Origin of the sequence: Brevundimonas sp., from assembly GCF_031412435.1 — a bacterium.
Taxonomy (GTDB): domain Bacteria; phylum Pseudomonadota; class Alphaproteobacteria; order Caulobacterales; family Caulobacteraceae; genus Brevundimonas.
On the sequence record NZ_JANODA010000072.1, the window covers coordinates 1 to 54,598 of the forward strand.

Annotated in this window: 59 protein-coding genes and 1 pseudogene (1 of these 60 cut by a window edge); 23 read left to right on the plus strand and 37 right to left on the minus strand. The window is 68.5% G+C overall.

Features of this window, described 5'->3' with window-relative positions:
- The 9 genes from RMO01_RS13700 to RMO01_RS13740 all read right to left on the minus strand — a co-directional run.
- Positions 1–283: flagellin (locus tag RMO01_RS13700; protein WP_409013083.1), on the minus strand; the 283-nt coding region annotated here is incomplete at its 3' end.
- Positions 284–726: 443 nt separating this feature from the next.
- On the minus strand, positions 727–1,170 hold the full coding sequence (locus RMO01_RS13705; RefSeq protein ID WP_309629615.1) for a hypothetical protein: 444 nt from the start codon (positions 1,168–1,170) through the stop codon (positions 727–729).
- Complete coding sequence (locus tag RMO01_RS13710) at positions 1,167–1,550, minus strand: M15 family metallopeptidase (RefSeq protein ID WP_309629616.1); 384 nt, start codon at positions 1,548–1,550, stop codon at positions 1,167–1,169. The genes RMO01_RS13705 and RMO01_RS13710 overlap by 4 nt, the downstream gene beginning before the upstream one ends.
- Entirely contained in the window at positions 1,547–1,819 is a 273-nt protein-coding gene (locus RMO01_RS13715) for a hypothetical protein (RefSeq protein ID WP_309629617.1), read from the minus strand. The genes RMO01_RS13710 and RMO01_RS13715 overlap by 4 nt, the downstream gene beginning before the upstream one ends.
- On the minus strand, positions 1,812–1,994 hold the full coding sequence (locus RMO01_RS13720) for a hypothetical protein (protein ID WP_309629618.1): 183 nt from the start codon (positions 1,992–1,994) through the stop codon (positions 1,812–1,814). The genes RMO01_RS13715 and RMO01_RS13720 overlap by 8 nt, the downstream gene beginning before the upstream one ends.
- Before the next feature lie 5 nt (positions 1,995–1,999).
- Positions 2,000–3,448, minus strand: coding sequence for a DUF2793 domain-containing protein (locus RMO01_RS13725; protein ID WP_309629619.1), 1,449 nt, complete (start codon positions 3,446–3,448; stop codon positions 2,000–2,002).
- Between the two features lie 278 nt (positions 3,449–3,726).
- Entirely contained in the window at positions 3,727–4,455 is a 729-nt protein-coding gene (locus tag RMO01_RS13730) for an anti-sigma factor domain-containing protein (protein ID WP_309629620.1), read from the minus strand.
- On the minus strand, positions 4,452–5,009 hold the full coding sequence (locus RMO01_RS13735) for a sigma-70 family RNA polymerase sigma factor (protein ID WP_309629621.1): 558 nt from the start codon (positions 5,007–5,009) through the stop codon (positions 4,452–4,454). The genes RMO01_RS13730 and RMO01_RS13735 overlap by 4 nt, the downstream gene beginning before the upstream one ends.
- A 73-nt stretch (positions 5,010–5,082) precedes the next feature.
- Positions 5,083–5,544, minus strand: a complete 462-nt coding sequence (locus RMO01_RS13740) for a DUF4112 domain-containing protein (RefSeq protein ID WP_309629622.1) — start codon at positions 5,542–5,544, stop codon at positions 5,083–5,085.
- Between the two features lie 67 nt (positions 5,545–5,611).
- Here RMO01_RS13740 and RMO01_RS13745 point away from each other — a divergent pair, with 67 nt between their 5' ends.
- Positions 5,612–6,583, plus strand: a complete 972-nt coding sequence (locus RMO01_RS13745) for an endonuclease/exonuclease/phosphatase family protein (RefSeq protein WP_309629623.1) — start codon at positions 5,612–5,614, stop codon at positions 6,581–6,583.
- On the opposite strand, the gene RMO01_RS13750 is transcribed toward RMO01_RS13745, so the two are convergent.
- The 6 genes from RMO01_RS13750 to RMO01_RS13775 all read right to left on the minus strand — a co-directional run bounded on the left by RMO01_RS13750 (position 6,558) and on the right by RMO01_RS13775 (position 11,597).
- Complete coding sequence (locus RMO01_RS13750) at positions 6,558–7,757, minus strand: CCA tRNA nucleotidyltransferase (protein WP_309629624.1); 1,200 nt, start codon at positions 7,755–7,757, stop codon at positions 6,558–6,560. The two genes, RMO01_RS13745 and RMO01_RS13750, sit on opposite strands and share 26 nt — an antisense overlap.
- On the minus strand, positions 7,754–8,419 hold the full coding sequence (locus RMO01_RS13755; RefSeq protein ID WP_309629625.1) for a CoA pyrophosphatase: 666 nt from the start codon (positions 8,417–8,419) through the stop codon (positions 7,754–7,756). Before RMO01_RS13755 ends, RMO01_RS13750 begins: the two co-directional genes overlap by 4 nt.
- Complete coding sequence (locus RMO01_RS13760; protein WP_309629626.1) at positions 8,416–8,979, minus strand: DUF1285 domain-containing protein; 564 nt, start codon at positions 8,977–8,979, stop codon at positions 8,416–8,418. The genes RMO01_RS13755 and RMO01_RS13760 overlap by 4 nt, the downstream gene beginning before the upstream one ends.
- An 18-nt stretch (positions 8,980–8,997) precedes the next feature.
- On the minus strand, positions 8,998–9,489 hold the full coding sequence (locus RMO01_RS13765) for an N-acetyltransferase (RefSeq protein ID WP_309629627.1): 492 nt from the start codon (positions 9,487–9,489) through the stop codon (positions 8,998–9,000).
- A 237-nt stretch (positions 9,490–9,726) separates the two neighbouring features.
- Positions 9,727–10,509, minus strand: coding sequence for an enoyl-CoA hydratase (locus tag RMO01_RS13770; protein ID WP_309629628.1), 783 nt, complete (start codon positions 10,507–10,509; stop codon positions 9,727–9,729).
- Complete coding sequence (locus RMO01_RS13775) at positions 10,506–11,597, minus strand: MBL fold metallo-hydrolase (RefSeq protein WP_309629629.1); 1,092 nt, start codon at positions 11,595–11,597, stop codon at positions 10,506–10,508. Before RMO01_RS13775 ends, RMO01_RS13770 begins: the two co-directional genes overlap by 4 nt.
- A 130-nt stretch (positions 11,598–11,727) precedes the next feature.
- Here RMO01_RS13775 and RMO01_RS13780 point away from each other — a divergent pair, with 130 nt between their 5' ends.
- From RMO01_RS13780 to RMO01_RS13805, 6 genes are all read left to right on the plus strand, one after another.
- A complete protein-coding gene (locus RMO01_RS13780) occupies positions 11,728–12,708 on the plus strand; it encodes a hypothetical protein (protein WP_309629630.1) in 981 nt (326 codons plus the stop codon).
- 114 nt (positions 12,709–12,822) lie between these two features.
- A complete protein-coding gene (locus RMO01_RS13785; protein WP_309629631.1) occupies positions 12,823–13,749 on the plus strand; it encodes a hypothetical protein in 927 nt (308 codons plus the stop codon).
- Between the two features lie 83 nt (positions 13,750–13,832).
- Positions 13,833–14,633 carry an exodeoxyribonuclease III gene (xth, locus tag RMO01_RS13790; RefSeq protein ID WP_309629632.1) on the plus strand — a complete coding sequence of 267 codons (801 nt, stop codon included), beginning with the start codon at positions 13,833–13,835 and terminating at the stop codon, positions 14,631–14,633.
- A gap of 17 nt (positions 14,634–14,650) precedes the next feature.
- Positions 14,651–15,166 carry a hypothetical protein gene (locus RMO01_RS13795; protein WP_309629633.1) on the plus strand — a complete coding sequence of 172 codons (516 nt, stop codon included), beginning with the start codon at positions 14,651–14,653 and terminating at the stop codon, positions 15,164–15,166.
- Positions 15,167–15,243: 77 nt separating this feature from the next.
- Positions 15,244–16,152 (plus strand): cobalamin biosynthesis protein CbiG, encoded by a 909-nt coding sequence (locus RMO01_RS13800; protein ID WP_309629634.1) that lies wholly within the window; start codon positions 15,244–15,246, stop codon positions 16,150–16,152.
- Between the two features lie 80 nt (positions 16,153–16,232).
- The gene (locus RMO01_RS13805) at positions 16,233–16,634 is read left to right on the plus strand and encodes a hypothetical protein (RefSeq protein ID WP_309629635.1); all 402 of its coding nucleotides are present in this window, start codon (positions 16,233–16,235) and stop codon (positions 16,632–16,634) included.
- Between the two features lie 25 nt (positions 16,635–16,659).
- On the opposite strand, the gene RMO01_RS13810 is transcribed toward RMO01_RS13805, so the two are convergent.
- The 3 genes from RMO01_RS13810 to RMO01_RS13820 form a co-directional block, all read right to left on the minus strand.
- On the minus strand, positions 16,660–17,280 hold the full coding sequence (locus RMO01_RS13810; protein ID WP_309629636.1) for a DJ-1/PfpI family protein: 621 nt from the start codon (positions 17,278–17,280) through the stop codon (positions 16,660–16,662).
- 113 nt (positions 17,281–17,393) lie between these two features.
- On the minus strand, positions 17,394–19,094 hold the full coding sequence (recN, locus tag RMO01_RS13815) for a DNA repair protein RecN (RefSeq protein ID WP_309629637.1): 1,701 nt from the start codon (positions 19,092–19,094) through the stop codon (positions 17,394–17,396).
- A gap of 70 nt (positions 19,095–19,164) precedes the next feature.
- A complete protein-coding gene (locus RMO01_RS13820; protein ID WP_309629677.1) occupies positions 19,165–19,965 on the minus strand; it encodes an outer membrane protein assembly factor BamD in 801 nt (266 codons plus the stop codon).
- Between the two features lie 263 nt (positions 19,966–20,228).
- Here RMO01_RS13820 and RMO01_RS13825 point away from each other — a divergent pair, with 263 nt between their 5' ends.
- The 9 genes and pseudogenes from RMO01_RS13825 to ychF all read left to right on the plus strand — a co-directional run bounded on the left by RMO01_RS13825 (position 20,229) and on the right by ychF (position 29,449).
- Complete coding sequence (locus tag RMO01_RS13825; protein WP_309629638.1) at positions 20,229–21,161, plus strand: ribose-phosphate pyrophosphokinase; 933 nt, start codon at positions 20,229–20,231, stop codon at positions 21,159–21,161.
- Positions 21,162–21,239: 78 nt separating this feature from the next.
- On the plus strand, positions 21,240–22,484 hold the full coding sequence (locus RMO01_RS13830) for a hypothetical protein (RefSeq protein WP_309629639.1): 1,245 nt from the start codon (positions 21,240–21,242) through the stop codon (positions 22,482–22,484).
- A 132-nt stretch (positions 22,485–22,616) separates the two neighbouring features.
- A complete protein-coding gene (locus RMO01_RS13835; RefSeq protein WP_309629640.1) occupies positions 22,617–23,696 on the plus strand; it encodes a hypothetical protein in 1,080 nt (359 codons plus the stop codon).
- A 134-nt stretch (positions 23,697–23,830) separates the two neighbouring features.
- Positions 23,831–24,442 (plus strand): annotated as a pseudogene (locus tag RMO01_RS13840) (50S ribosomal protein L25/general stress protein Ctc); the annotation flags it as partial.
- A 159-nt stretch (positions 24,443–24,601) separates the two neighbouring features.
- A complete protein-coding gene (pth, locus tag RMO01_RS13845; protein WP_309629641.1) occupies positions 24,602–25,216 on the plus strand; it encodes an aminoacyl-tRNA hydrolase in 615 nt (204 codons plus the stop codon).
- A 41-nt stretch (positions 25,217–25,257) separates the two neighbouring features.
- Complete coding sequence (locus tag RMO01_RS13850) at positions 25,258–25,650, plus strand: DUF2946 family protein (protein WP_309629642.1); 393 nt, start codon at positions 25,258–25,260, stop codon at positions 25,648–25,650.
- 71 nt (positions 25,651–25,721) lie between these two features.
- Positions 25,722–27,803 carry a TonB-dependent receptor domain-containing protein gene (locus tag RMO01_RS13855; RefSeq protein ID WP_309629643.1) on the plus strand — a complete coding sequence of 694 codons (2,082 nt, stop codon included), beginning with the start codon at positions 25,722–25,724 and terminating at the stop codon, positions 27,801–27,803.
- Positions 27,804–27,814: 11 nt separating this feature from the next.
- Positions 27,815–28,276 (plus strand): copper chaperone PCu(A)C, encoded by a 462-nt coding sequence (locus RMO01_RS13860; protein ID WP_309629644.1) that lies wholly within the window; start codon positions 27,815–27,817, stop codon positions 28,274–28,276.
- 78 nt (positions 28,277–28,354) lie between these two features.
- Positions 28,355–29,449, plus strand: coding sequence for a redox-regulated ATPase YchF (ychF, locus tag RMO01_RS13865; RefSeq protein ID WP_309629645.1), 1,095 nt, complete (start codon positions 28,355–28,357; stop codon positions 29,447–29,449).
- Between the two features lie 4 nt (positions 29,450–29,453).
- Here ychF and RMO01_RS13870 read toward each other — a convergent pair whose 3' ends face one another.
- Positions 29,454–29,951 carry a hypothetical protein gene (locus RMO01_RS13870; protein ID WP_309629646.1) on the minus strand — a complete coding sequence of 166 codons (498 nt, stop codon included), beginning with the start codon at positions 29,949–29,951 and terminating at the stop codon, positions 29,454–29,456.
- Positions 29,952–30,065: 114 nt separating this feature from the next.
- Here RMO01_RS13870 and RMO01_RS13875 point away from each other — a divergent pair, with 114 nt between their 5' ends.
- Positions 30,066–32,300: a TonB-dependent hemoglobin/transferrin/lactoferrin family receptor gene (locus tag RMO01_RS13875; protein WP_309629647.1), complete on the plus strand. Its 2,235-nt coding sequence runs from the start codon at positions 30,066–30,068 to the stop codon at positions 32,298–32,300.
- Between the two features lie 47 nt (positions 32,301–32,347).
- The gene (locus tag RMO01_RS13880; protein WP_309629648.1) at positions 32,348–33,313 is read left to right on the plus strand and encodes a DUF6607 family protein; all 966 of its coding nucleotides are present in this window, start codon (positions 32,348–32,350) and stop codon (positions 33,311–33,313) included.
- A 79-nt stretch (positions 33,314–33,392) separates the two neighbouring features.
- Here the strand turns inward: RMO01_RS13880 and RMO01_RS13885 are convergent, their stop codons facing one another.
- From RMO01_RS13885 to petA, 7 genes are all read right to left on the minus strand, one after another.
- Entirely contained in the window at positions 33,393–35,039 is a 1,647-nt protein-coding gene (locus tag RMO01_RS13885) for a M28 family peptidase (protein ID WP_309629649.1), read from the minus strand.
- Positions 35,040–35,149: 110 nt separating this feature from the next.
- Positions 35,150–36,793, minus strand: coding sequence for a M28 family peptidase (locus tag RMO01_RS13890; protein WP_309629650.1), 1,644 nt, complete (start codon positions 36,791–36,793; stop codon positions 35,150–35,152).
- Positions 36,794–36,827: 34 nt separating this feature from the next.
- Complete coding sequence (locus tag RMO01_RS13895) at positions 36,828–37,529, minus strand: TMEM175 family protein (protein ID WP_309629651.1); 702 nt, start codon at positions 37,527–37,529, stop codon at positions 36,828–36,830.
- Positions 37,530–37,548: 19 nt separating this feature from the next.
- Complete coding sequence (locus RMO01_RS13900) at positions 37,549–38,136, minus strand: DUF1579 domain-containing protein (protein ID WP_309629652.1); 588 nt, start codon at positions 38,134–38,136, stop codon at positions 37,549–37,551.
- Positions 38,137–38,254: 118 nt separating this feature from the next.
- Positions 38,255–39,112 carry a cytochrome c1 gene (locus RMO01_RS13905; protein ID WP_309629653.1) on the minus strand — a complete coding sequence of 286 codons (858 nt, stop codon included), beginning with the start codon at positions 39,110–39,112 and terminating at the stop codon, positions 38,255–38,257.
- 5 nt (positions 39,113–39,117) lie between these two features.
- Positions 39,118–40,446 (minus strand): cytochrome b N-terminal domain-containing protein, encoded by a 1,329-nt coding sequence (locus RMO01_RS13910; RefSeq protein WP_309629654.1) that lies wholly within the window; start codon positions 40,444–40,446, stop codon positions 39,118–39,120.
- A gap of 11 nt (positions 40,447–40,457) precedes the next feature.
- Complete coding sequence (petA, locus tag RMO01_RS13915) at positions 40,458–40,997, minus strand: ubiquinol-cytochrome c reductase iron-sulfur subunit (RefSeq protein ID WP_309629655.1); 540 nt, start codon at positions 40,995–40,997, stop codon at positions 40,458–40,460.
- 196 nt (positions 40,998–41,193) lie between these two features.
- Here petA and RMO01_RS13920 point away from each other — a divergent pair, with 196 nt between their 5' ends.
- A complete protein-coding gene (locus tag RMO01_RS13920; protein WP_309629656.1) occupies positions 41,194–41,661 on the plus strand; it encodes a tRNA (cytidine(34)-2'-O)-methyltransferase in 468 nt (155 codons plus the stop codon).
- A gap of 1 nt (position 41,662) precedes the next feature.
- Here RMO01_RS13920 and RMO01_RS13925 read toward each other — a convergent pair whose 3' ends face one another.
- From RMO01_RS13925 to RMO01_RS13935, 3 genes are all read right to left on the minus strand, one after another.
- On the minus strand, positions 41,663–42,907 hold the full coding sequence (locus tag RMO01_RS13925) for a dipeptidase (protein WP_309629657.1): 1,245 nt from the start codon (positions 42,905–42,907) through the stop codon (positions 41,663–41,665).
- A 63-nt stretch (positions 42,908–42,970) separates the two neighbouring features.
- Positions 42,971–44,266: a M20/M25/M40 family metallo-hydrolase gene (locus RMO01_RS13930; RefSeq protein ID WP_309629658.1), complete on the minus strand. Its 1,296-nt coding sequence runs from the start codon at positions 44,264–44,266 to the stop codon at positions 42,971–42,973.
- Between the two features lie 61 nt (positions 44,267–44,327).
- A complete protein-coding gene (locus RMO01_RS13935; RefSeq protein ID WP_309629659.1) occupies positions 44,328–44,825 on the minus strand; it encodes a hypothetical protein in 498 nt (165 codons plus the stop codon).
- Between the two features lie 101 nt (positions 44,826–44,926).
- Between RMO01_RS13935 and hemF the strand changes: the two genes are divergently transcribed.
- Entirely contained in the window at positions 44,927–45,814 is an 888-nt protein-coding gene (gene hemF, locus RMO01_RS13940) for an oxygen-dependent coproporphyrinogen oxidase (RefSeq protein WP_309629660.1), read from the plus strand.
- A gap of 1 nt (position 45,815) precedes the next feature.
- Here the strand turns inward: hemF and RMO01_RS13945 are convergent, their stop codons facing one another.
- A complete protein-coding gene (locus RMO01_RS13945; protein ID WP_309629661.1) occupies positions 45,816–46,556 on the minus strand; it encodes a glutamine amidotransferase-related protein in 741 nt (246 codons plus the stop codon).
- A 60-nt stretch (positions 46,557–46,616) separates the two neighbouring features.
- Here RMO01_RS13945 and RMO01_RS13950 point away from each other — a divergent pair, with 60 nt between their 5' ends.
- On the plus strand, positions 46,617–46,931 hold the full coding sequence (locus tag RMO01_RS13950; protein ID WP_309629662.1) for an antibiotic biosynthesis monooxygenase family protein: 315 nt from the start codon (positions 46,617–46,619) through the stop codon (positions 46,929–46,931).
- A gap of 133 nt (positions 46,932–47,064) precedes the next feature.
- Here the strand turns inward: RMO01_RS13950 and rlmJ are convergent, their stop codons facing one another.
- A complete protein-coding gene (gene rlmJ, locus RMO01_RS13955) occupies positions 47,065–47,883 on the minus strand; it encodes a 23S rRNA (adenine(2030)-N(6))-methyltransferase RlmJ (RefSeq protein ID WP_309629663.1) in 819 nt (272 codons plus the stop codon).
- A gap of 89 nt (positions 47,884–47,972) precedes the next feature.
- Here rlmJ and RMO01_RS13960 point away from each other — a divergent pair, with 89 nt between their 5' ends.
- Positions 47,973–48,992: a DNA topoisomerase IB gene (locus RMO01_RS13960; RefSeq protein ID WP_309629664.1), complete on the plus strand. Its 1,020-nt coding sequence runs from the start codon at positions 47,973–47,975 to the stop codon at positions 48,990–48,992.
- Here the strand turns inward: RMO01_RS13960 and RMO01_RS13965 are convergent.
- From RMO01_RS13965 to RMO01_RS13990, 6 genes are all read right to left on the minus strand, one after another.
- Positions 48,989–49,345 (minus strand): opioid growth factor receptor-related protein, encoded by a 357-nt coding sequence (locus RMO01_RS13965; protein WP_309629665.1) that lies wholly within the window; start codon positions 49,343–49,345, stop codon positions 48,989–48,991. The genes RMO01_RS13960 and RMO01_RS13965 overlap by 4 nt on opposite strands.
- 112 nt (positions 49,346–49,457) lie before the next feature.
- The gene (gene tdh / locus RMO01_RS13970; RefSeq protein ID WP_409013084.1) at positions 49,458–50,498 is read right to left on the minus strand and encodes an L-threonine 3-dehydrogenase; all 1,041 of its coding nucleotides are present in this window, start codon (positions 50,496–50,498) and stop codon (positions 49,458–49,460) included.
- 8 nt (positions 50,499–50,506) lie between these two features.
- The gene (locus tag RMO01_RS13975) at positions 50,507–50,827 is read right to left on the minus strand and encodes a barstar family protein (protein WP_309629667.1); all 321 of its coding nucleotides are present in this window, start codon (positions 50,825–50,827) and stop codon (positions 50,507–50,509) included.
- A gap of 102 nt (positions 50,828–50,929) precedes the next feature.
- A complete protein-coding gene (locus tag RMO01_RS13980; RefSeq protein WP_309629668.1) occupies positions 50,930–51,286 on the minus strand; it encodes a hypothetical protein in 357 nt (118 codons plus the stop codon).
- A 12-nt stretch (positions 51,287–51,298) separates the two neighbouring features.
- Positions 51,299–52,492 (minus strand): glycine C-acetyltransferase, encoded by a 1,194-nt coding sequence (locus RMO01_RS13985; RefSeq protein ID WP_309629669.1) that lies wholly within the window; start codon positions 52,490–52,492, stop codon positions 51,299–51,301.
- A gap of 39 nt (positions 52,493–52,531) precedes the next feature.
- On the minus strand, positions 52,532–53,443 hold the full coding sequence (locus RMO01_RS13990; RefSeq protein WP_309629670.1) for a DUF4232 domain-containing protein: 912 nt from the start codon (positions 53,441–53,443) through the stop codon (positions 52,532–52,534).
- 95 nt (positions 53,444–53,538) lie between these two features.
- Here RMO01_RS13990 and acs point away from each other — a divergent pair, with 95 nt between their 5' ends.
- On the plus strand, positions 53,539–54,598 hold the 5' portion of the coding sequence (gene acs, locus RMO01_RS13995) for an acetate--CoA ligase (protein WP_309629671.1). Its footprint extends 872 nt past the window's final position; 1,060 of the gene's 1,932 nt are visible here — the first part of the coding sequence; its start codon is at positions 53,539–53,541; its stop codon lies beyond the right edge, outside the window.

Below are 54,598 nucleotides of genomic sequence, written 5' to 3' on the forward strand. Positions count from 1 at the left end.
CCTTCAGCTGGATCAGCAGGTCGGAGACGGATTCACCGGCAGCCATGGCGACATCAACGGCCGAAGAGCCGCGATCCAGGCTGTCCTTGACGGCGCCCAGAGCATTGATCTCGCTGCGCTGACCCTGGGCGATAGCCCAGACGGCGCCGTTATCCTTGGCCGAGTTGACCTTTTTGCCGGTGTTGATGCGACCCTGCACGACGCCCAGTTCGGCGTTCGTGGTTTGCAGGTTCTGCAGGGCGACCATTGCGCCCGAGTTCGTGTTCACGCTGTTCAGCGCCATGACGAAAGTCCTTGTTTCAAGGTGTTCGACCGTCGTTTTGACCGTCGAGAGCATTTTGCTCGGAGACCCAAGAAGCAATCGGCAGGCCAGTCGTCGCAATTTCGACAAGCGAACAACCTGTTGAAATACCTATGGTACCTTGCCTTAACCATGCCTCTCGCCCGGCAGGATTTGCCGTTTCACGGGCCGGACGGCAAAACCTGCCGGGCGCCCGGCAGGTTTTGCCGGGTGCGTTGCGCTGTTTTTGCGAAACGGAGTGCAAGACAGTGCAACTTTCCAAGGACATTCAGGGCGTTCGGACCGCCTCGCCAGCCGCACGTTCCGCCGTCAGGGTCTCGACCGCCAGCCGCCGGGCGGCGTCGCAGTCGGCGATCTGGCGGCCGCGCGTCATGTATCCCGCTTCCAGATCGCCAAGGGTAGGAGTGTCAGGCAGGCGATGCAGCTCACACGGCCGGCTCGCCATCGCCGGAAGGGTCAGGCGCGGGGGGGCAACCCAGGAGGTCGGGAGCGCCCCGGCACAGCTCGCGGTCATGGTCGCGCAGGCGATCGACGCGATCGGCAGGCAGCGGAAGAGAGGCGTCATCGGCAGTTCTCGCAATCTGGATGGATCGGGCGGTGACGCGCTCCAGCGTCACGGCGGATTGAACAGCGGCGTCGAGGCGGGCGACCTGTGCGGCCTGCCCTTCGGCTTCGGCGATTCGCGCGGCGGACTCGGCGACGGCTGTGACGGCGGAGGCTTCAGCGCGGTCGAGGCGTCGCTTGCCGAGGCCTAACGGATCCCAGCGGAAGCCGAGGCCGCCGAGCACGAGTGCGGCGACCGCCAGGACCGCGGCGCCGGCGGCGAGCCAACCCAGCGGCTGAAGCGTCCGCAGGATCGGCGGCGTCACGGGAACACCTTCCGGTCCAGCTCGAAATGCGGTCCGTCGCGCAGGCGCTGCCAGTCACCGCCCCAGACGATGGCCACGCCCCTGGCCCTGGCCGCCGCCTTGATGGCCTCGGCGATGCGTGGATAGAGCGGCCAGTCCCAGCGGATCGCGCCATCGACCACGGCCGCGACATCGACCGCATGGCCGGTGATGTGGCGCGAATTCAGGGTACGGCTGGCTCCGGCTCGGACCAGGGCGGCCTGCCGTTCCTTCGTGCGCAGGCCCTCGGTGACCATGAAGTCGACCGGCGTGGTCACTATGGCGGCCTCCATAACCCCGGCCAGAGCGGGATGGACGCCCCTGAGCCGGGCGCGGGAGCGGTCGGAGAGACTGAAACTCATTTCCCGCCTCCGAGACGAAGGCGCAGATCGGCCAGGAGGGCGACCAGTTGCTGGGCAGTCGGGGCGACCAGATAGAGGACCAGCATCAGGGCGAGCAGCGACATCAGGCCGGACGCCACGGCCGGCAGGGCGGCCGGCTCCGTGCGATCCACGACGCCGGACAGGGAGCGCCACAGGGCGAAGCTGGCCGCGAAGACATAGAGCCGGCGCCACAGCCATCTGGCCTCGGCGAGCGGCTGGGCCGGGGGGTGGGTATCGTTCTCAATCATTGTCGAATTCCTCGTCGAGGGTCAGGTGGGTCCAGAACCAGTCGGGTCCGGCGGCGCGGCGGCCCTCGTCGCGAGACATGCGGCGCGGGGCGTCCAGCGCCTCGATGTCCAGCAGGGGGCCTTCTCCGTAGAAGGCGAGGCCGTCTGAGAAGGGAGCGGCGTCGACGTGCGGCATCGGTCTCATCCCTGGATCAGGATCATGACGATCCCGCCCGATCCGGCTCCGCCCGCGCCGCCGGAGCTGACGCCCGCACCGCCGCCGCCTCCACCTGCGCCATAACCGCCGCCTGCGCCGCCCGTCGGACCCGCGCCGGATGCGACCGCGCCCGCGCCGCCTCCTCCGCCTCCGGCCGCCGCATGGATCGAGGCAGGAGACGATCCGGCCGAGCCTGCCGCCAGTATGCCGCCCGCGCCGCCGGCGCCCGGACAGGCCAGCGCGCCGCCGGGGCCGCCTGCGCCTCCGGCCCGCGCCACACCCGATGCATCCAGACCGCCGCCTCCGCCCCCGCCGCCCGGAGCTCCGGCGCAGATCAGGCTCTGGCCTGGACCCGCCGTCGCGGTCGCCGAACCCCCGCCGCCGCCGTTGCCCCCGATCACCCCGGGGCCGGCCGAGCCGCCCGCCCCGCCCGAGGCGCCGTCCTGGCCCGCGCCGCCGCCGCGCGCGGTCAGCAGGGTGACGCCGGACGAAGTGATCATGGTGTCGCCGCCCGATGCCCCGGATGGACCGCCCGCACCGAGGGCCACGGTCAGGTCTCCGGGGAGGTCCTCGACGCGCCAGATCGCCTGGGACAGGCCGCCGCCTCCCCCGCCGCCGCCGCCCTGGCGGACGCCGCTGACGCCCGACGCGCCCGCGCCACCGCCCCCGCCGCCGCCGAGAGCCGTGACGATCAGAAGCCGGGCCCAGGCGGGCGCGGTGAAGTCGCCGCCGGTCGTCAGGCGGACGGTTTCGGCGCGGGTCGCGCCAAGGGCGAACCAGACGCGGGCGTCGTCCCTGTCGATGCGGAGGGCCTCGCGCCAGGCCGAGCCGTCGGGACTGACCTTGAGCCTCAGATCGTCGTCGCCGATCAGGCCCAGTTCGGCCCGGCCGCCGTAGCCGCTCTGGAACAGAAGAGACAGGACATCGGCGGCGCTGTCCTTGTTGATGGTGAAGCGCAGGTCGCCGTCGCCGCCTTCGCCTGACGGCGGGGCGGTCCACAGGGCCTTGTTCAGCTTCGCCGCGAACGGATTGTCGACGTCGGCCGTGGTGTTGAGGCCGAAGCGCTCGAGGGACTGGAGCCGGGACGGGAACGGTCTCCAGCCGTCCTCGCCGCGCACGACGAGCGCGCCCTCGTCGAGCACGACGGCCAGGGTTCCGGTCGGAGCAGGGACGCGGGTCCAGCCGCCCAGTTCTGCGCGGGCCAGATCGCCTCCGGACCAGGCCGACCAGACAGCGCCGGTCGGGGTCGCGGGCAGGATGTAGAGGGCGCCGTCATCGGGATTGGCGGGCTGGGCCGCGACGGTGCGGCTGACGACCGCCGTCTGGGCCAAGGCGTCCAGCCGGGTCAGGGCCTCGTTGACGGTGACGTGTTTCTGCAGCTGACCGGCCGCCAGATAGGGCAGGTCCAGCCGCGCGCTGTGGTTGGAAGGCATTTCGATCTCCGTTGGAATGCGGAGATCAGTGTGCGAGCACCCCGAGGGTATGCGCGTTCAAAGGCTCTAAATAGAGCCGAGCATTGAATTCATTGGGGTCCTGGGTCGATCCGTTGATGGGTATCGCAGGAAACGAGGCGTGCGGGGAGACCGTTGGAAGGGCTGGGAGGCCTCCCCGCTGACCGGATCGCGGCTGTCAGGACCCACGACGTCGCACGAGGCGGCGCCGAAACGAGCCGGTCGATTCAGATACGGCGGCCCGGCCGTTCCGGATGCGACTACAGGGCCTGGAGTTCACCGGTGGCGACGACCGGGCCGTCGGGCTTGTCGCCGGCAGGCGTGTGGCCCGGCGCCTCCATGGAAATGGCGACCGCGACCGCCTGCCCCGCCGTGGAAGCGAGGACGTCGGTCAGGTGGTGATGCGAGGCGGTCGAGCCGTCGATGGCGCCGATCAGCTGAACTCCCGCCTCGCCGGGCTTGATCAGCCAGAGGTGCGGCACGGCGCTGGCTCCATCCATCGCGTCCGTGGGAGCGATGAACAGATTTCCGGTCGCGCTGTCGTAGGCCAGGGCCACGACAGGAGTCCCGCCATCAGTCATGGCGATAGTGGCGACGCGGGTCACACCGCCGGTCGGGACCGTCTGGACGATGGGCGCCGGGGTCGGACGGGTGGCCAGCAGGGCGACGGCGACGAGGCTGGCGGCCAGCAGGCCGGTCGATCCCAGGGCCCACATCCTCCAGAAGCCGGCGCGGTTGTCGTTCGCGGCGACAGGCGCGATGCCGGCCTCGATCCGGGGCCAGACGCGGGGGGACGGCTGGACCGAGGGGATCTCGGCGATGAAACCGGCCAGATGTTCGTTCCAGACCTCGACCTCGGCGGCGAAGGCGGGGTCGGAGGCTTCGCGGGCGCGGGCGGCGCGTTCCTCGGCGGGCGACAGGACGCGAAGGGCCAGTTCGCCGGCCAGGGCGTCGTCGGCGCCGGTGTCGTCGGGGGGAAGATCGGTCATGATTCGAGGCAGCTCCTGAGCCTCAGCAACCCCCGGCGGATCCAGCTCTTCATCGTGCCCAGAGGCACGTTCTCGCGGGTCGCCAGGGCTTCATAGGTCACGCCTTCCATGAAGGCGGTGCGGATCACGCCGCGCACCCTGCCCTCCAGGGTGTCGAGACAGACATTCAGGCGGCCTACCTCGTCGGTCGTCTCGATCACTTCGGACGCCAGGGGGGCGGCGTCGGCGAGGTCGTGAGCATCCTCGACCGGGGCGGTACGGCGCATCGGTGCGGCCGACCTCAGACGATCGATCGACCGGTTGCGCGCGATGGTCACCAGCCAGGTAATCGGGCTCGCGCGCGAGGGGTCGAAGGTCGAGGCCTTCCTCCACACTGTCAGATAGGTGTCCTGCAAGACGTCCTCGGCCAATTGGCGGTCAGCCAAGATACGCAGGCAGACTCCCAATAGCTTCGCGGAGGTCGCCTCGTAGACGATTTTGAACGCAGCCCGGTCGCCGTCGCCCGCCTGACCCAGGGCCACGGCCAGCTCGTCTCGCGTCAGCATGGGGGTCATTCAGCAGGTCCGGCCAGTCTCGATGGCCGGAATAGGGATGGCCCCGACCGATCCGTCAAGCGAAACAGCCGCATCAGTCGTGCAGATAGACGATGCGCCGTTTTTTCGGATCGGCCTGCATCGTGGCGACATGCCGGTCATGGTCGCCCGAGGCGCGGGCGTCGCGTTCGTTGGCCTCGACCCAGTGGGTGCTCTCGATGTCCTTCTGCAGCGCCTTGGCCGCCAGCAGGTGACCGGGGAAGAAGAAGTCGACCACGTCGCCGGCCAGTGGAACCTCGCCGGTCGCGACGTCGACGCCCAGATAGCCGATCATGCGAGCGATCGTGCCCGGCCCGGCCTTGGCCCTGACCGCCTGCGTCAGCAGCCAGCCGGCCGCTCCGACACTGTAGACCGTGCCCACGATCGGGATCCAGGTGAGCAGGCCGTCCATGCCGATGCCGAACGGGCCCAGGCCAATGGCGCGGTCCGACAGCTTCTTGACGCCCTCGACATTGGACCAGATCTTCTCGATATCCCCGATGGATCGCTTCGCCATGTTCGCCCTCCAAGCGACCGGTCAACGCGCCACATCGACCCGTGTTCACCATGGATAGCAAGTCTTCGTGACTGACAGAGTCCTTTCGCATGCGCGGTTGGCCGCCGGGGTCGTGCTGGCGCTGGCGCTGACGGTCCCGCTGGGCATCGCCGTCGCGGGCCTGAGCGGGATCGGGCACCGGTGGGTCGACATCCTGGCGCAGTTCACGGGCCCTGCGCTGGTCGCAGCAGTCGTCGGGCTGGCGGTCGCAGGCCTGTTGCGGTCGAGGATCCTGATCGCGGCGGCGGCGGCGGTCTGCGCGCTCGTGTTGGCGGCGGGATGGAGACAATGGGCGCCGCCGCGCGGAGCCCCCGCCGACGGGTCGCCGGGCTTCACCGTCTATTCCGCCAATCTTCAGGCCCGGAACACGGACGTCGAGGCGATGGCGGCGTCGATCGCCGCGTCGGACGCTGATCTGGTCGTGCTGGTCGAGTTCGGCGACGCCCCGGCGGCGGCGATCGATCGCGTGCTGGCCGGCTATCCCTATCGGGCCGTCAACGGCCGGATCGACCGGCCCAGCGGGGCGTCGCGGTCGGTGATCGCATCGCGCAGGCCCCTGCGCGATCTCCGGCTGAGAATTCCTACCCTGTTCGTCGTGGGAGCCGTGGCGGAGACCGAACTGGGCCCCGTGACGGTGGCGGGCGTGCACATGACGCGGCCCTGGCCCTATCAGTTCCAGTGGGCCCAGATCCGTCAGGCCGACGGGCTGTCGGCCTGGGCGCGGTCGGTCGAGGGACCGGTGATCACGGCCGGGGATTTCAACAGCGTCTCGAGCGCCCGGATCGGCAAGATCGTGAAGGGCGACGGAAACCTGATCCCGGCGCCCGGCTGGCCGGGGACCTGGCCGACACGGCTGCCCGCCTTCGCCGGGATCACCATTGATCAGGTCTATCGCACGCCTGATCTGGCGCTGGTGGAGCGGCGGCTGGGCCTGCCCACGGGATCGGACCACCGGCCGGTCATCACCCGGTTTGTCAGGGCGGCTTCGCCAGCCGCCTGAGTCGGTCTTGATGGCCGTCAGCGGGGAAGTCGTCGGCGATCCATTCGGCCTCGAAGGCTTTCAGGATGCGGCCGTGCTCGGGGCCGGGTTCGATGCCCAGCTTCGCGAGGTCGCGACCGCCGACAGGCATACGGGGGACGGCCCAGCGGTCGATCAGGGCCAACACCGGCGTTGTGTCAGCTCCGGGTCGGATCGCCCCGCCCCGCCGGATGCGGTCGCGGACGGCCTCCTTGCCGAGGCGATAGATCAGGGCCCGCAGTTCGCGGTCCCCCGTCGCCGGGTCGAGCGGTCCTTCGGCGGCGGCGGCCAGGCGAACCTCGACCGCCCGGGGCAGGCGCAGGCCGCGCGCAATCCCGGCCACGGCAGGCGGATCATCGGGCAGCAGGGCGGACAGGCGCAACACGGCGTCGTCGTCGCCCTCGCAGATCCTGTCGAAGGCCGAGAGATCGGCGACGACGGGGAACAGGCGGTTCAGCACGCCGGCCTCACGCATGGCGTGGACAGCCGGGCGCGGGTCTGGTGCGGCCAGGAGTTTCAGCAGTTCCTTCGAAACCCGCTCGGCGGACAGCCGCGCCAGCCCCTCGACGTTTGCGGCGCAGGCGGCGAGGCCCTCGGCGTCCGGGTCGCTGCGGCCGTACCAGGCGAAGAAGCGGAAGAAGCGCAGGATGCGGAGATAGTCCTCCTCGATTCGGGTCCTGGGGTCGCCGACGAAGACGACGCGGCCGGCGAGCGCATCCTCCACCCCCTGCCCCGTCGGATCGAAGATCGCCCCCGTCCGGTCGGCGTAGAGGGCGTTCAGGCGGAAGTCGCGGCGGGCGGCATCCTCGGCCCAGTCGTCGGTGAAGGCGACCACGGCGCGGCGGCCGTCGGTCTCCACATCCCGGCGCAGGGTGGTGATCTCGTAGGGTTTCTTGCCCGAGACGGCAGTGACCGTGCCGTGAGCGAGCCCGGTCGGCACGACCTTGATGCCGGCCGCCTTCAGCGCGGCCATCGCGTCCTCGGGTTTCAGCCGGGTTGCGATATCGATGTCATCGACCGGACGTCCGACCAGGGCGTTCCGCACCGAGCCGCCGACGAAGCGGGCGCAGTCGGGGCCGCCCGCCGCCTCCAGCGCATCGAACACGGCGACCGTGGCGGGGCTGGTCAGCCAGGGCTCGTTCTCGAGCCGGGTCATGCCGCGTCCTCGGCCGCCGAGGCCGGCAGGTTCGGCTCATCGCCATACAGACGGGCGCGCAGGCCCCGGATAATCCCGGCCGTCGCGCCCCAGATGTACTGCTCGTTCCAGGTCATGGCCCAGAACCAGCGTTTGACCCCGGCGGGCGCCTCGAGATGGTCACGACTGTGATTGACCGGGTCCATCAAGAAGTCCCACGGCGCCTGGAAGATCTCCGCCACCTCGTCCGGAGAGGCGATCAGGGGCGGCAGGGCGTCGATCCAGCCGATGACGGGCGTCACCAGATAGCCGGTGCCGGTCTCGTAGGCGTCGGACAGGCCCAGGACGGTGACGGCGGCGGGGTCCAGATCGACCTCCTCCCTCGCCTCGCGAAGAGCCGCATCGACCGCCGTTTCGCCGGGATCCAGCCGGCCGCCGGGGAAGGCGACCTGGCCGGTGTGCTTCGCCAGGCTGTCGGCGCGGCGGGTCAGAAGGACGCGCGCGCCCTCAGGATCGGCGATGATCGGGATGAGGACGGCCGCCGGTTTCAGCGGGCCGGGCGACCAGCGCGAGGCGCCGGGATTGAGATCGAAGTCCGACCGCACGGCGCGCGTTTCCACCCGCCAGCCGTCCGCCGGCGCCAGCTTTTCGGCCAGCCGGTCCCTCAGCGTCATTTGGCTCATTCGACGCCGGCTCCGGGCGGGCCGAGCGGGAACCAGACGCCACCGGACCGGATCTGCAGCCGGCCGTCGCGTTCCTCGGCCATTTCCACCAGGTCATAGAAGACGGTGCGGACGATCCGGGCCTCCAGATCGGCGCGGACGTGGACGCGGGGCGCGGGCTCGCCGGTCGTCGGGTCGGTCTCGACAACGATCGGGTGGTCGGGGCCCGCGCGGGTCTCGTCACCGACATCGGTGGTGAAGACCAGATCGCCGCCGTCGCGCTGCATCGTCACGGCCCGGAACGGCAGGTCCTCGACCTCGATCCGCATCTTCTCGACGGGTGTGACGAGGTGATAGCCGTCGGGGTCGCGGCGCAGGACGGTCGAGAACAGCCGTACGAGTTCGGCCCGGCCGATCGGCGAGTTCTCGTGCATCCAGACGCCGTCCTTGCGGATGACGATGTCGATGTCGCCGCAATGGGCCGGATGCCAGAGGTGGACGGGCGGCAGGCCGCGACCCGGCGCCTGCTTGGCGGCGGCGGCGACGCCTGCGAGGCCTGATGATGGTTCGGGACCGCTCATGGTCCTGATTTAGGGCGCTCAGGCCGGAAGGGCGAGCCCCGACGGAGCGGCGCTGGTGATCGGCAGCCAGAGGACGCGGCGCGGGTCGGCCGGACCGGGCAGGCGGACGTCCGGCGCGGGCTGGAAACCGAAGCGCTGGAAATAGGGCGGGTCCCCGACCAGCAGGACACCGGCGACGCCCCGATGCTGGGCCTCGCCGATGCAGGCGCCGACCAGATCGGCGCCGAGACCGCCGCTGCGCGCATCCTTCGCCACGGTGATGGGACCGAGGAACAGGGCGTCGAGACCATCCACGGTGATCGACCACAGGCGAACCGAGCCGATCAGCCGGCCGTCTTCGCGGGCCGTGAAGGCGGCGGACAGGTGCGCGCTCTCGCGGATGCGTTCGGCGGTCTTGGCGAACCGGCCCGGGCCAAACGCGGCCATGACCAGCCCATCGACCTCGTCACGGTCGGCGGCGGTCTCCCGGGTGATGCGGAAACTGTTCGAAAGGGCGGGCGCGGGGCTCATGGCGCGGGCGCTTAGGGGCAATGGGGGGCGGGATCAAGGCACCCTGTTCTTTCGTCATCCTCCGGCGGAGCGAAGCGGAGACCGGGGGACCCAGCGCGGCGAGGGAGCGCGAACCTGTCGCGGACGCCCTGCTTCAACATCGTGCCTGAACAGATCGCCTTCGGCGCCGCTGGGTCCCCCGGTCTGCGGCGCGAATAGCGCCTTGCCGGAGGATGACGAAAGGTAACGGAGCAAGGGTCAGCCGAAGTTGGGCGCCCGCTTCTGGGTGAAGGCCATGAAGGCCTCCATGGCTTCGGGGCTGGACATCTGGGAGCCGAAGGCTTCGCCTTCACGCTGCATCAGCGCCCACAGGGCCTCGGCGTCGCGCATCAGACGCTTGGTCTTGCGCAGGGAGTTGGGCGCCCTGGCGACCAGTTTCGCAGCCAGGGCGTCGGCTGTGGCGTCAACCTCGGCGGCGGGGACGGCGCGGCTGGCGAGACCCCAGGCGAGGGCGGTCTTGCCGTCGATCGGCTCGCCGAGAGCGAAGATCTCGAACGCGCGCTGATGACCGACGGCGAGCGGCAGGAGCAGGGACGAGGCCGCCTCGGGCGCCAGGGCCAGGTTGATGAAGGGCGCGGACAGGAGGGCGTCCTCGGCCACGACGACCATGTCGCAGTGAAGCAGAAGCGTCAGGCCGATGCCCACGGCCCGGCCGCGCACGGCGGCGACTACAGGCTTGTCCATCTCGGCGAGGGCCTTGAGGAACTGGAAGACGGGAGCATCGACGACCTGCCCGCCACCACCCTGGGCGCCGATGGCGATGAAGTCGGCGATGTCGTTGCCGGCGGAGAAGCTGTCGCCCTCGGCCTTGAACAGCAGGACACGGACGGCGTCGTCGGTGCGGGCGCGGTTCGTGGCCTCGGCCAGCAGGCCGTACATGGCCTGGGTGATGGCGTTCTTCTTCTCCGCGCGGGCGAAGGTGACCGTCAGGACGCCGTTGGCGAGTTCAACGCCGACGGGGGGGCGGATGGGGTCGCTCATGCGGTCTCCGTTTGGGTGAGGCTCCACCAGTCGACGCCGTCGGCGTCGCGTTCGCGGCGCACGCGGCCCTGACCGGCCAGATAGTTGAGGTGGGCGATGGCCTCGCCCGTGGCCATACCCAGGATGCCGTCGCCGACCGGGCGGGCGAACAGGGAGGCGAAGACGTCGACGGCCCGTTTGGGCTCGCGCAGGGTCCGCTCCAGTCGCTTCAACGACACGATGTGTCCCCGCTTCAGGGCCTCGATGCGCGGCAGGATCCCGGTGAAGGGTTCGCCGTGACCGGGCAGAACGAAGGTCTCGGCCGGCAACAGCTCTCCCAGCCTGTCCAGCGACGTCATCCAGTCGTCGAGCGGATCGGCCAGGGGTTCGGTCGGCCAGACCGAGATGTTCGATGAGATGCGCGGCAGAATCTGGTCGCCGGAGATGAAGACGTTATCCGACTTGCGCCACAGACAGGCATGCTCCGGGCTGTGGCCATTGCCGACGACGACGGTCCAGTCCTCGCCGCCGAGGGACAGGATCTGGCCGGCCTTCAGACGGTCATAGGTGGCGGGCATGTGGAAGACGCCCTTGGTGAAGCGGCCATAGCTTGAGCGCCAGCCCTCAATCTGGTCCTCGGTCCAGCCGGAGGCGCGCCAGAAGATCGCGGCGGCCTCGGGCGCCGGGCCGCTGTCGGCGACCAGCATCCGACCGGTGACATACTCCAGCTGGGTCATCAGCAAGGGCGCGTCAAACCGCTGGCACAGCCAACCGGCCAGGCCGATGTGGTCGGGATGCATGTGGGTGCAGATGACCCGTGTGACCGGCTTGCCGCCCAGAGGGCCGGCCAGGGCCGCCTCCCAGCCCGCGATGGACTCCGGCGTGCGGATGCCGGTGTCGATCACGGCCCAGCCGGCGCCGTCCGCGATGGCGTAAACATTGATGTGATTGAGCTGCATCGGCAGCGGCAGGCGCAGCCACAGGACGCCGGGCGCCGCCTCGATCGCCTCGCCCGGGGCCGGAGGGGCGCCGAGCGGATAGGTCAGGCCACGCAGGGTGTCGGCGCCGGGCTCGATCTCGCCTTCGCTCGTGATGACGCCGTCCGCCAAGTCCGTCTCCAAATGCAACGCGCTGGACCATAGGCCACAGAAGCCCGGTGCGTCCAGCGCCCGGTCTTGACCTCGACAGCATGCCTCGCCAAGGCTCAGAAATCAGTTTCCAAGGAGAGCGTCCGTGTTCATGAAAACTCTGGCAGCCGTCGGTGGCGCCGCAATCATGGCGATGGCGGTCGCTGCGCCCGCATCGGCGCAGGATGGTCAGAGCGGCACCACTACGGTGACCCCGGACTCCATGATGACGACCGTCCGCGGCGAAGCGACGACCCGGGCGCCCAGCGGACAGGACAATCGGGGGCGCAACCGGGAGCGCACGCGAAACCAGCCGCCTGCGCCGCCGACCCCGGAGGAAAACATTGCAGCCGCACAGGCGATCGCGGCCGCGGCGTCGGTCCCCTGCCAGGTGAGTCTGGCCAATTTCCTCGGCCTCACCCCGGATGGCGCCAAGTCTTACGAAGCCGTCTGCGCCACGGGTCCGGGCTATATCCTGATGGCCACGACTCCACCCACGACGGCGGACTGCGTCCTGCTGGCCGGACAGGCCGAAATCGACCGCGCCCGTGACCCGGCCGCCGACCTCGGCACCCAGTGCGTCATCCCCCAGAACGTCGACGTCGTCCGCGTCATCTCCGCCTATGCGAGCGAGGCCGGAATCGCCTGCCCGGTCGACCAGGGCGCCTCTATCGGCAAGTCGAGCGAGGGCAACCTGATCTATGAAGTCGGCTGCAACGGCGTCGACGGTTACTGGATCGAGAAGGTCGCAGCCGGCTGGAAGACGACGGAATGCGCGATCGTCACGACCCAGAGCGCGACCTGCCGTTACTCGACCGTTGCCGAGCAGGTCGCCACGTTCAAGAACCGCATCGCCGGCAGCGAAGCCGCGCCCTGCGACGTGACCGAGGGCCGCTATATGGGGGCAAACGCCAACGGCGCCTTCTGGGAAGCCAGGTGCGGCGCCGGCAACGGCGTGATCGTGCGCTTCAACCCCCAATACGCTGTTCAGCAGGTCTATCCCTGCGAGACGGCCCAGCGCATCGGCGGCGGCTGCCGCCTGACCATCGTGCCGGAAGCCCCGGCGGTCCCGGCCCCGGCGGCCGAACAGTAGGCAAGACGCGCACCGGCGGGCCACGGCTCGCCGGTGCGCAATTCCGGCGTCGGGAGGCTTGACCAAACCGGATCGTCGGACCAACGCTCGGCCTGCCGATCAGGAGCAGTCGCCGTGTCCAAATTTTCCCCCCTCGCAGCGTTCGGAGCCGCTCTCGTGGTCGGCCTCTCGGCGCTGACCGCCCTCCCCGTCTCCGCCCAGGATACGGGGGTATCAGGCATGCCCCAGGACCCGGGAGCCACGCCTGCCCCGGCGGAGGGCGCGGCCCGCGCCACCGCGCCTCTGGCGACCTCCGGGCCCGCCGCGGCCATGGCGGCCCAGCGCATCGCCAATGCCGCCGGCGTGACCTGCCAGGTCGTCGAGGCCAATGTGATCGGCCAGACCACCGACCGGCAGCGCGTGACCTACGAGGCCGCCTGCGCGAGGGGGCCGGGCTATATCCTGGTCAATTCGATCCCGCCCGAGGCGCGCGACTGCGTGCTGCTGGCCGGTCAGGCCGAGGCGGATCGCGCCGCCAATCCCAATGCCGACGTCGGTGTCCAGTGCGTCATCGCCCAGAACAAGGACGTCGCCCGCGCTGTGGCCGGCTACGCCGCCGAAGCCGGCATCGCCTGCACCGTTGACGAGGGGGTCCCGCTGGGACGGACGGCCGAGAACACCCTGATCTACGAGGTCGGCTGCGCCGGCCTGGACGGCTACAGAATCGAGAAGACTGCGACCGGCTGGGCCACCACCGAATGCGCAATCATCGCCAGCCAGAACTCGACCTGCCGCTTCTCGACCCCCGAGGAGGCCGCCGCGACGCTGAAGACGCGGCTGGCGGGCAGCCAGGCCTCGGAATGCGACGTGACCGGCAGCCGCTATATGGGTTCGGCAGGCGGAAACCGGGTCTATGAGGCCAGATGCGGCGCGGGCGGCGGCTATGTCGTGGTCTTCTCTCCCCGGTTCGAGCCGCTGAACGTCTATCCCTGCGAACAGGCCCAGCGGATCGGCGGCGGGTGCCGGCTGACCACGGCCGCGGCGACTCCGGTTGCTCAGTAGGGCGCTTACTCGCCCCTTCTTAGATTGGCCCGGCTGGCGCGCGACGCTTGCCGGGCCGGGCGACGCCGCCTAGCGTCCGGCCGATGCGCATCGCCACCTGGAACGTCAACTCGGTCAACGCCCGCCTGCCCACTGTGCTCGCATGGCTGGAGGCGGCACAGCCTGACGTCGTCTGCTTCCAGGAGATCAAGACCGTCGACGAGAAGTTCCCCCGGGAGCCGTTCGAGAGCCTGGGCTACAACGTCGAAGTCTATGGCCAGAAGTCGTACAACGGCGTCGCCCTGCTCTCGAAGTTTCCGGTCAGCGATGTCCGGCGCGGCCTGCCGGGCCAGGATCTGCTGACCGGGGATGCGGATGCGGAGGATCAGGCCCGATACATCGAGGCGGTGATCGAGGCGCCCCGACCCGTCCGCGTCGGCGGAATCTACCTGCCCAACGGCAATCCGATCGGGACGGAGAAGTTCGACTTCAAGATGCGCTGGATGGAGCGGCTGAACGCCCACGCGCGCGACCTGCTGGCGCTGGAAGAGTCCTTCACCCTGTGCGGCGATTACAATGTCATCCCCCTGCCCGAGGACGCGAAGAACGCGTCCGCCTGGGTCAACGACGCCCTGTTCCAGCCGGAGAGCCGCGCCGCCTTCAGGGCGCTGAAGGGGCTGGGACTGTATGAAGCCGGGGAGCTGGGTCGCCAGCCGCCGGGGACATACACCTTCTGGGACTATCAGGCCGGGGCCTGGCAGAGGGATCACGGCATCCGCATCGACTTCCACCTGCTGTCGCCCCAGGCGGCCGACCGGTTCGTCGGGGTCGAGACCCATCGCGACGCCCGGGACATGGAGAAGCCCTCCGACCACGTCCCGGTCGTGATCGAACTGGCCGACTGAGATGGACGAGGCCCAAAATGGATGAGGCCCTGCGCGTCATCCTGCTGGTGTCGCTGGCCGCCGCCGCCCTGACCACCGCCGCCCTGACGCTGAACTGGTGGATGGAGCCGGAGCGCCGGCTGCGTCGCGCCATGCTGAAATCGCTCGGCGCCGTCGCCGAGGCCGAGGCCATCTCGGCGCATGAGGGCCGCGCCGCCGGTCTGGACTTCGAGGGCGGCCAGATCGCCGTCCTGTGGGATCGCGGAGCGCATGGACTGGTCTACGCCTTCGACGAGGTCGAGGGCGGCGAGGTCATCGTCGACGGCCACGTTGTCGCCCGCGTCCGACGGGGAGAACAACGCAAGGCGCTGGACATCATGGCCCCCGATGCCGAGCTGGTGACCCTGCGCCTGCTGTTCGCCGACGCCCGCTATCCGGAGTTCGAACTGGCCCTGTGGAACGCGATGGCGCCGGGTCATGCGGGGTCGCCGCCGGAGGCCATGCGGCTCGGCCGGCGCTGGCTGTCGCACCTCGAGGCGTTGCTGAAAGGGTGATCGCCCTTTCAGCGAAGGACGCCGGGCGCTAGAAGCCCTCACCTCTGTATCGCCAGCTGCTTTTGAAGGAGCCCGCCGTGGCCCGCCTGTTCGACGCCTATGTGATTGCCGACTGGACCGCCGCCGAGGGCAAGAAGCTGGGCGAGAACTCGGTCTGGATCGGCGTGGCCAAGCGTGACGTCCGGTTCCGCCTCTATACCGAGACCCACAATGTCGCGACGCGGGCCGAGGGCGAGGCCCTGCTGAAGACGATCCTGGCCGATCACAGGAAGCGCGGCGACCGGGTCTTCGTCGGTTTCGACTTCTCGCTGGGGTATCCTGTGGGCACGGCCCAGCGCCTCGGCCTGACCGAGACCCCGGCCTGGACCGCGATGTGGAAATTCATCGCCGCCAACGTCGTCGACAAGGCCGACAACACCAACAACCGCTATCAGGTCGCGGCCAAGATGAACCGGCTGATGACCGACGAGGCCTGGCCCCTGTGGGGCGCCCCGGCGAAACAGGCGCAGCGCTGGCTGACCACGACCAAGCCGCCGGCCGGAGCGGGCGCGGACATCCCCGAATACCGCGCGACCGAGAACGCCGTGCGCAAGGGCAAGCTGCAGCCCAAGTCGAACTGGCAGATGCACGGCGCGGGCGCGGTCGGGGGACAGACGCTTGTCGGGATCCCGATGGTGCGCCGGCTGCTGGAGAGCCTCGGTTCGTCGGGCGCCGTCTGGCCACTGGGCACCGGCTGGCGGACGCTGGACCCCGCCGATGTGGAACCGCTGTCGGTGCTGGTCGCCGAGGTCTGGCCGTCGATGTGGCCGACCACCGCCGCCGAAGGCGAGTTCAAGGACCAGGCCCAGGTTCGGACGACCGCAGAGCATTTCGCCCTCATGGACGAGCGCGGCGAACTGTCGACCGCCTTCGGTCCGAAGAAGGGAACCGACGAGGCCCTGATCGCCCAGGTCGAGAGTGAAGAGGGCTGGATTCTGGGGGTCTAGGCCTTTCCGGTGCTGGACGCCGACGCCCTTCTGACGGAAGCTCGGCCGTATTGGCGCGGGAGGCGTCGGGAGAGTCTGGAATGCGCATCATCACCATGGCGAGCGTCGCTGTCGCCGCCGTCTTCGCGACGAGCGTCGCCGCCGCTTCGCCGTCAGGAACCGCACCCGTCGCACAGGCCTATACGCCAGTGCCGGTCGCACCGGACGAACGCTCGGGCCGGTCACGTCAGATCAAATGCAGCGTCGGGGGGATGCAGGAGACGACCTGCACCTTCACGCCCCTGTTCGGGGACGGCAGTTTCCAGCTCGATGGACCGGACATCGCCGTCCGCCTGCTGATCATCGAGGGCGAGGGCCACCTGTTCGAGGTCTTCGGCCCGACCCGCCGCGTCCCAGTGGGCGGCGTCTATGTCCGCAACCCGCGCGACCGCGCCTGCTGGATCACCACGACGGACGGCCCCTCCCCGATCTGCGCCCGCTAGTTTCCACCTCCGCAACACCAGAGCTTCAGGCGGCGAAGGTTCGAGCGAGTGTCAGGAACGGCCTCACGACGGCCATCGCCCGTTCGACATAGGCCACCTTCTCGCCGACCGGCGCGACATAGCGGATCGCTTCCTCGGCGTCGTTAATCGTCGCCAGCCGCGCGATCATCCATGCGGCCAGGTACTGGGACGCCAGACACCCGCCCGCAGTGGCGACACTGCCATGCGCCACGAACGGGGCGTCGATCACGTTCACCCCGGCTTCTATGACCCAGGGTTTGGTGGTCAGGTCCGTGCAGGCGGGAAGGTCGCCGACCAGGCCCAGCCGGGCCAGCATCAACGTGCCGGAACACTGGGCGCCGATGAGCTGGCGCGACGGGTCCAGCCGGATGCGCGCCAACAGGGCGGGATCGTTGGCGAGCTCGCGCGTCCTGATCCCGCTGCCGATCAGGACCGCATCGGCATCGGCCGCGAACTCGAGCGGTCTCTGGCGCTGGATGGTCACGCCGTTCATCGAGGTGACCTCCGGCGTCGGACAGGCGATGTGGACCTCCCACCCCTTGCCCTTCATCCGGTTCAGGATTCCGGCGGCGATGAACGAGTCCAGCTCGTTGAAACCGTCGAAGGTCAGGATCGCGATCTGCACGGGATGGACCTGTGGGCAAGGGAAGCGTGGCTGTCACTGTCCGTCGGGAAGGAGCCCGAGCGAAGGCGGAATCGAACCGCCACGCATGAATTCTCGGCGATGCCGCCGGGATTTCAGCCGATCAGGGACCGAGCGGCGGCGCGGGCTTCCTCGGTGACCGTGGCTCCCGACAGCATCCGGGCGATCTCTTCGCGGCGGGCCGTGTCGTCGAGAATGTCGACGGTGGTGGTGGTCACGCCGGCGGCATCGGCCTTGCGCACCTTCCAGTGGGCGTGGCCGCGCGCGGCGACCTGAGGACTGTGGGTCACGACCAGAACCTGGGCGCCCGAGGAGAGGCGTTTCAGCCGCTGGCCGACGGCCTCGGCCACTGCGCCGCCGACGCCCTGATCCACCTCGTCGAAGATCATGACCGGCTGACGCTGGTCCTCGCGGCCGGCGAGCGCCGCCTTCATGGCGAGGGCGAAGCGGGCCAGTTCGCCGCCCGATGCGATGGCGTCGAGCGGGCCGAAGGGGGTCCCCGCGTTGGTGGCGATCTCGAACCGGGCGGTCTCGACGCCGAGCGGGCCGCGACGGCCTTCGGCGACAGGCTCCAGGGCGACACGGAAGCGGGCGCGGTCCAGCTTCAGCGGACCGAGTTCCTCCATCACCGCCCTGGCCAGACGGTCGGCGGCGGCTTCGCGGCCGGAGCTGAGCAGGCTGGCGGTGACGTCATAGGTCTCGCGCGCCACGGCGGCGTCGCGGGCGGCGTTGGTGATCGCCTCTGCCCCGTCCTCGATCAGGCGCAGCTGTTCGCGCAGGGAGATGCGCAACGTCGGCAGGGCGTGGACGGTGGTGTTCAGCTTGCGGGCGGCGGCGCGCAGGGCGAACAGCCGCTCCTCGGCCTTGTCCAGACGTCCCGGCTCGAAGTCGAAGGCGTTGGCGGCGGCGTCGACCTCGGCGATGGCTTCGGCGGCCTCGACCATGGTGCGGTCGATGGCCTCCGCGGCGCTGGTCAGGCGGACCAGCACCGGGTGATCAGCCTCGACCCCGGCCTGGGTCGCGCGCTGGCGCGCATGTTCGACAGCGCGCAGGGCCGCGGACAGTTTCTGACTTAGCTTGTCGCCGCCCAGATTGATGCGAGCGTCGGCCAGATCGGCGACCGCCTTTTCCGCCGCGCCGAGGACGGCGCGCTCGCCGGCCAGTTCGGTCTCTTCGTCTTCGCGCGGGTCGAGGTCGTCGAGGTCGGCCAGGTTCAGGGTGATCTCTTCCGCCCGCGAGGCCGCATCGGCGGCGGCGGCGCGAAGGCCATCCAGCTTCGTCTCGGCGGCCTTCAGCCGTTCGGATGCGGCGGCGACCCCGCCCAGCTGGGGCGCCAGACCGCCGTAGGCGTCGAGCAGGCCGCGATGGGTCTTCCAGTCGAGCAGGCCGACCGTCTCGTGCTGGCCGTGCACCTCGACCAGCCTGGCGCCGATCTCGCGCAGGGCGGCGACCCCGGCCGGCTGGTCATTGACGTAGGCGCGGCTGCGGCCGTCGGCGGACAGGACGCGGCGCAGGATCAGCTCATCGCCGGGGGTGACGTCGAATCCCTTCTCCTTGATAAGCGCGATCAGGTCGGCATCGTCGGGGGCGGTGAAGACGGCCGTGGCCACGGCCTGTCTGGCGCCGGACCGGACCAGCCCCGCCTCCCCTCGCCCGCCGAGCGCCAGGCCCAGGGCGTCGAGGATGATCGATTTGCCGGCCCCGGTCTCACCGGTCAGCACAGTCAGGCCCTGATCGACCTCCAGATCGAGGACGTCGACCAGCACCACGTCGCGGATCGAAAGACTTGTCAGCATGGGGCGGACGCCATGAGGCCGGGGCGATTCGTCATCGCCGACACTCTAGACCAGAACAGGCCGGGAACGGTCAGCCCGGAATGATCCGGCGCAGCCAGCTTTCGCGTTCGGCCGTCGGGGCGGTCTCCGGCTGACGTCCGTCCTCGGTCAACAGGGCATAGGCTTCGGCGTACCAGGGGCTGCCCGGATAGTTGAAGCCGAGCACGGCGCCGTTGCGTTCAGCCTCGTCCTTCAGGCCGAGCGTCAGATAGACCTCGACCAGACGGTACAGGGCTTCGGGCGTGTGCGAGGTGCGCTGGAAGGCCTCGTTGTCGATGACGGCCTTGTAGCGGCCGATTGCGGCCAGCGGCTGGTTGGCGCGCTGGTAGTAGCGGCCGATGTTCATTTCCTTGCCGGCCAGCTGGTCATTGACCATGTCGATCTTCACGGTCGCGTCGGTGGCGTAGGACGAACCGGGGTAGCGGCGGGCGACGTCGCGCAGACCGGTCAGGGCCTGTTCGGCCTGATTCTGGTCGCGGCCCACGTCCACGATCTGTTCGAAGTGGCAGGTCGCGCGCATGTAGAAGGCGTAGGCTGCGGACGGGCTGCCCGGGAACAGCTGGATGAACCGATCCGCCGCAGCGATCGATTCCTCGTAATTGCCGTTCTGGTAGTAGGCGTAGATCTGCATCAGGATCGCGCGGCGCGACCATTCCGAATACGGGTGCTGACGCTCCACTTCCTGGAAATAGTCCACCGCGTCGGCCCAGCGGTGGCTCTGCAACCGCTCGTAGCCCGTGTTGTAAAGCAGCTCGACCGGGCGCTCCTCATAGGCCAGGCGCGGACGGGCGCGACCGCCGTTGCACGCCGACAGCGTCAACACCGCCGCCATGGCGATCAGGACAACGCCGACCGGGCGCGAAACGGACGAAGACTGGAAGGAAGTCGGCAACCTGGAACCTCATCACACGCACCCGGACGGGGCCATGAGGCTCGCCGGGTATCAAGATCGCGTTCTCTAACATCGGCGTTCGCAACGCGCCATGCGCCGGATAAGGGCAATCACGGCTTGATACGAGGCCACGCGCTGCTAAAGAGCGCGCCAGTACGGAACTGACGTCATTGGCGGCCCGATGACGGCGAAAGGATGACCGGATGAAGCTGCTCGCTGGCAACTCGAACCGGTCTCTGGCCCAGGCCATCGCCGATCACCTCGACATGCCCCTCACCAAGGCCCAGGTGAAACGCTTCGCCGACAACGAGGTGTTCGCGGTCATCGAGGAGAACGTCCGGGGCGAGGACGTCTTCGTGATCCAGTCGACGTCCTATCCGGCCAACGACAACCTGATGGAGCTGTTGATCTGCATCGACGCCCTGGTCCGGGCCTCGGCCCGGCGGATTACGGCCGTCATGCCGTACTTCGGCTATGCCCGTCAGGACCGTAAGACCGGCGGCCGCACCCCGATCTCGGCCAAGCTGGTGGCCAACATGATCACCCGCGCCGGCGCGGACCGGGTCCTGACCATGGACCTTCACGCCGGTCAGATTCAGGGCTTCTTCGACATTCCGACCGACAATCTGGTGGCGACGCCGGTTTTGGCCAACGACATCAAGGATCGCTACACGCGCGGCAATCTGATGATCGTGTCGCCCGACGTCGGCGGCGTCGTCCGAGCCCGTTCGCTGGCCGAGCGGCTGAACGTCGACCTGGCCATCGTCGACAAGCGCCGCCCAAAGGCGGGCGAGAGCGAAGTCATGAACATCATCGGCGACGTCGCGGGCCGCGAATGCATCCTGTTCGACGACATCGTCGATTCGGGCGGCACCCTGGTCAATGCGGCCAAGGCCCTGATCGAGGCCGGCGCGACGGAGGTCTCGGCCTACATCAGCCACGGCGTCCTGTCGGGCCCTGCGGTCCAGCGCGTCACCGACGGCCCGCTGAAAGAACTGGTCATCACCGATTCGATCGAGCAGCCGCACGAGGTGCTGTCGTGTTCGAAGATCCGCACCGTCGCGGTCGCGCCCCTGATCGGCGAGGCCATCCGGCGGATCGCCAACGAGGAATCGGTTTCCAAACTCTTCGATTGATCACGAAAACGTCGCTCGGCTTGCCTCAAAACCGCCGGACTGGACGTTTCAGTCAGGGCAAGCTTTCGGGGACTTCCAATGCGCCTTTCCTTCCGTAGCCAGGGCCCGACCCTGGTCGCCCTCGCCGTCGCAGGCCTGCTGGCCGGATGCGGTCCAAGCCGGGCGGAACTGCAGGCCGAGGAAATGCGGGTCGCATCGATCGCGGCGGCGCAGGAGGCCGCAGCCATCGCCGCCCGGCTGCCGCCACCGGTCGCCCTGAACGACAGCGTGGCCCAGTCTGCGGCCGTCTATCTGACCTTCACCCGCGACATGGCGACGGTCCGGGGCGGCTTCGCCAGCCCCGCAGCTGTGCAGGCGGCCCTGCGTCGCGGCGCCTCCTATGACGCCAACCAGATTTCGCGCGGACTGGTCGCCTATGCCTCCATCCTGGCGTTGCAGTCGCCGGAGTTCGTTTCGGGCGTGCGTCAGGCCGGGGCCGAGCCCTCGGTGAGGCGCCAGATCATCGACCGCATCGTCGCCAATCCCGAATACGCCTCGACCCTGCCCGGCGCCGAGGCCGCCGCCAGTCTGATTATGGCGGTTCTGGAAGCCGACATCGTCGCGCTCAGCTCGGCCGCCGATTCGGTCGAGAGCGACGCCTACAACATCCAGTACACGGGCGATCAGCGGAACGGCTGGGGCCGCGCCACTCCGGCGGACCGCGAGGGCCGGCTACAGGCCATCAAGGACCTGTCCCGCCCGGTCGCGCCATCGAGCTCCGAGACCGCCCGTCTGTACGCCGCCTCCAACAGCGGATCAGGTCTGGGCGTGACGGCGGGACGCACGCGGCGCGCGCCCTATGCCCCGTCGGTCACCAACGCCATCGCCATGGCCGGCCTCGCGGCCCTGGGCGCCGCCGGGGACAACGCCCGGGCCAACACCGACGCCCTGCAGTACGACCGCGCCAGTCAGGATTGTCTGGCAAGTTCCAAGCTGAACCTGTTCCAGTGCCTGGCCGCCGCCCGCCCCACCTATGAGGACATGTTCTGCCTGGGTCGGCATGTGATCCGCGACCTGTCGACCTGTGCGCGGGGCGCCGCCCTGCCGGCCGCGATCATCACCGTGGGCAACCCGACCCAGAGCGGCGCACGCAGCCCCGCCCCGACGCGCTCGCCCGCGATCACGCCGGAGCCGCTTCAGCCCTCGACGCCCCTGGAGCCGTCGATCGTTCCGACCCCGTTCCAGGCGGCGCCGACGCCGCCGGCCGCACCCCGGCCCGCCCCCGTCGCACCTGCGCCCGGGCAGTCAGCGACCCAGCGTCTGAACTCCGGCCCCAACGGCTAGCCTGGCCGTGAGGCGCCAGAGAGTTGAACGGTCGGACGTGATTAACGATCGGAAAACCTTGGGGAAGGCTTATAAGCCGATATGACGACGGCGCCGGGAAAGCGCCGCTGTATCCTTGTAGGGAAAATCACCATGCGCCTGGCCCTTCCGCGTCGCGGCCTCGCTATCGCCGCTGCGGCCGCAGCCGCCATCCTGGCCTCGTGCAGCACGCCCGAACCGGTCGTCCCCCCGCCCCCGCCGCCGCCCCCGCCGCCGCCGCCGGCCGTGACCCTTAACGAGGGCGTGGCCCAGGCCGCGTCGATCTATGTCACCTTCATCCGCGACGTGGGCACGATCCAGGCCGGCTTCCAGGATGCCGAGGCTATCCAGGCCGCCATGCGCAAGGGCGCGGCCTACGACCCGGCCACCCTGTCGCGCGGCATGATCGCCTATGCCTCGATCCTGGCGCTGCAGTCGCCGGAGTTTGTTGCGGGCGTGCGCACCTACGCCAATGATCCGCAGCAGCGGGCCGACGTGATCGCCAACATCATTCGCGACCCTGCCTACGCCGCCAACCTGCCGGGCGCCGACGTCGCCGCCGGTCTGATCATCTCGACCCTGGGCCAGGACATCGCCGCCCTCACGGCCGTCGCCGATGCGGTCGAGCAGGACGCCTATACGATCCAGGAGCGGAACGATCCGCGCCGCCGCTGGGCCGTCACGCCGATCCCGAATCGCGAAGTCCGGCTGGAGACGGCCAAGACCATTTCGGCGGGGCAGATGCTGCCTTCGGCCGAGGAATCCGCGCGCCTGTTCACCGCCGCGAACAGCGGAACGGGGCTGAACCTGCCCGCCGCGACCCATGCACCGCCCTATACCCCCGCCGTCGTCAACGCCCTGGCCATCGCGGCCCTGGCGGCCATGGGCGCGGCCGGCGACGACGCCCGCGCCAACACCGAGGCCCTGTCGATCGAGACCAACGCCCAGTTCTGCCTGGATATGTCCAAGCTGAACCTTTTCCAGTGCCTGGCCGCCTCGCGCCCCAGCTACGAAGACATGTTCTGCGTCGGCCGCCACATCGTTCGCGACCTCGCGACCTGCACGACGGCGGCGACGATTCCTGTCCCGGTGACCCCGACGATCGCTACCGCAGGGGTCACGCCGGCCCCTACGGGCGTCGCTGTGGAGGCCGCGTCGGCCTCGCTTGCGGCGACCTCGCCCGCGCCCAACTGACTTCAGCGTTCAGACGCGGTTGCACACGCGGGCTCTTGCGTGTAATGACCCGCGCTCTTGAATTCGAGGGTCCATGACCCCGCCGCGCGGGCAGCTTGGTCTGCGCAGGCGTTTTTGTTGTTGAGGCGAGCCAGATGGCCGAGATCATTCTGAACGTGGATGTCCGCGAGAACACCGGCACCGGCGGCGCGCGCGCCGCCCGTCGCTCGGGCGCTGTCCCCGGCATTCTGTACGGCGGCGACAAGGCCCCCGTCGCCATCTCGGTCAACGAGAAGGACTTCCGCAAGAACCTGTACACCGGCAAGCTGCTGGGCCACCTGGTCACGCTGAAGTACGGCGAAGAGACCCAGTCGGTCATCGCCAAGGACGTGCAGTTCGACCCGGTGTCGGATCGCCCGCTGCACTTCGACCTGATGCGCGTCGACGAGAACGCCGACATCAAGATCGAGGTTCAGGTCCACTTCATCAACGAAGACCAGTGCAAGGCCTTCCGTCAGGGCGGGTCGCTCGAGATCGTCCGTCACTCGGTCGAGATCCTGGTGCCCGCCAACCACATCCCCGAAGACCTCGTCGTCGACCTGGCCGGCCACAAGCTGGGCGACACCATCCGCTGGTCGGACGTAAAGGTCCCGTCGGACGTCAAGGCCACGATCACCGACCGCGACTTCGTGATCGCCTCGATCAAGACCTCGTCGGCCGCCATCTCGGCCGCCCATGACGAAGAGACCATCGCCGAGGAACAGGCTGCGGCCGCCATCGAGGCCGGCGACGTTCCCGCCTCCGAACAGGACGGCGACGCCGCATCGGAAGACGGCGAGACGTCGGAAGGCTGATCGACCGATCCACTCCTTCGGAAACGGCCCCTCCGGCGACGGACGGGGCCGTTTTCATTTCCGGATAGCGCCATGCTCATCATCGCCGGCCTGGGCAACCCGGGCGCCAAATACGAGAAGAACCGCCACAACATCGGCTTCATGGCCGTGGACGAGATCGCGCGCCGGTGGCGGTTCGGCTCCGCCCGGGCGAAATTCCAGTCGTTGATTTCCGAGGGCGAGGTCGAGGGTCGGAAGATCCTGCTGATGAAGCCCCAGACCTTCATGAACAACTCTGGCAACGCCGTCGGCGAGGCGGCGCGCTTCTACAAGATCCCGCCCGCCGACATCATCGTCTTCCACGACGAGATCGACCTGGCCCCCGGCCGCTTCCGCATGAAGACCGGCGGCGGGGCGGCGGGCCAGAACGGGGTGCGCAGCCTGATCAGCCAGCTCGGCGCCGACTTCCGTCGCGCCCGCATGGGGATCGGCCATCCCGGCGAGCCGCAGCTGGTCATGCCCCACGTCCTGGGCGACTTCCACAAGGCCGAACAGCCCTGGCTGGAGGCCATGCTGAACGCCTGCGCCGACGCCCTGCCGTTCGCGGTCAAGGGCGAGGACGAACGCTATCAGGGGGAGGTCATGCGCCTGGCCCCCGCGCCGAAGTTCAGCCCGCGTCAGGCGGCGCAGGCGGCGAAGGACCAATAGCCGCGCTTCCCTCCGCCGCCGCCCTCCGCTATCGCCGCCCCGTGACCCGTCCTCAGGCCGAATCCTGGTCGATCGTGCGTTCGCTGGCCTTCCTGGCAGCGACGTTCGCGATCGTGTTCGGAAGCCTGTTGCCGTTCGCCGCGCTGGCGGCCTCGACGCCCGGCCACCCTATGGTCATCTGCTCGACCGAGGGCCCCCAGACCATCGCCATCGGCGTCGATGGCGAACAGGGCTCGGGCAAGGGTATGGCCGGGGCCAAATGCGCCGCCTGCGTCCTCGCCTTCGCGGCCGCCCTGCCGGAACCGCCCGTGCTCCAGCCTCTGCGCGGTTCGACCGTTCGGCCGGCTTCGGTCTTCGTCGTCCAGCACGAGGCCGCCCCGCCGCCCGCGCGCGGCCCGCCACGCCCGCCCTCGACCGCTCCCCCTCACGCCTGAACCAGACCGACGCTTTCGCCACGCGCGCCTGACCGGCCGCGCGTTCGCCTGTCGCTGATTCAGGAAATTCCATGTTGCTCAAGACCACTGCGGCGCCGCTGGCGCTGCTGCTCGCAGCCGCGAGCGCCCCTGCTCTCGCCCAGACCACCGCCCCGGAGACCGCTACCGACCTCGGAGAGGTCATCGTCACCGGCGCCCGCAATCCCGAGGACCCGCCCGTCGTCGCCGAGGCCCGCCGCCGGCTGTCGCGCACGCCGGGCGCCGTCGCCGTCGTATCGGCGGAAAGCCTCGAGACCCGCTACGCCCCCAACCTCGCCGACGTCCTGCGCGACGTGCCCGGCGTCTATGCCCAGAAGAAATGGGGCGGCGACGTTCGCATCTCGATCCGGGGCTCGGGCATCGGCAACGCCAACCACCTGCGCGGCCTGTTCGTCTCCCAGGACGGCATCCCGTTCAACGAGGCCGACGGCTTCGGCGACGTGCAGATGGTCGACCCCCTGCTGGCCCGCTTCACCGAGGTCTACAAGGGCGGCAACGCCCTGCGGTTCGGCGGCGCCCTGCTCGGCGGTGCGATCAACCTGGTCACACCGAACGGCCGCACCTCGGGCGAGACCGCCAGCCTCCGCGCCGATTTCGGTTCGTGGAAGACCGGCCGGCTTCATGCCGAGGTCGGGGGCGTCCACGGCGACCGGGACGGCTTCATCGGCGTCACCGGCGCGACGGCCGAAGGCTGGCGACAGAACTCGGAAGGTCAGCAGCAGTATATCACGGCCAACATCGGCCGCAGTTTCGGCGAGGATCGCGAGGCCCGGTTGATCGTGCAGGGCGCCTATATCCATCAGGACATCCCCGGCTCCCTGACCCTGGCCCAGGCGCTGAATACCCCGGTCATGGCGACCGCCGCCAATGTCGCCAATTCCTACCAGCGCGACTACGCCTCGGTTCGGACCACGCTTTCGACCCGCTGGCGGCTGTCGCCCGGCTTGCTGTTCGAAGGGGCGGTCTATGGAACCTGGAAGGACCTGCATCACCCGATCTTCGCGGTCATCGACCAGCAGAGCCGGAACTACGGCGCCTTCGGCCGCCTGGACTGGGAAGGGCAGCTGTTCGGACTTCACGCCGACGCCTTCGGCGGCGTCTGGTACCGGGTCGGCGACCTGGACGCCCAGCAGTTCGTCAATGTCCGCGGTTCCAGCGGCGCCCGCACCGCCAAGGCGCGCCAGAACGCCGGAGCGCTGGACGTCTTCGCGGAAGGCCGTCTGTTCGTGACCGATCAGGTCGCCATCGTCGCAGGCGGCGCATGGGGGCGGGCCAAGCGCGACTATCAGAGCTTTGCGCTGCCGGGGGTCACCGGCACGTTCAATTTGACCACCGCCAAGGACTACGAGTGGTTCGCGCCCCGCTTCGGTCTGCTCTGGGAAGGCGAATCCGGGGCCCAAGCCTATGCCAATGTCACCCGCTCGATCGAGCCGCCGAACTTCAGCTCCCTGAGCCCCTTCATCGGTGGTTTCCAGCCCATCAAGGCCCAGGAAGCCTGGACCTGGGAGGCGGGGCTGCGCGGTCGCACGGCGCGGTTCTCATGGGACGTCGCCGTCTACCGCGCCGAGCTGGACAACGAACTGCTCAACTTCGTGGTCAATCCGGCGCTCGGCATTCCGGCGGCCACCTTCAACGCCGGGCCTACGGTTCACCAGGGGATCGAGGCGGGTCTGGACTGGCGGTTCGCCCAACACTTCCTGGGAGGGAGCTGGCGGCTGCGTCAGACATACACTCTGTCGGACTTCTTCTTCGAGGGCGACAAGGCCTATGGCGACAACGACCTGCCGCTGGTTCCGCCCCACCTGTACCGCGCCGAGCTCCGCTACGATCACCCGGCAGGCTGGTTCGTCGCCCCCTCGGTCGAATGGACGCCGTCGGATGCGTGGGTCGACTATATGAACACGCTGAGAGCGCCCGGCTACGCCGTCGTGAACCTCGGCCTTGGCTACACACTGGACGAGCGGACCCGCCTGTTCGTGGACGCCCGCAACCTGCTGGACGAGCGCTACGTCTCGAACTTCAGCGCGGTGACGGACGCCCGCACCGCTTCAACGGCCATTTTCTTCCCCGGCGAAGGTCGGTCGCTGTTCGTCGGCCTGCGTCTGGAATATTGAGAGAGACCATGATGATCCTTCGCCCCATCGCCCTGCTCGCCGCCCTGCCCGTGCTGGCGCTCGCCGCCTGCGGCCAACCCGCATCGTCGGGGAGATCGGAAACCGTCGGGCCGGTGGTCGTCACCGGCGCGATCTGCCGCCCGACGCCTACGGGCCGTCAGGTCACCGGCTGCTATCTGACCCTGACGGCGCCCGCCGCCGACACCCTCGTGTCGATCAGTTCCCCCGCCTCCGCCCTCGCGCAGATCCACGAGATGCGGATGGAGAGTAACATGATGATGATGCGCGAGCTGGAGGCTGGCCTGCCGCTTCCAGCCGGTCAGGCCGTGGCCCTCGCGCCCGGCGGCAACCACATCATGCTGATGGGCGTCACCGAGCCGCTGAAGACCGGCGACACCGTGCCCCTGACCCTGACCTTCGCCACGGCGGCGCCGGTCGAGATCACCGCGACCGTGGGTCAGCCGCCCGCCTGACGCCCGTGAAGCGCGAGCCTGACAAACGGGTCCGAACCCGCTAAAGGCTCGCGCTCAGCAAGGAACTCCCCCAAAGCCATGGCTCTGAAAGTCGCGATCGTCGGCCTGCCCAATGTCGGCAAGTCCACCCTGTTCAACGCCCTGACCAAGACGGCGGCGGCCCAGGCCGCCAACTATCCGTTCTGCACCATCGAGCCGAACACCGGCGACGTGGCGGTGCCGGAGCCCCGCCTGGACGTTCTGGCCGAGATCGCCGGCTCCAAGGAGATCATCCCGTCGCGGATCACCTTCGTGGATATCGCAGGCCTGGTGCGCGGTGCGTCGAAGGGCGAAGGTCTGGGCAACCAGTTCCTGGCCAATATCCGCGACTGTGACGCGGTGGCCTTCGTGGCCCGCTGTTTCGTCGACGACGACATCACCCATGTCGAGAACCGCATCGACCCGATCAGCGATCTCGAGATCATCGAGACCGAACTGATGCTGGCCGACCTCGAAAGCCTCGAGAAGCGCGTCGTCAACGTCGAGAAGAAGGCCAAGGGCGGCGACAAGGACGCCCAGACGACCCTGCGCCTGATCAACATGGCCCTGACCCCGCTGCGCGCCGGCAAACCCGCCCGCGTCGTCGAGGTGTCCAGGGAGGACGAGAAGGCCTGGCATATGCTTCAGCTGCTGACCTCGCTCCCGGCGCTGTACGTCTCGAACGTCGACGAGGGTTCGGCCGACAAGGGCAACGAACTGTCGGATCTGGTCGCCAAGCGCGCCGCCGAGGACAACGCGAACTCGGTCGTCATCTCCGCCAAGATCGATTCCGAGCTCGCCGTCCTCGACGCCGAGGAACAGGCCGAGTTCCTGGAGAGCCTGGGTCTGGCCGAGCCCGGCCTGAACCGCCTGATCCGCGAGGCCTATGCGCTTCTGGGCCTGCAGTCCTACTTCACGGTCGGCCCCAAGGAAGCCCGCGCCTGGACCATCCATATCGGCGACACGGCCCCCCAGGCGGCGGGCGTCATCCACACCGATTTCGAGAAGGGTTTCATCCGCGCCGAGACCATCGCCTTCGAGGACTATGTCGCCCTGCGCGGCGAGGCCAAGGCCCGCGAGGCCGGCAAGCTGCGCGCCGAGGGCAAGGCCTATGTCGTCAAGGACGGCGACGTGATGAACTTCCTGTTCAACTGACGACTTACGGCGTTTCCGCCGGCTTCGTCGCCGTGTCATCCAGCGCCGTGCATTTCCTCAACGTGACCGGGTCGCCGGCGCGGTCGAGATAGCTCAGCCGCATGACATCCTGGGTCACCTGGAACCGGACCCGCTCCGACCGCGCGGTTCCCTCGGACATACAGGCCAGGGTCGCGACATAGCCGTCGGCGACCTCGTCCACCGCGGCGATCCGGCAGGCGTTCTCGTAGCCCACGAACCGGGTGGAAGTGATCTCGATCGGCCGCCGCTCGCCCTGGGGAGCCGCGCACCAGCTGACGTCCGCCGCCCAGCGACCGACGAAGCTGGTCGCCCCGCGCCCCGGCAGCATTGACGTCTGACCGCGTGCCGGTGGCGCGGACGGGTTCTCGACGGTGATCGGGGCGGCCGGTTCGGTCGGAGGGTTTTTCGGACCGTCTTCGCCGCAGCCGCCGAGAAGGAGGACAAGCGCCGCCGGGGCGTACAGTCTCAGGGTCGTCGTCATGGGGCCGTAACGCCGCACCCATAGCCAAGGTTCAGTCCTCTCATCACAATTGCGATTGCTTCGCAGAAGCGTTAGCAGTATTGCCGCCTCCTCATTTCAAGCGGAGCCGTTGCAGTGCGCACCCTCATGACCCTGTCGACCGCCGCAGCGGCCCTCCTGACCGCCGTGCCGGCCCTCGCCCAGATCTCGACCGACGACCAGGCGAGCCGTCTGCCCGAGGTGACGGTCGTCGCCACGCGCACCGCGACGCCGGTCAATGCGGTCCCGGCGACCGTCAGCGTCTATACGGACGAAGACATCGAGCGGTTGCTGTTCACCGACATCAAGGACCTGGTCCGTTATGAGCCGGGCGTCAGCGTCGTCTCCCAGCCGGCCCGCTTCGGCGCCGCTCTGGGCGCCGCCGGTCGTGCGGGCAACGAGGGCTTCACCATCCGCGGCCTCGGCGGCGACCGTGTCCTGATGGTCGTGGACGGCGTGCGCCAGCCGGACGGCTTCGTCTTCGGCGCCCAGAGCGTGGGGCGCGGCGGCTATTCGGACCTCGATCTGATGAAGTCGGTCGAGATTCTGCGCGGCCCGGCCTCGGCGCTGTACGGCTCCGACGGTGTCGCGGGCGCGGTCAGCTTCACGACCAGGGATCCGGTCGACTTCCTGTCGCCGGACCAGAACTTCGGCGCCCGCGCCCGCGTCGGTTACAACTCCGCCGATGCTGGCTGGACCGGGGGCCTGGCCGTCGCCGGCCGCAGCGGTCCGTTCTCGGGTCTGATCGCCTACACCCGTCGAGACAGCCAGGAGACAGAGACCAGCGGCGACGTCGGCGGCACGGGCACGGCCCGCACCCAGGCCAATCCGCAGGATATCCAGTCCAACGCCGTCCTGGCCAAGCTGCTGTGGCACGTGAACGCCTCGAACGTCCTGCGCCTGACCTACGACCACTACGACATGGACATGACCGCCAACGTCCTCAGCGGCATTGTCCCGGCAGCACCGCCCTTCTCGCCGAACGCGGTGCTGGCGCTGACCGCCGACGACGAGACCAGCCGCGACCGCTTCGGTCTGGACTGGAGGTCGGAAGGCCTGTTCGGCCTGGATGACGTCATGGTCGCCGGCTACTGGCAGGAGGCCGGGACGCGTCAGTTCACCTTCGAGGACCGTACCCCGGCCGTCGACCGCACCCGCGACAACACCTTCGACAACCGCGTCCGCGGCATCGCCGCCACGGCCCGCAAGACGATCGAGACGGGCTCTGTGTCGCACCGCTTGACCTTCGGCGGCGACGGGTCGGAGACGCGCCAGACGGGCGTGCGCGACGGCACCGTGCCGCCCTTTGGCGAGACCTTCCCGACCAGCCCCTTCCCGGCCACCGACTACACCCTGGCCGGCGCCTTCATCCAGGACGAGATCGTGCTGGCCGGAGGTGCGCTGCGCATCATCCCGGCGATCCGCTTCGACGCCTACGAGCTGTCGACCACCTCGGACCGCCTCTATACCGGCGCCCGGGCCGACCAGGACGACAACCACTTCTCGCCGAAGGTCGGCGTGGTCTGGCAGGCCACCAGCCAGTTCCAGCTGTTCGCCAACTACGCCGAGGGCTTCAAGGCCCCGACGCCCGGCCAGGTCAACAACGGCTTCTCGAACCTGGCCTCCGGCTACGTGTCGGCGCCGAACCCTGACCTGGCGCCGGAAACCAGCCAGAGCTTCGAGCTGGGCGCCCGCCTGACCCATGCGTCGGCGATGAACGGCGTGCTGGACGCCCAGGTGGTCGCCTTCCAGTCGGACTTCGAGGACTTCATCAGTCAGCAGATGGTCGGCGGCGCCTTCACCCCCGCGAACCCGGCCATCTATCAGTTCGTCAACTTCTCCAGCGTCGAGATCGAGGGCGTCGAAGCCCGCGCCAACCTGCACTGGGACAACGGCGTCTATGCCCGCGCCGCCGCGGCCTATGCCGACGGCGACCAGACGACAGGAACCACGACCGCCAGCCTGACCACGATCGACCCGGTCAAGGTCGTCTTCGGCCTGGGCTACGATGATACCGCCGGCCGCTTCGGCGTCGAGGGCATCGTCACCTGGTCGGCCAGAAAGGAGAACAGCGACACCGACGGCCTTGGCTGTTTCAACCCGGCTCCGTCGCTGGGCTGCTACACCGGCGACGAGTTCGCGCTGCTGGACGTCACCGCATACTGGAACGTCACCGACCGGGTCACGGCCCGCATCGGCGCCTTCAACCTGACCGACGAGACCTACGGCTGGTGGAGCGACATCCGCGGCGTGGCGGCGTCCTCGGCCGCCCGGGACGCCTATACCCAGCCGGGTCGCAACGTCGGCCTGTCCCTGAGCTTGCGCCTGTGAGCCGGATGTCGATAATGCGAACAATTAGCAAATCGGAACGACGTCCCATGCGCGCCATCCTGATCGCCGCCGCCCTTCTGGTCGGAGCCGCCCCCGTAGCCTCCCAGGCCCAGACCGCCCCGTCCGCTTCAGCCCGCCCGGCCAGCTTCGAGCAGGATCGCCAGTCGATCCTCGCCCAGCAGGGCCAATACAAGGTGCGCTTCGACTTCCAGGAGAACGTCTCCCTCCACGAAGGCTACGATCCCGTCGAAGCCCATATCTCGGGCGGCAACGAGATCGTGCGTCTGGTCGAGGATACGGGCGACCGGATCAGCCTGCAGCACATCCTGGTCATGGAGCACGACGGCCAGTCCATCGTGATCAAGCACTGGCGCCAGGACTGGGTCTGGCAGCCCGCCACCGTCCTGACCTACGCCGGGCCGAACCGCTGGGTCCTGACCCCGGTGCCCGAGGCCGAGCGCGCCGGCGCCTGGTCCCAGACCGTATGGCATACCGACGATTCGCCCCGCTACGGCGGCGTTGGCCGCTGGACCCACGCCGACGGCCTGGACCAGTGGACCAGCGCACCGACCCTGCGTCCCCTGGCCCGGCGCGACGCGGTGCGGGACCCGATCTACGACCGCTACCTCGGCACCAACCGCCACGCCCTGACGCCGTTCGGCTGGGTCCACATCCAGGACAATCTCAAGCAGGCCGAGATCGGCGGCGCCCTGACGGCCATCGTCCAGGAGGATGTGATCAACACCTATCGCACGGACTCGACCTACAACCCCGGTCCGGGCGACGACTACTGGGCGAAGACGAAGGACTACTGGGCCGGCGTCCGCGCCGCGTGGAACGAGGCCATCGTCGCCAACAACGGTCTCGGCCTGGAGGAGGAAGCGCAGAACGGGTCCACCACGGGACCGGCGCTGATGGGCATGGCGACCCAGATCGTCGACGGCCTGAAGACCACCGAGGCCGCTATCGCCGAGGCGCGTCAGATCATCATGGAAGACACGACCGCGCCCTGATCCCGCAGGCCGACCGGCAAACTGAAAAGGGCGGCGCTCGCAGGAGGGCCGCCCGTCTTCGTTTGATCCGCGATCAGCCCTACTGGCGGGCCCCGTCGCTGGCGGCGCGGCGGGCGCCGAACTCCGAGGTCGGCTTCCACGTCGGCCATGCGTCGCTGTTGGCCAGTTGCAGGCCAAGGCGATACAGCAGGGTCAGGTTCTCGACCGCCGAACGGAGATCCCAGTCCGCCGACCATTCGTCCGACGGCCTGTGATAGTCGGCCCCGAACTTGGCGGTCCACGCGGCCTGGCCGGCTTCGACCCCGCCTTCGTCCCAATCCACGCCATGCCAGGTCATCAGGGCCGGTACGCCCATACGCACGAACGGGAAGTGGTCCGAGCGGGTGTAGAAGCCCTGCTCCGGCTGGCGATCATCGGTGATCACACGGCCTTCGGCCGCAGCCAGCACGGCCAGATCGTCTTCCAGCGTGTTCTGCCCCTTGCCGAAGATGGCCACGTCGCGGGTCGGGCCGGACAGCGGCAGCATGTCGATGTTGATGTCGGCGACGGTCGTCTCCAGCGGATAGACCGGGTTGGCGGCGTATCCGTAGGAGCCCAGCAGGCCCATCTCCTCGGCCGCCATGTGGGCGAAGACGATGGTGCGTTCCGGGCGCGGCGCCGCCTTGATCTGGCGCGCCATCTCGACGATGCCGGCCGTGCCGGAAGCGTTGTCCCAGGCGCCGTTGTAGATGTTGTCCTCGGTGGTCGAGACTGCGCTGACGTGGTCAGCGCCGACGCCGACGTGATCCCAGTGGGCCGAATAGATGATGGTCTCGTCCGGGTGGGTCGTCCCGGGAATTTTGGCCAGCAGGTTATGGGTCGTCAGGGTGTCGATGGCTTCTTCGTGGGCGACCGACAAGGTTACGCCGGTCAGGGCCACGGCCTTGAAGGCCCCGCTCTCGACATCGGCCAGGGTCGCCGCGTCCACGCCCGCCGCGCCGGCCCAGGCCAGACCGACGTCGTGGTTGATCGCGCCCGTGAACTCCAGGTCCGCTGCGCCCGGCGTCAGGGTCCGCTGGCGGGCGCCGAACTGGGCGCCGCGCAGCCATCCGGCGTCCGTCGCCGGTACCATGCTCAGGGTGACGACACCCACGGCGCCGCGCCGGAAGGCCTCATCCTGCTTGTACCAGCCGTTCGAATAGGCGGTCGGATAGGCGCCGTTGAATCGCTCGGCGACCTCGGCGGAGTTGGGTTCGCCGCCGATGACGACCACGACCTTGCCGCGCACATCGATATCACCCCAGTCGTCCCAGTCCCGTTCGGGCGCGTGGATGCCGTAGCCGACGAAGACCACCGGAGCATCCTCGATGTCCGCCTTGCCGTCGTTGGTGGCGGAACGCAGCAGGATGTCGGTCCCGACAGCCATCGGATGCACCGTGCCGTCCGGGCCGGTCCAGCTGGCCGAAGCCGCCCCGGCGACCGGCGTGAAGCGCTTCAGGACCACGTCCTGCAGCCACTGACCATTCGGCCCGCCTGGCTCCAGACCGAACTCTTCATACTGCGCCTGCAGCCAGGCCAGCGTCAAACGCTCGCCTTCCGTGCCCGGATAACGCCCCTGGAAGTCATCCGAGGAGATGTGGCGGATATCCTGCGAAATCCGGTCCGCCGAGAAGTCCTGGGCCGAAGCCAGTCCCGCCGAAAGAACCAGGGCCAATGCGGCCGCACCACCGAACAATCCACGCAACATCAGGGCTCTCCTCGCCATTTCGGCGCGGACATTAGGCGCGGGCGACGCGCAGACCGCATTACGGTTTCGTCATGAAACCCCCTACCTTCTCCCTTGCGGAAGAAGGAAACTTACTCCCGCTCTGCTGCGCTCACCGCCCGCGCAGGCCCGAACTCGGAGCCTTCCTTCCACTGCGGCCAGTCGCGGCTGTTGGCCAGCGCATGCCCCAGCGACCAGTAGACCCGCAGGTCCTGGATCTGGCCGGAATAATCCCAGTCGGCGGACCACTCGTCATCGGCCTGGTGATAGCGGTTGGCCCCATAAGCCTGTCGGTTCGCCGTGCGATCCACGATCGGCTCGTCCACGAAATCGCCGGTCGAGGCGCCGTAGGCCATCGGGACGCCACGCTTGGCCAGCGGGAAGTGGTCGGACCTGAAATAAACGCCCGAGGCCGGGTTGCCGTCCGGCCGGACTTCACGATCCTGCGCCTCGACCAGTGGGGTGATCCGGTCGTCCAGATCAGACTGACCGAAGCCGACCACGTTGAAGGCTTCGGTTCGTCCGTAGACATTGGCCGAATCCATGTTCACCCCGCCGACCGTCGTCGCCAGCGGATAGATCGGGTTGGCGGCATAGTATTCCGATCCCAGCAGACCACTCTCCTCGGCCGTGAAGCCGATGAAGACGATCGACCGTTCCGGGCGCGGACCGGCGGCGTAGGCGCGCGCCAGTTCGATCATGCCGGCGATACCGGAGGCATTATCGACCGCGCCGTTGAAGATGGCGTCGCCGTTGGCGTCCGGCGTCCCGACCCCGATGTGATCCCAGTGACCGGTGTAGAGGAAGGTTTCGTCCGGGTGGGTCGATCCCGCCAGACGGCCGATGATGTTGTGGGTCTCGATCCGCTCCGAGGCGACGTTGAACATCACGTCCATTTCGGCGCCTTCGAGCGTCACCGGCTGGAAGTCGCGGCTGCGCGCCTGAATCTTCAGGGCCTCGAAATCGAGACCGGCGCGCTGGAACAGCGCGACCGCGACATCGCGCTGGATCCAGCTTTCCATCGGCACGCGCTCGTCGGCGTTGGCGCGCATGATGTCGAAGTTCGGCCCCGACCAGCTGTTTTTCACCGTGGTCCAGCCATAGGAGGCCGGATCGGTCTCGTGGACGATGATGACGCCGGCCGCGCCCTGACGCGCCGCCTCCTCGTACTTGTAGGTCCAGCGGCCGTAGTAGGTCATGGCCCGGCCGCCGAAGGTGTTCAGAGCCGGCTCCTCGAAGTCCGCGTCATTGACGAGGACAACCAGGATCTTGCCGGTCATGTCCTGGCCCTTGAAGTCGTCCCAGTCCCGCTCGGGGGCCTTTACGCCGTAGCCTACGAAGACCAGGGGCGCGTCCATCAGCATGACGTGGTCCTCGCCCGGACGCCGGCTGGAAATGACGATTTGTTCGCCCTGGGCGAGGGATTGCGTCCAGTCGCCGACGGTCAGCTGGGCCTGGACCTCCGACGCCGTGAACCGGTTCAGGGCCACGGCCTGGGTCCAACCGCCATTGTCGCCGCCAGGCTCCAGACCGGCGGCCTCGAACTGCTGCGAGAGGTAGTCGATGACCTTCTGCTCCGCCGGGGTCGCGATGCCTCGCCCCTCGAAGTCGTCGGCGGACAGGATGCGGATGTGTTCGGACAGGCGGGCCGCGTCGAACGCCGGCTCCTGCGCGCTCGCCGCGAACGACAGGGACAGACCCGCAAGAAGTGCGGCGACGGCGGTAAGCGAACGCATGGAAACCCTCGGCAGACTGAAATGTCGCCAGAGGTTAGGAGGCGGCAGCCTCCGTGTCGACTTGCGCAACCCGCGACAAGGCGCGCGCGTGGAAGACCGAGGCGATCCCGATCAGCGCAGGCACGCTCATATAGACGAGGCCGCCGCCCCACGGGGCGATCGCGTCGGACGCGGTCAGGGCGACGATGATCGAGGCCAGGGAAGCCCCGGACAGGATCACCCAGTTCTGGATCCAGATGCGAGCGCTGACGGCCTGTATGGGTCCGGCCGCGCCCTGTTTCAGGTGGTGGCGATACAGGGCCGCGAACAGCAGAGACAGCGAGAGACACCCCGCACCGTAGGCGACGTAGAGGAAGCGCAAGTCCTCGATCCGGTTGATCAGATCGCCTCCGGGCAGAACGCCGCCCGACAAGGCGTGCAGCGCCGACTGCATCATCAGTCGCAGCGGGAACACATAAAGCAGGACCACGAACACGACGCCCAGGCTCAGCGCCGTCGACAGGGCGTCTCGCAAGGGCCAGAGGCGGCCGAGGTCGCGATAGCTCAGCCAGAACATGATGATCAGGGCGAAGCTGGCGCCGTAGGCCGGGGCGCTCAAGAGCATTCCCTGCATCTCGGCCAACGTCGTCGGCGGGTCTCCGCCCCCGGCCACCAGCAGGGCCACGGCAAAGGCGAAGGCGGCGTCGACGAAGGCGTCGAGCCTGCGGGCCATTTCCAGCCTGGGCGCGTCGGTCATGGCCGACACTGTGCCTCGCTCATTCCGTCGGCGCTACTGCGCCCGCGCCCGGCCAGTCGCTGTCGCCGACGCGGCGCAGGTCCATCTCGATATAGGGCAGCGGCGGCTGGCCCTCACGAACATAGTGGCCGACTTCATGCCAGCGGCCGTCCTTGATGGTGGCGACATACTGGATGGTCGCGCCCGGCCCGGCGGGCGTCCGCCAGCGGAAGCCGTCCTCGGTCGCCTCGAACGGATAGTCGCCCTGATAGCCCTGGGCGTAGGCGCGGAAGGTGTAGGCCTGCGCCCCCTCGTCCCAGGCGATGACGGCCAGGGCGTTGAACTGCGTCGTGCCGTCGGCGGCATAGCCACGCCCCTCCACCACGCGGATCGATCCGCCCAGATGGGTCCCGACGCGCTCGGTCTGGGTCAGGGTCGTGCGCCCCTGCGGACTGTTGATCACCGCCGTGCCGCGCCATTCGCCATCCATGAAGGACAGACGCGCCATGGCGTCGCGTTGGGCCTGGGCGCCCGCCGGGTTCTGTTGCCGGGCGACGGCGGGCGTCAGGGCCGCTACGGATACTGCAAGCACCGCCAGCGGAACGACGAACAGACGAGTGATGCACATGGCGCTTCCTCAGTTGCTTTGAGTTACAAAGCACTTTCTTCTACTACCGTCAATGCACGAAAAAGCCCGCCGGCGGACCCGGCGGGCTGATGGTTTCTGCGGTGGGCCAGAAGGTTCGCTAGTGGGCGACGCCCTTCCAGATGCGGCGGTAGCTGGCATAGGTGAGGCCGGCGAAGATGGCGAGGAAGGCGAGGACGCCCACGCCCGACTGTTTCCGCTCGGTCGCCTTGGGATCCGAGGCCCAGGCGATGAAGGCCGCAACGTCCTTGGACATCTGGTCGACCGTCGCCTCGGTGCCGTCGTCATAGGTGACCTGGCCATTGGCCAGCGGCGCGGGCATGGCGATGAAGCCGCCGGCCGGAACGTGCTCGGGGTCGCCGTCCCAGAACGGGGTCATGTCGCCCGCCATATAAGGGTTGTAGTGCTGGGTCGCCGTCATCCGCAGACCGGCCGGCGGGGCTTCGTAGCCCGACAGCAGGGAGTAGATGTAGTTGGCCCCGTCGTGACGGGCCTTGGCCATGACCGACAGGTCGGGCGGCATCGCCCCGCCGTTGGCTGCGGCCGCGGCCGTGCGGTTAGGATAGGGGTTCGGGAACCGGTCGGCCGCCGTCGCGGGACGCATGATCGCCTCGCCGGTCTCGGAGTCGATGTCCCCGACCTCGATCTCCGCGGCCAGGGCCCGCACGTAGCGGTTGGCGGCCGGGTTCTCCGCGTGCGGATCGTAGAAGGGACCGCCCTTCTCGCCGAGAGTGCGGAAATACACCAGGTCCATCGAGTGGCAGGCCGCGCAGACCTCACGATAGACCTTGTAGCCGCGCTGCAGCTGACCCTGATCGAAGGTGCCGAACGGCCCGTCGAAGGAGAAGCCGCCCGACCGCGGGTGATGGGCGCCGCCCTCGGCGAGGGCCGGAGTGGCCGCGCCGACGACGGCCAGGGCGGCGATCGACAGGGCGAGTTTGCGGATGGAAATCGACATCGCGATCAGCCCTTCTTTTCGGCGTCGGCAGGAACGGCGCCGCTCATCGCGATCGGCCCCGAAAGGACCGGTTCGGAGATCGACGCAGGGATCTTCAGCGGCGTCTCCTTCAGGCCCACGAAGGGCATGATGACGAAGAAGAAGGCGAAGTAGTAGAGCGTGGCCAGGCGGGTCAGCCAAAGATAGCTGTTCAACTGGCCGTCGATCAGGGTGAAGCTCGGCATGCCGGGAACCACCTGAGCATCCGGCAGCTGGGCGCCGCACCAGCCCAGGATCAGGCCCACTACCACGAAGATCAGGAAGAAGATCTTCATCGTCGGGCGATAGCGCATCGACCGCACCTTGGAGGTGTCAAGCCACGGCAGAATGAACAGCACGCCGATCGCGCCGAACATGGCGACGACGCCGCCAAACTTGTCAGGAACGGCCCGCAGGATCGCGTAGAATGGCAGCATGTACCACTCGGGCACGATGTGCGCCGGCGTCTGCAGCGGGTTGGCCGGGATGTAGTTGTCGGCGTGACCCAGGGCGTTCGGCATGAAGAACACGAACACCGCGAACATCATCAGGAACACCAGCAGGGCGAAGCCGTCCTTGACCGTGTAGTAGGGGTGGAAGGGGATCGTGTCCTTCTTCTCCCGCTCCTTGGGGATCAGGATCCCGACCGGGTTGTTCTGGCCGGCCGTGTGCAGGGCCCACAGGTGCAGCACGACCACGCCGAAGATCACGAACGGCAGCAGATAGTGCAGCGAGAAGAAGCGGTTCAGCGTCGCGTTGTCGATGGCCGGACCGCCGCGCAGCCAGATCAGGACCGGCTCGCCGACGACCGGGATGGCCCCGATCAGGTTGGTGATGACCTCGGCGCCCCAGTAGGACATCTGGCCCCACGGCAGGACGTAACCCAGGAAGGCCGTGGCGATCATCAGGAAGAAGATCACGCAGCCCAGGATCCAGATCATCTCCCGCGGCGCCTTGTACGAGCCGTAGTAGAGGCCGCGCAGCATGTGGATGTAGACGGCCACGAAGAACATCGACGCCCCGTTGGAGTGGACGTACCGGATCAGCCAGCCGCCGTTGACGTCGCGCATGATCCGCTCGACCGAGGCGAAGGCCATCGCCGTGTTCGGTTGATAGTGCATGGCCAGGAAGATGCCGGTGGCGATCTGGGTGACCAGGCAAATCGTCAGGATCGCACCGAAAGTGTACCAGTAATTCAGGTTCTTCGGCGTCGGCAGCGACAGGTAGTCGGCGCCGAAGCGCACGATCGGCAGCCGGGTGTCGAGCCACTTCTCGACGCCGCTCTTGGGAACGTAGGTGGATTCGTGTCCGCTCATCTTGTCCGCTCTCAGCCGATCCGAATGGTGGAGCCGGCGGTGAATTCGTATTCCGGCACCACCAGGTTCAACGGCGCCGGACCCTTACGGATACGTCCCGAGGCGTCGTAGTGCGAACCGTGGCAGGGGCAGAACCAGCCGCCGAAGTCGCCGGTTCCGAACGTCGGGATGCAGCCCAGGTGAGTGCAGCTTCCGACGACGATCAGGAAAGGTTCGTGACCGGCCTTGGTGCGCTCTGCGTCGGTCTGGGGCGGAGAGCCGACGGCGCCCTCTTCCACGACCTTGGCGATCTCGGCGGCGCTGCGATTGCGCACGAACACAGGCTTGCCCTGCCAGGTGATGACGATCTGCATCCCCTCGGCGACCTTGGAGGTGTCAAACTCGACGGTCGACAAGGCCAGGGTATCGGAGGCCGGGTTCATGGAGTTGACCAGCGGCCACGCCATCATCACGCCCGCGCCGACGGCTGCGGCCCCGGCCGCGATATGGATGAAGTCCCGGCGGGTGGCGTCACCTTCCGGGTGTTCGTTCGTCACGACCGATTCGGCCAAGTCTCACCTCTGTAAAACCCGGATCGCGCGCCGCCATGTGGCAACCCGCGTGCGAGGAAATGTCCTTAGCGCGACGGCGGCGTTTCGACCCGGTCAGACTTTGCGGCTCATCGCCGCAAGTCGCTGTGGTTACTTGAGAACCACTCGCAATACTGACCGCGACAAGACCCCTGCCCGCGCGTATGAGGGCCTTAGAATGCGTCTCGCCCTTTTTCAACCGGCCATTCCCCAGAACGTGGGCGCCTGTATCAGGCTGTCGGCGTGTTTCGGGGTCGAGCTGCACATTATCGAGCCCACGGGCTTCCTGTTCGACGACCGGGCGATGAAGCGCGCGGCGCTCGACTACGGCCCCCTGTCGCACATGACACGGCATGCGGACTGGACCGCGTTTCAGGCGTCGCGGGGCGTTGGACGGCTGGTCCTGTTCACGACCCGGGGCGCGACCCCTTTGACCGATTTCACCTTCCGGCCCGACGACACCCTGTTGTTCGGCTCGGAAAGTTCGGGCGCGCCCGACTTCGTCCACGCGGCCGCCGACGCGCGCGTCTTCATTCCGATCCGCCCGGAGGCGCGCTCTCTGAATCTGTCTGTCAGCGCCGGAATCGGTCTGTTCGAAGCTCTGAGGCAGACCGGCGGCGCCGACGCCGCGCCGCGCGAGACCTGACCTATTCCGGCGCGCCGGGCGGCAGGGTCGCCAGGCTGGGGCGTTCATCCGACTTCGACGCCGCCACGGCCTCGACCGCCCGCATGACCCGCAGCACGTTCTCGCCGGCCAGTTTACGGATATCGCTCTCGCTCCAGCCCGCAGCCATCAGGGCCGCGAGGATGCGTGGATAGGCGTCCACGCCCTGCACCTCCTCAGGCAGGCTGCCGACGCCATCGAAATCGCCACCCAGGCCGACGTGATCGATTCCCGCCACCTCACGCACATGCTGGATGTGGGCCACCACATCGGCCAGGGTCGCGGCGGGCCGAGGGTTGGCCTCGACCCAGGCGGTCATGCGCGGATCTTCCGGCCGTGCGCCCGGCGCGATGCCAAGCCGGGCCATCTCGGCGTTGTAGGCCGGGCCCCAGTCCATGTTGGCCTTCGAAATGAAGCCCGGCACGAAGGTGACCATCACCACACCCCCGTCCCCGGCCATGGCGCGCAGGACGCTGTCGGGCACGTTGCGCGGATGGTCGGTCACCGCCCGCGCCGAGGAATGCGAGAAGATCACCGGCGCTTCGGACACCCGCATCGCGTCGACCATCGTCTCTTCCGAGACGTGGCTGAGGTCGACCATCATGCCGATCCGGTTCATCTCGCGGACCACATCCTCGCCGAACGGCGACAACCCGCCCCACTTCGGCGCGTCGGTGGCGCTGTCGGCCCAGGTCGTGGTTCTGGAGTGGGTCAGGGTGATGTAGCGCGCGCCCGCCTGATGGAATTCGCGCAGCAGGCCCAGCGAATCGTCGATCGAATATCCGCCCTCCATGCCGATCAGGCTGGCGATCATGCCGGCCGCATGGATGCGCTCGACGTCGTCGGCGGTCGTGGCCAGTTCGAACACGTCCGGATGGGCGGCGACGATGCGGCGCACGGTGTCGATCTGTTCGAAGGTCTCGCGCGCCGCCTCGGTCGGGGTCAGGCTCGCCGGCACATAGACCGACCAGAACTGACCGCCAACGCCCCCGGCCCTCAGGCGCGGGATGTCAGTATGCAGGTTCGTGGACGAATCCAGGTTACTCGCCAGATCGACCGCGTAGGGATCATTGCCGAACCCCTCGCGCAGCGCCGACGGCAGGTCGTTGTGACCGTCGATCAGGGGCGTGGTGCGCAGGATCTCGCGCGCCCTCGCCTCTCCATCCTGCGCAGCGGCCGGCAGGGCCAGGGCGAGTGCGGATACGGCGAGCAGGCAGGAGCGGATCATGGCGACCTCCGAAAACGACGATTCCCCGACACTGGCAGACGCCTGTCCCGAAAGGGAAGTGACTTATGGTTCACCCAGGCTCAGACGTCCGATCAGGACGGCCGCGCGCTGGGACTGCCGCACCAGACTGTCGAGGTCCACGGTTTCGCCCACGGCATGGGCCCCCGACCCGGCCATCCCCATTCCACCCAGCGTGTCGACATCGGCGGCCACGAACCCTGAGTCCGCCGCCCCGCGCTTCGCCGGATCATAAGGCGCCATCTCCGGCAGGCCGAGGTCGCGGTTTACGGCGTTGAGCCGCTCCAGAAGCGCGGTGTTGCCCGGCGTCGGGGCCATCGGCGGATAGCCGTCGGGGGCGAAGGCCAGCTCGGCCGTCGTCTTCGGCAGGTGATCGTCCACGATCCCCGCCATTCGTTCGCGCACGCGGGCGTCCTGTTCCGGCGTCAGGGTGCGCAGGTCCCCGCGCGCGATCGCCGTCTCGGCCACGATATTGGTCTTGCCGGAGGCCTGGACGCGGAAACCGGCCGCATCGATCTCGGCCGGCGTCCCGCCGGCGATGACCCCGACATTGTAGGTCAGGTTCGGTTCCGGCAGCTCCCGCCGAAACGTGTCGAGGATACGCGCCATCTCGTAGATCGCGCCGTAGCCGAGGGTCTCGCCGAACACCCCGCTGGAGTGACCGGTCCTGCCGCCGGTGGTCAGCGTCCAGCTGGACGAACTGCGCCGGGCGATGGTGCCGAACTCCTCGCCGTCCTCGATGGCCAGCCCCTCGAACTCCAGGGCGAAGTCGGCGACCCGTCCAGCCTCGATCAGATAGCCGCGGGCGACTTCCAGCGGCGCCCCGGGCCGTTCCTCGTCGCCGGTCAGGACGATGGTGATGCTCGATCCGTCCAGCGTCCCGGCCGCCTGCATCGCCCGCATGGCCGCGATGATGACCACCACACCGCCCTTGTCGTCGCCGATGCCCGGCCCGGTCGCCTGCGAACCGTCGCGCACGAAGCGCTGGAACGGGCTGTCCGCCTCGAACACCGTGTCCAGATGGCCGATGAGGAGAATGTTCCTGCCACCGCCGTCATGAGCGGCGATCAGGTGCCCGGCCCGCCCGGTGGCGCCCATGTCGACCCAGCGCACGTTGAAGCCCAGCGGTTCGAGCTCGGCGCGCACCATCTCACTGACCGCAGTCACCCCTTCCAGGTTCAGCGTGCCGGAGTTCACATTGACCAGCCGCTCCAGCAGACCGATGTGCCGATCGTGCTCGGCGACCACCGTGGCCATGATGGTCCGCTCGGCCTCGGGCGTCTGCGCCATCACGGGCGAGGCGATGACGAGGCCCATCAGGGCGGTCAGGATCGGACGCATGGGCGATACTCGCTGTGAAGCCCGGACCGTGACCGAGGCCGGCGGGCGAGTCAAAGCGCGGCTAGCGGTCGCTGCTCGCCGGGACGGCCAGAGCGACCGGCTGGATTGCAGGCGCCGTTCCCTGTGTCGCGGTCTGGCCGGGGGCCTCAGCCTGGACGGGCGCCTGCTCACGACATCCGCGCCCGATATGCAGTCCGTTCAGATAGTACCAGCGGTTCCGCACCAATGCCTGTTCGGCTTCATCGCGGTCACGCGCCGGCTGGCGCACCGCATCCACCCCCGCCATCGCCACCGCTGTGACGGGGGCCAGCATGGCCGCGCCGGACCTGGCGATGCCGCCGAGCGAGCTCAGCCAGCCGCCCTGGGGCGTCGCGTCGCCCATGGCCTCGCCAAGCTGCGCCGCCTCGTCGCTGATCTGGGCGCAGGTCGCGCCCTCGTCGGAAATCCGGAACACGCCCGCGTCCTGCTCCCCCACGTCGGGGGTCGGCGCGTCCTGAGCTGAGGCGGCCCCCGCCGACAACAGGGCGATCGTCAGGGTCGGGATCAACAGGGTACGCATCATGAATCTCCAAACAGCCCCATACGCCAACGGCTTCGGACCTGCGCGGTTCATTCCGCCGCCCACGTGACCTCACGCGCGAGACGTGATTGAACGCCGCCATGAGCCAGCCGCCCCTCCCCGACGCCGATCCGCTGCACCTCAAGAAGGTCGAGACCCGCGCCTGGTTCGAGCGCTTGCGCGACCGCATCCACGCCCGGTTCGAGGCGCTGGAGGACGCGGCGCCCGCCGATCTGTTTCCCGGCGAGCCCGGCCGCTTCGTCCGCACGCCCTGGGACCGGCCGGCCGGCGGTGGGGGCGTCATGGGCATGATGCACGGCCGCCTGTTCGAGAAGGTCGGCGTCCACGTCTCGACGGTCCACGGCGAGTTCCCGGCCGACTATGCCAAAACGGTGCCCGGCGCCGACGAAGACCCCCGCTTCTTCGCCACCGGCATTAGCCTGATCTGCCATCCGGTCAGCCCGCGTGTCCCGGCCGTACACATGAACACCCGTTTCATCGCCACGACGAAGAGCTGGTTCGGCGGCGGCGGGGACCTGACCCCCGTGCTGGACGTCGACCGTCGGCAGGACGCGCCGGACACCATCGCCTTCCACTCCGGGATGAAGGCCGCCTGCGACGCCCATGACCCGACCTGGCATCCGAAGTTCAAGGCCTGGTGCGACGACTACTTCTTCCTGCCGCACCGGAACGAACCGCGCGGCACGGGCGGGATCTTCTACGACCACCATGACTCGGGAGACTACGATAAGGATTTCGCCTTCACCCGGGACGTCGGCGAGGCCTTCCTGAACACCTACGCCGCCATCGTCGAGCGCCGCATGACTGAGGCCTGGACGACGGATGAGCGTGAGGAGCAGTTGGTCCGTCGCGGCCGCTACGTCGAGTTCAACCTGCTCTACGACCGCGGCACGATGTTCGGCCTCAAGACCGGCGGCAACGTCGAGTCGATCCTCTCTTCGATGCCCCCGGTGGTGAAGTGGCCCTAGCCTAGATCCCGCTCCCCTCGCCCTCCACCGGAGGCGGGGTCAGCATCAGGAAGGCGCGGATCCAGGCCGTCAGCACCGCCCGGTCATTCACGCGCGCCAGACTGGCGAGGGCCTCGTCCGCCAGCGTCTCGGGAATGCGCGCGCCACGTCGGCTCTCGACAAGGGCGGCGGCGTACTCGGGCTGGAACTCCGGATGGCACTGGAACGACATGGCGCCCATCGAGGCATCGTCCCAGGCCAGCCCGGCGAACGGCGTAAAGTCGCTCGAAGCGATCACCCGCGCATCGGCGGGCGGCGTCAGAACCTGATCCTGATGAGAGACAGGGATGGCGATGGAGGTCGCACGCGGGAACATCCACGGCTCCTCGCCCACGACCTGATAGCGATGCAGGCCGACGCCCCAGCCCTTGTCCGACTTCTCGACCCGACCACCGAAGGCGTGCGCCATGATCTGGTGTCCGAAACAGATGCCGACCAGACGCGTCTGGCCTCGCGCCGCACGGAGCCAGTCACTGAGAGGTGATATCCACGGCAGGTCGTCGTAGACCCCGGCCGACGATCCGGTGATGATCGCGCCCTGAAACGCGCCCGGGTCCTCGGGCAACCGCCCCGCTTGAACATCGAACCGTACCGTCGCCACGCCCTCGCCCAGCAAGGCCCGGAACCGCGCCGGATAGTCGTCGAACGCATCCTTCAGCGCCTCGGGCGGCTTGCCGGTTTCCAGGATCGCGATGGGTTTCATGACGCCATAGGGACCGGTCCGCGATGGCGGGACAAGGGCAAAGGCGCTACAGGCGCGCTCATGACCGATCCGGACGCCGACATCACCCCCGTGGTTCTGATCAATGTGTTCAAGGTCCAGCCCGAGAAGCAGGACGACCTGCTCGACATGCTGGCGGAACTGACGCGCGCCCAGGTCGGCCTGCCGGGCTTCGTCTCGGCCACCCTGCACCGGGGCCTGAACGGCAAGACCGTGGTCAATCAGGCCGTCTGGCGCTCGGTCGAGGACTGGAAGGCGATGACACGCAACGGCGCCGTGTCCGCCGCCATGTTGCCGATCATGGCCATCGCGACCTTCGAGCCCAACCTCTACGAGGCCGGCGAAGTCATCGAATAGGCCTGCGTCCGGATCTGGCGCAGCGGCATGCTAGCAAAGGCCCACGACGGTCTTTGACATGCCCGACACGCTCTCTTTCACGTCAGACGGAGCGACTCTGTCGACTCTGTCGAGTCTCATTTTTGGCGTCGCGTCAGGCGCGCCAGACCTCGGCCTTCGCCCCCGCGTCGCCCAGGGTCCCGGCCACCCAGCCGCAGATTTCCGCCGCCGCCGCGTCGGCGCCGTCCGGCGGATTGACCACCACCATCGCGCAGCCGTTCATCTTCATCGGGTTGGTCAGGAGCCTCAACCGCGCCTCGGCCACCAGGGTCGGCGCCCCGGTCCCCGAGGCCAGCCGGCGGAGGAAGCCGTCGAACGTCTCCAGGTCCTTGAGCGGCGTCCAGATCGCGACCACCGCACTCGGATCGGCCTTCACGATCGCCGCCGCCGTATCCGCCGCGCGCAGGTAGTCGTCGGGCCGCTCGAATGGCGGGTCGATCAACACCAGCGATCCGCCCGCCTGCCGCGCCTCCGCGAGGACCAGATCGTAGCCGTCGCCGATCTCGCCCCGCGCGGTCGGGAAGCCCGCCAGGCTCTCGCGCAACAGGCCGGCCACCTCCTCGCGCAGCTCGAACCCGACATAGGCGTCGGCGGCCTTTAGCGACCGCGCCACCAGCACCGGCGACCCGGGATAGAAGCGCACCCCGCCATGAGGATTGAGGGCCGCGACCTCGGCCGCCAGGGCCTCGATCAGGGCCGGCCGGTCCGCCGCCGCCATCAGCCGCTCGACACCCGCCTCGGCCTCGCGTGACCGGGTCGCGTCGCCGGTCAGGTCGTAGAGCCCCGCCCCCGCATGGGTGTCCAGCACGACCACCGGCCCGGCCCCCTGCCGCGTCTTCAGCAGCCACAGGACAAGGGCGTGCTTGACCAGGTCGGCGAAGTTCCCGGCGTGGAAGCTGTGGCGATAGTTCATCCCGTTCCGTCTCCTTCCAGACACTCCGGGTCAAGAGGAACCACCGGATCGGCCGCGACGTTCGCCGTTCCTGATCCGGAGCCCGCCCGATGCCCGACGGTAGTCACGACTTCACCCACGCCGTCGAGGTCCCAAGGGGCCTGACATACAGCAGCGATGCGAACCCCGGCCTCACCCGCGTCCGTTCGGGCAGCGGCTTCTCGATCCGCGACGCCGCGGGCCAGACCATCCGGGACAAGGGCGTGCTGGATCGCATCCGCATGCTGGCCATCCCGCCCGCCTGGACCGACGTCTGGATCTGCCCCCGCGCCTCCGGCCATATCCAGGCCACGGGCCGCGACGTGAAGGGGCGCAAGCAGTACCGCTACCACAACGATTGGAGCAGCCACCGGTCGGGCAACAAGTTCGACAAGATGTCGGCCTTCGCCAAGGCACTGCCGAGACTGCGCCAGCAGGTGGAGACCGACCTCGCCTCGCGCGGTCCGACCCGCGAGAAGGTTCTGGCCACCGCTGTCCGCCTGCTGGAGATCACCCTCATCCGCGTCGGCAACGTCCAGTATGCGAAACAGAACCGCAGCTACGGCCTGACCACCCTGCACAAGCGCCATCTGGCGGTCGACGGCGCCGGCCTCAGCTTCGCGTTCCGGGGGAAGAGCGGCGTCGATCACAGGGTCAGCGTCCGTGATCGCCGTCTGGCCACCGTGGTTCGCGGCCTGCGGGACCTCCCCGGCCAGCAACTATTCAAATATCGCGACGCCGAGGGCCATCTGTGTCCCGTCACATCGGACGACGTGAACGCCTACATTCGCGGCGCCATGGGCGACCAGTTCTCGGCCAAGGACTTCCGCACGTGGGCCGGCACGGTCTCCGCCGCCCGCGCCCTGCGTGACATGGAGGCTCCGACTTCGGCCACGGATGCGAAGCGCAAGGTCACGGTCTGCGTGAAGGCCGTAGCGGGCCTGTTGGGCAATACGCCGACGGTGTGCCGGTCGTCCTATGTCCACCCGGCGGTGATCGAACTCTACGAGACCGGCCGGATCGCCGCTGTCCTGCCGGGCCCGGAGACCAAGGGGTTCGAGGCGGCCCTGATCAAGGCTCTGAAAGCCTAGGCCCGGGACCAGAAGCCCAGCGTGGGCTGGCCCACCGGAGACCCCGCCTCCGCCACCCGTGCGAGGATCAGAGTCCGGAAGGCGTCGGCCAGTTCATCGCCGCGCAGCAGGCGCAGCGACTTGATGATCCGGGTGATCCGGAGATGGTTGTGGTCGCTGGCGGTCAGCCAGTGGCCGTTACGGAAATAGAAGATCGCCAGCCGATCGGTCGCCGCCGCCAGAGCGGCCTGCGCCGACATGGATTCGCGGATCGCCTCGACATCTTCGTCAGTCAGCACCGGCGCGTTCGGCTGCGCGCCGGACCTTTCCCGCAGGGGAAACAGCCACTGGATGAAGTCGTGCACCTGCTCCACCGCCGCGTCGTCGAAGCTGATGATCTCGAAGACATCCCGCCCCGCGTCGTCGGTCCCCTCGCCCGTCAGGAAGGCGACGATCGGGCTGATCGCCCCGGTCAGGCTGACCCCCTCATGCGGCCTTGTCCCAGTCGAGGATGACCTTGCCCGACTGGCCCGACTTCATGGCGTCGAAGCCTTCGCGGTAGTCGGCATAGGACAGGCGGTGGGTGATCAGCGGCTCCAGATCGAGCCCGGCCTTCAGCAGACCCAGCATCTTGCGCCAGGTGGTGAACATCTCGCGGCCGTAGACCCCCTTGATGGTCAGGGCCTTCAGGATAATGGCGCCCCAGTCGGTCTCCATTGGTTTCGACGGAATGCCCAGCAGAGCCATGCCGCCGCCCATGATCAATGTGTCGACACACTGTTTGAAGGCGATCGGCGAGCCCGACATCTCCAGAGCCACGTCGAAGCCGACCTTCAGGCCCAGCTCCTTCATGACGTCGTGAAGGTCTTCTTTCGTCGTATTCACGGTCCGCACGCCCGGAGCGACCTTTTGCGCCAGCTCCAGACGGAAGTCGTTGATGTCGGTCAGGACTACCGTCCGCGCGCCCGCGTGACGCGCCACCGCCGCCGCCATCATGCCGATAGGGCCCGCGCCGGTGACCAGGACGTCCTCGCCCAGGAGATCGAACTGCTGGGCCGTGTGCACGGCGTTGCCGAACGGATCGAGCATCGCCGCGACCTCATAGGAGACGTCGTCGGGCAGTTCGATCACGTTGAAGGCCGGGGCCACGACGAACTCGGCGAAGGCGCCCTGGCGGTTCACGCCGATGCCGCGCGTGTGCGGGTCGAGGTGGAAGTGGCCGGCGCGGGCGGCTTCTGAGTTCAGGTCGATGACATGGCCCTCGGCCGAGACACGCTGGCCGATCTTCAGCGGCCGGTTCACGTCCGAGCCGATGGCGACGATCTCGCCCGAGAACTCGTGGCCCGTGATCATCGGCGTCGGCACGTTCTTCTGGGACCACTCGTCCCAGTTCCAGATGTGGATGTCGGTGCCGCAGACGGCCGTGCGATGCACGCGGATCAGCACGTCCTCCGGCCCCGCCACGGGGATCGGCGCATCGATCAGCTCCAGCCCGATGCCGGGCACCATCTTGGCGAGGGCTTTCATGGTGTCGGTCATTGCGCTTGCTCCTGAATGTCGGCCTCGCCGTCGAACACCTGCAGGGTGAATCGCGATCGAGGCTCTGATTGGGCGTCCGTCAGCACGCCGAGAAGGATGTCGAAGTCCGGCCCCATGGCAGTGGCGGAAACCGCGGCATGGGTCCATTCAAAGACGGTCGGCTTGGGCCAGATCGCCACCAGCACGTCGAACAGAGCGTCCAGATTGCGCCCCATCCAGTCCGGCGTCGCCTCGACCCGCTCGACGGCGGCATAGAGGTCGGCGCGGCTCAGGATCGACCGGCCGTCAATCCGAAAGCTGTGGACCGCGTCTGTCATGCTTCAATCACGCCCAACTCCAGCCCAATGCCGAGGCTGGTTCTGGCCAGGCCCTTGTTGGTGGTGGCCATAATCACTCCTGGTGATCGGCAGAGCCGACGCTCAAATCGGGACAAGCAACAGCCCCGCAATCGCGCCGAGGACGATCCATCCCGGGTGACCGAAGCGTGTCGCAACGGCCCAATAGACAGCCCCGACCAGGAAGGTCACGCCCAGTGTCGTCTCGACATCGACCGATCCAAAAGCCATGCCAATCAATAGCGCCGCAACGCCAGCGGCCAGGACCGAAACTAGGTGCCAGCTGGCGCGAATCGCCCACCAGCGGCGAAGCGCCAGCAGGTTCAACGCCGCCTCGCTCCAGCCGCCGCCCTCGCGCAGGCGGGCGAAGATCAGCCTCTCTCCGAGAATGGAGTGCGCGGCCAGGAGCAACAGCGTCAATCCTCCGGCGGACGCGAGCATGCGATCCATCGCCTAGATCACTCCCAGTTCCCGGCCGGCCGTCGTGAACGCCGCGACCGCCTGATCGATATGGTCGAAGCTATGCGCCGCCGACATCTGGGTCCGGATCCGCGCGGCGCCACGCGGCACCACCGGGAACGAGAAGCCGATGACATAGACGCCGAGCTCCAGCATCCGCGCCGCCATGGTCTGGGCCAGCTTGGCGTCGCCCAGCATGACCGGGACGATCGGATGCTGGCCGGGCAACAGGTCGAAGCCCGCCTCGGCCATCGCGCCACGGAAGCGTGCGGCGTTGGCGGTCAGTTGGCCACGGAGCTTGTCGCCCTCTTCGCCCTGGGCAATGCGGATAGCCTCCAGCGAGGCGCCGCAGATCGAGGGCGCCAGGGCGTTGGAGAACAGATAGGGCCGCGCCCTCTGCTTCAGCAGTTGCACCACCGGGGCGGTGGCGCAGATGAAGCCGCCCATGGCCCCGCCCAGGGCCTTGCCGAAGGTGCCGGTGACGAAGTCGACCTTGACCCCGTGGTGGGCGTAGGAGCCCCGCCCCTGCGGCCCGAGGAAGCCGGTCGCATGGCAGTCGTCGACCATGATCAGGGCGCCGTACCGGTCGGCCAGGGCGCGGATCTGATCGAGCTTCGCGATATAGCCGTCCATCGAGAAGGCGCCGTCGGTGGCGATGATGATGTCGCGCGCCCCGTCGGCCCGCGCGGCCTTCAGCTGGGTCTCCAGATCGGCCATGTCCGACGTGGCGAACCGGTAGCGTTTGGCCTTGCACAGCCGCACGCCGTCGATGATCGAGGCGTGGTTCAGGGCGTCCGAAATGATCGCGTCCTCGGCCCCGAACAGGGGCTCGAACAGGCCGCCGTTGGCGTCGAAGGCGGCGGCGAACAGGATCGAATCCTCGAAGCCGAGATAGTCGGCGATGGCCCGTTCCAGCTCCTTGTGGATGTCGAGCGTGCCGCAGATGAACCGCACCGAGGCTGTGCCCGCGCCGCGCGCTTCGGATGCCGCGTTGGCCGCGGCGACCACGCGGTCATCGCCGCCGAGGCCCAGATAGTTGTTGGCGCAGAAGTTGAGCACCGTGCGGCCCCCGACCTGGATCACCGGTCCCTGGCGCGATTCGATGACCCGCTCGGGCTTGGTCAGTCCCTGGGCGTCAATGTCGGTAAGCTCGGCCGCGACGCGGTCGTGAAAGCCTGTGGTTTGCATGGCGGGGTCTTACCCCCTCGCCCCGACCGGGGGAAGGCGTCAGGTCGAGGACGCCGCCGGAACCGCCGCCGGCGCCGGACCCGGCTCCACGCCCGCGCGGAACGGATTGACCCGGATGCGACCGCCGCAGGGCGTCAAGGCCAGAGGAACGGCCAGGGCCGCCGGATCGCCGGGGATCAACACCCGCACCCGCGCCGCCGACGGACAGACCCGCTCGCCCGCTCCCTCGTTGGGCACAACATTCCAGGCGATGTCGAAGAAGGCCTTGCCGCCCGCCGGAATATTCACGGGCGTCGCCGTGTTGGGGTTCTGGTCCGAACGGATCGCGGTCAGGGGGCGACCCTGGGCGTCCAGCAGGCTGACCGCCGGATAGCCCGAGATGCTGCATGGGGCGGTCCCGGCATTGGTGACACCGAAGACGTTGACCCGGTTGCCGGCGCCCGCATCGCCGGTCTCGCTGTTCAGCCGCAGCTGGGCGGCGCGGCATGGCGTCGAGGCCGGGAGGACGCCGCCCGGCGCCGGCTGGGGCTGCTGGCCGGGAACCGGCAGGGCGGGATTGGCCGACGGACGGCTGCATCGCTCCAGCACGGCCACGCCTACATCTTCGTTGGGACCCAGGCGGCTCAGGGTCGCGCTCTCGGAGCCGTCGCGGGTGGCGATCCACCATTCGACGCCGGAACCGGAATAGCGAGCTCCGCTGCCGGCCGGGACCAGTCGCAACGCATAGGTCTGCCCCTTGTAGGCGACGCTGGCCGTGGCCGTATCGGGATACTGGACCGTCACTGTCTGGCCGCTCTCGCAAGCATAGCCGATGGCGGGGGCGGTGGGCGTAGTGGGGGCGACCGGCGGCGTCTGGTTCACGGGTTCCGCCGGCGCCTCGCCCTCGCGCGTGCAGGCGGATACGGACATCGCGCCGATGACGGCGGCGGCGAGAAGGCGGTTCAGGCTCATGGCGGTTCCCGGTGAATGCTCAAGGTTAACGTGGTTTGGTGCGATTGGCTCCCCTTCTCCGGCAGACCTCGCTAGGTTCGGGTGAGGAGACATCCATGACCGACCGCGACCTGTATCCTGTCCCCGCTGAATGGGCGGCACGCTCCCATATGGACGCCGCCGCCTACGACCTCGCGCGGATCGCGGCGCGCGAGACGCCGGAGGACTGGTGGGCGGAACAGGCGAAACGGCTGGACTGGATCACGACGCCGACGGTGATCAAGGACGTATCGTTCGACAAGGACGACTTCCGCATCCGCTGGTTCTCCGACGGGGTGTTGAACGTCTGTTTCAACTGCGTGGACCGGCATCTGCCCAAACGGGCGGACCAGACGGCCATCATCTGGGAAGGCGACGATCCGGCCCGGTCGGGCCGCCTGACCTATGCGGAGCTGCACCGCGAGGTGTGCCGGATGGCCAATGTGCTGAAGGCGCTGGGCGTCGAGAAGGGCGACCGCGTGACCCTCTATCTGCCGATGATCCCGGCGGCGGCCGTCGCCATGCTGGCCTGCGCGCGGATCGGGGCGATCCATTCGGTCGTGTTCGGCGGTTTCAGCCCCGACAGCATCGCCGGGCGGATCGAGGATTGCGGGTCGAAGCTGGTCATCACCGCCGACGAGGGGCTGAGGGCCGGCAAGCGCATCCCGCTGAAGGCCAATGTCGATGAAGCCCTGACCAAGGTGGCTGTCGAGACCGTCCTGGTCATCAGCCACACCGGCGCCGATGTGCCGATCGTCGAAGGCAGGGATGTTCGGTTCGAGGATGCCGTCGCGTCGGTCTCCGACGACTGCCCGTGCGAGCCGATGAACGCCGAGGATCCGCTGTTCATCCTCTACACCTCGGGCTCAACCGGGAAGCCGAAGGGGGTGCTGCACACCACCGGCGGATACCTGTTCTGGGTCAGCTACACCCACGAGCTGGTGTTCGACTATCGGCCCGGCGAGGTCTTCTGGTGCACGGCCGATGTGGGCTGGGTCACGGGCCACTCCTACGTCGTCTACGGGGCGCTCTCGAACGCGGCGACGACCCTGATGTTCGAGGGGGTGCCCAACTATCCGGACAACCGCCGCTTCTGGCAGGTGGTGGACAAGCATCAGGTCGAGATCTTCTACACGG

What these genes read in the sequence shown, in the direction of transcription:
- RMO01_RS13710 (WP_309629616.1), bottom strand. Translation starts at nt 1,550, where the DNA reads ATGAGTTTCAGTCTCTCCGACCGCTCCCGCGCCCGGCTCAGGGGCGTC.
- RMO01_RS13715 (WP_309629617.1), bottom strand. Translation starts at nt 1,819, where the DNA reads ATGATTGAGAACGATACCCACCCCCCGGCCCAGCCGCTCGCCGAGGCC.
- RMO01_RS13720 (WP_309629618.1), bottom strand. Translation starts at nt 1,994, where the DNA reads ATGCCGCACGTCGACGCCGCTCCCTTCTCAGACGGCCTCGCCTTCTAC.
- RMO01_RS13725 (WP_309629619.1), bottom strand. Translation starts at nt 3,448, where the DNA reads ATGCCTTCCAACCACAGCGCGCGGCTGGACCTGCCCTATCTGGCGGCC.
- RMO01_RS13730 (WP_309629620.1), bottom strand. Translation starts at nt 4,455, where the DNA reads ATGACCGATCTTCCCCCCGACGACACCGGCGCCGACGACGCCCTGGCC.
- RMO01_RS13735 (WP_309629621.1), bottom strand. Translation starts at nt 5,009, where the DNA reads ATGACCCCCATGCTGACGCGAGACGAGCTGGCCGTGGCCCTGGGTCAG.
- RMO01_RS13740 (WP_309629622.1), bottom strand. Translation starts at nt 5,544, where the DNA reads ATGGCGAAGCGATCCATCGGGGATATCGAGAAGATCTGGTCCAATGTC.
- RMO01_RS13750 (WP_309629624.1), bottom strand. Translation starts at nt 7,757, where the DNA reads ATGACCCGGCTCGAGAACGAGCCCTGGCTGACCAGCCCCGCCACGGTC.
- RMO01_RS13755 (WP_309629625.1), bottom strand. Translation starts at nt 8,419, where the DNA reads ATGAGCCAAATGACGCTGAGGGACCGGCTGGCCGAAAAGCTGGCGCCG.
- RMO01_RS13760 (WP_309629626.1), bottom strand. Translation starts at nt 8,979, where the DNA reads ATGAGCGGTCCCGAACCATCATCAGGCCTCGCAGGCGTCGCCGCCGCC.
- RMO01_RS13765 (WP_309629627.1), bottom strand. Translation starts at nt 9,489, where the DNA reads ATGAGCCCCGCGCCCGCCCTTTCGAACAGTTTCCGCATCACCCGGGAG.
- RMO01_RS13770 (WP_309629628.1), bottom strand. Translation starts at nt 10,509, where the DNA reads ATGAGCGACCCCATCCGCCCCCCCGTCGGCGTTGAACTCGCCAACGGC.
- RMO01_RS13780 (WP_309629630.1), top strand. Translation starts at nt 11,728, where the DNA reads ATGAAAACTCTGGCAGCCGTCGGTGGCGCCGCAATCATGGCGATGGCG.
- xth (WP_309629632.1), top strand. Translation starts at nt 13,833, where the DNA reads ATGCGCATCGCCACCTGGAACGTCAACTCGGTCAACGCCCGCCTGCCC.
- RMO01_RS13795 (WP_309629633.1), top strand. Translation starts at nt 14,651, where the DNA reads ATGGATGAGGCCCTGCGCGTCATCCTGCTGGTGTCGCTGGCCGCCGCC.
- RMO01_RS13805 (WP_309629635.1), top strand. Translation starts at nt 16,233, where the DNA reads ATGCGCATCATCACCATGGCGAGCGTCGCTGTCGCCGCCGTCTTCGCG.
- recN (WP_309629637.1), bottom strand. Translation starts at nt 19,094, where the DNA reads ATGCTGACAAGTCTTTCGATCCGCGACGTGGTGCTGGTCGACGTCCTC.
- RMO01_RS13820 (WP_309629677.1), bottom strand. Translation starts at nt 19,965, where the DNA reads ATGGCGGCGGTGTTGACGCTGTCGGCGTGCAACGGCGGTCGCGCCCGT.
- RMO01_RS13825 (WP_309629638.1), top strand. Translation starts at nt 20,229, where the DNA reads ATGAAGCTGCTCGCTGGCAACTCGAACCGGTCTCTGGCCCAGGCCATC.
- RMO01_RS13830 (WP_309629639.1), top strand. Translation starts at nt 21,240, where the DNA reads ATGCGCCTTTCCTTCCGTAGCCAGGGCCCGACCCTGGTCGCCCTCGCC.
- RMO01_RS13835 (WP_309629640.1), top strand. Translation starts at nt 22,617, where the DNA reads ATGCGCCTGGCCCTTCCGCGTCGCGGCCTCGCTATCGCCGCTGCGGCC.
- pth (WP_309629641.1), top strand. Translation starts at nt 24,602, where the DNA reads ATGCTCATCATCGCCGGCCTGGGCAACCCGGGCGCCAAATACGAGAAG.
- RMO01_RS13855 (WP_309629643.1), top strand. Translation starts at nt 25,722, where the DNA reads ATGTTGCTCAAGACCACTGCGGCGCCGCTGGCGCTGCTGCTCGCAGCC.
- RMO01_RS13860 (WP_309629644.1), top strand. Translation starts at nt 27,815, where the DNA reads ATGATCCTTCGCCCCATCGCCCTGCTCGCCGCCCTGCCCGTGCTGGCG.
- ychF (WP_309629645.1), top strand. Translation starts at nt 28,355, where the DNA reads ATGGCTCTGAAAGTCGCGATCGTCGGCCTGCCCAATGTCGGCAAGTCC.
- RMO01_RS13870 (WP_309629646.1), bottom strand. Translation starts at nt 29,951, where the DNA reads ATGACGACGACCCTGAGACTGTACGCCCCGGCGGCGCTTGTCCTCCTT.
- RMO01_RS13880 (WP_309629648.1), top strand. Translation starts at nt 32,348, where the DNA reads ATGCGCGCCATCCTGATCGCCGCCGCCCTTCTGGTCGGAGCCGCCCCC.
- RMO01_RS13885 (WP_309629649.1), bottom strand. Translation starts at nt 35,039, where the DNA reads ATGTTGCGTGGATTGTTCGGTGGTGCGGCCGCATTGGCCCTGGTTCTT.
- RMO01_RS13890 (WP_309629650.1), bottom strand. Translation starts at nt 36,793, where the DNA reads ATGCGTTCGCTTACCGCCGTCGCCGCACTTCTTGCGGGTCTGTCCCTG.
- RMO01_RS13895 (WP_309629651.1), bottom strand. Translation starts at nt 37,529, where the DNA reads ATGACCGACGCGCCCAGGCTGGAAATGGCCCGCAGGCTCGACGCCTTC.
- RMO01_RS13900 (WP_309629652.1), bottom strand. Translation starts at nt 38,136, where the DNA reads ATGTGCATCACTCGTCTGTTCGTCGTTCCGCTGGCGGTGCTTGCAGTA.
- RMO01_RS13905 (WP_309629653.1), bottom strand. Translation starts at nt 39,112, where the DNA reads ATGTCGATTTCCATCCGCAAACTCGCCCTGTCGATCGCCGCCCTGGCC.
- RMO01_RS13910 (WP_309629654.1), bottom strand. Translation starts at nt 40,446, where the DNA reads ATGAGCGGACACGAATCCACCTACGTTCCCAAGAGCGGCGTCGAGAAG.
- RMO01_RS13920 (WP_309629656.1), top strand. Translation starts at nt 41,194, where the DNA reads ATGCGTCTCGCCCTTTTTCAACCGGCCATTCCCCAGAACGTGGGCGCC.
- RMO01_RS13925 (WP_309629657.1), bottom strand. Translation starts at nt 42,907, where the DNA reads ATGATCCGCTCCTGCCTGCTCGCCGTATCCGCACTCGCCCTGGCCCTG.
- RMO01_RS13930 (WP_309629658.1), bottom strand. Translation starts at nt 44,266, where the DNA reads ATGCGTCCGATCCTGACCGCCCTGATGGGCCTCGTCATCGCCTCGCCC.
- RMO01_RS13935 (WP_309629659.1), bottom strand. Translation starts at nt 44,825, where the DNA reads ATGCGTACCCTGTTGATCCCGACCCTGACGATCGCCCTGTTGTCGGCG.
- hemF (WP_309629660.1), top strand. Translation starts at nt 44,927, where the DNA reads ATGAGCCAGCCGCCCCTCCCCGACGCCGATCCGCTGCACCTCAAGAAG.
- RMO01_RS13945 (WP_309629661.1), bottom strand. Translation starts at nt 46,556, where the DNA reads ATGAAACCCATCGCGATCCTGGAAACCGGCAAGCCGCCCGAGGCGCTG.
- RMO01_RS13950 (WP_309629662.1), top strand. Translation starts at nt 46,617, where the DNA reads ATGACCGATCCGGACGCCGACATCACCCCCGTGGTTCTGATCAATGTG.
- rlmJ (WP_309629663.1), bottom strand. Translation starts at nt 47,883, where the DNA reads ATGAACTATCGCCACAGCTTCCACGCCGGGAACTTCGCCGACCTGGTC.
- RMO01_RS13960 (WP_309629664.1), top strand. Translation starts at nt 47,973, where the DNA reads ATGCCCGACGGTAGTCACGACTTCACCCACGCCGTCGAGGTCCCAAGG.
- tdh (WP_409013084.1), bottom strand. Translation starts at nt 50,498, where the DNA reads ATGAAAGCCCTCGCCAAGATGGTGCCCGGCATCGGGCTGGAGCTGATC.
- RMO01_RS13975 (WP_309629667.1), bottom strand. Translation starts at nt 50,827, where the DNA reads ATGACAGACGCGGTCCACAGCTTTCGGATTGACGGCCGGTCGATCCTG.
- RMO01_RS13980 (WP_309629668.1), bottom strand. Translation starts at nt 51,286, where the DNA reads ATGCTCGCGTCCGCCGGAGGATTGACGCTGTTGCTCCTGGCCGCGCAC.
- RMO01_RS13985 (WP_309629669.1), bottom strand. Translation starts at nt 52,492, where the DNA reads ATGCAAACCACAGGCTTTCACGACCGCGTCGCGGCCGAGCTTACCGAC.
- RMO01_RS13990 (WP_309629670.1), bottom strand. Translation starts at nt 53,443, where the DNA reads ATGAGCCTGAACCGCCTTCTCGCCGCCGCCGTCATCGGCGCGATGTCC.